Annotated in this window: 51 protein-coding genes (1 of these 51 cut by a window edge); 22 read left to right on the forward strand and 29 right to left on the reverse strand. The window is 62.6% G+C overall.

Annotated features, from left to right (window positions below):
* Positions 1-722: 722 nt before the first annotated feature.
* The 9 genes from HBO12_RS00005 to HBO12_RS00045 all read right to left on the reverse strand — a co-directional run bounded on the left by HBO12_RS00005 (position 723) and on the right by HBO12_RS00045 (position 11,310).
* Positions 723-992 carry a DUF3325 domain-containing protein gene (locus HBO12_RS00005; RefSeq protein ID WP_170041006.1) on the reverse strand — a complete coding sequence of 90 codons (270 nt, stop codon included), beginning with the start codon at positions 990-992 and terminating at the stop codon, positions 723-725.
* A 1-nt stretch (position 993) separates the two neighbouring features.
* The gene (locus tag HBO12_RS00010; RefSeq protein ID WP_170041007.1) at positions 994-2,532 is read right to left on the reverse strand and encodes a PepSY-associated TM helix domain-containing protein; all 1,539 of its coding nucleotides are present in this window, start codon (positions 2,530-2,532) and stop codon (positions 994-996) included.
* Positions 2,529-2,816 (reverse strand): DUF3649 domain-containing protein, encoded by a 288-nt coding sequence (locus tag HBO12_RS00015; RefSeq protein ID WP_169957354.1) that lies wholly within the window; start codon positions 2,814-2,816, stop codon positions 2,529-2,531. Before HBO12_RS00015 ends, HBO12_RS00010 begins: the two co-directional genes overlap by 4 nt.
* Before the next feature lie 185 nt (positions 2,817-3,001).
* Positions 3,002-4,342 (reverse strand): sensor histidine kinase, encoded by a 1,341-nt coding sequence (locus HBO12_RS00020; RefSeq protein ID WP_170041008.1) that lies wholly within the window; start codon positions 4,340-4,342, stop codon positions 3,002-3,004.
* Positions 4,339-5,058: a response regulator transcription factor gene (locus HBO12_RS00025; RefSeq protein ID WP_170041009.1), complete on the reverse strand. Its 720-nt coding sequence runs from the start codon at positions 5,056-5,058 to the stop codon at positions 4,339-4,341. The genes HBO12_RS00020 and HBO12_RS00025 overlap by 4 nt, the downstream gene beginning before the upstream one ends.
* Positions 5,059-5,185: 127 nt before the next feature.
* The gene (locus HBO12_RS00030) at positions 5,186-6,007 is read right to left on the reverse strand and encodes a hypothetical protein (RefSeq protein WP_169957359.1); all 822 of its coding nucleotides are present in this window, start codon (positions 6,005-6,007) and stop codon (positions 5,186-5,188) included.
* Positions 6,004-7,602 (reverse strand): hypothetical protein, encoded by a 1,599-nt coding sequence (locus HBO12_RS00035; protein ID WP_170041010.1) that lies wholly within the window; start codon positions 7,600-7,602, stop codon positions 6,004-6,006. The genes HBO12_RS00030 and HBO12_RS00035 overlap by 4 nt, the downstream gene beginning before the upstream one ends.
* A 157-nt stretch (positions 7,603-7,759) precedes the next feature.
* Positions 7,760-9,493 carry a hypothetical protein gene (locus tag HBO12_RS00040; protein ID WP_169957241.1) on the reverse strand — a complete coding sequence of 578 codons (1,734 nt, stop codon included), beginning with the start codon at positions 9,491-9,493 and terminating at the stop codon, positions 7,760-7,762.
* A complete protein-coding gene (locus HBO12_RS00045) occupies positions 9,490-11,310 on the reverse strand; it encodes a tyrosinase family protein (protein WP_170041011.1) in 1,821 nt (606 codons plus the stop codon). Before HBO12_RS00045 ends, HBO12_RS00040 begins: the two co-directional genes overlap by 4 nt.
* A gap of 161 nt (positions 11,311-11,471) precedes the next feature.
* On the opposite strand from HBO12_RS00045, the gene HBO12_RS00050 reads away from it, so the two are divergent.
* Positions 11,472-11,939: an Lrp/AsnC ligand binding domain-containing protein gene (locus HBO12_RS00050; protein ID WP_169957257.1), complete on the forward strand. Its 468-nt coding sequence runs from the start codon at positions 11,472-11,474 to the stop codon at positions 11,937-11,939.
* A gap of 87 nt (positions 11,940-12,026) precedes the next feature.
* On the opposite strand, the gene HBO12_RS00055 is transcribed toward HBO12_RS00050, so the two are convergent.
* Together HBO12_RS00055 and HBO12_RS00060 are read right to left on the reverse strand one after the other, a co-directional pair.
* Complete coding sequence (locus HBO12_RS00055; protein ID WP_170041012.1) at positions 12,027-12,455, reverse strand: hypothetical protein; 429 nt, start codon at positions 12,453-12,455, stop codon at positions 12,027-12,029.
* Positions 12,456-12,578: 123 nt separating this feature from the next.
* Positions 12,579-13,484 (reverse strand): LysR substrate-binding domain-containing protein, encoded by a 906-nt coding sequence (locus tag HBO12_RS00060; protein ID WP_169957245.1) that lies wholly within the window; start codon positions 13,482-13,484, stop codon positions 12,579-12,581.
* A 207-nt stretch (positions 13,485-13,691) separates the two neighbouring features.
* Between HBO12_RS00060 and HBO12_RS00065 the strand changes: the two genes are divergently transcribed.
* The 7 genes from HBO12_RS00065 to HBO12_RS00095 all read left to right on the forward strand — a co-directional run bounded on the left by HBO12_RS00065 (position 13,692) and on the right by HBO12_RS00095 (position 20,297).
* The gene (locus HBO12_RS00065; RefSeq protein WP_170041592.1) at positions 13,692-14,639 is read left to right on the forward strand and encodes a branched-chain amino acid ABC transporter permease; all 948 of its coding nucleotides are present in this window, start codon (positions 13,692-13,694) and stop codon (positions 14,637-14,639) included.
* Complete coding sequence (locus HBO12_RS00070; RefSeq protein ID WP_169957247.1) at positions 14,636-15,736, forward strand: ABC transporter permease subunit; 1,101 nt, start codon at positions 14,636-14,638, stop codon at positions 15,734-15,736. The genes HBO12_RS00065 and HBO12_RS00070 overlap by 4 nt, the downstream gene beginning before the upstream one ends.
* Positions 15,733-16,506, forward strand: coding sequence for an ABC transporter ATP-binding protein (locus HBO12_RS00075; RefSeq protein ID WP_099168260.1), 774 nt, complete (start codon positions 15,733-15,735; stop codon positions 16,504-16,506). Before HBO12_RS00070 ends, HBO12_RS00075 begins: the two co-directional genes overlap by 4 nt.
* Positions 16,499-17,215: an ABC transporter ATP-binding protein gene (locus tag HBO12_RS00080; RefSeq protein ID WP_057438694.1), complete on the forward strand. Its 717-nt coding sequence runs from the start codon at positions 16,499-16,501 to the stop codon at positions 17,213-17,215. The genes HBO12_RS00075 and HBO12_RS00080 overlap by 8 nt, the downstream gene beginning before the upstream one ends.
* An 83-nt stretch (positions 17,216-17,298) precedes the next feature.
* Positions 17,299-18,438, forward strand: coding sequence for a branched-chain amino acid ABC transporter substrate-binding protein (locus HBO12_RS00085; protein ID WP_169957250.1), 1,140 nt, complete (start codon positions 17,299-17,301; stop codon positions 18,436-18,438).
* 135 nt (positions 18,439-18,573) lie between these two features.
* On the forward strand, positions 18,574-19,065 hold the full coding sequence (locus HBO12_RS00090) for an L-2-amino-thiazoline-4-carboxylic acid hydrolase (RefSeq protein WP_057438692.1): 492 nt from the start codon (positions 18,574-18,576) through the stop codon (positions 19,063-19,065).
* Complete coding sequence (locus tag HBO12_RS00095; RefSeq protein ID WP_170041013.1) at positions 19,062-20,297, forward strand: allantoate amidohydrolase; 1,236 nt, start codon at positions 19,062-19,064, stop codon at positions 20,295-20,297. Before HBO12_RS00090 ends, HBO12_RS00095 begins: the two co-directional genes overlap by 4 nt.
* Positions 20,298-20,340: 43 nt before the next feature.
* Here the strand turns inward: HBO12_RS00095 and HBO12_RS00100 are convergent, their stop codons facing one another.
* The gene (locus HBO12_RS00100; protein ID WP_170041014.1) at positions 20,341-21,696 is read right to left on the reverse strand and encodes an amidase; all 1,356 of its coding nucleotides are present in this window, start codon (positions 21,694-21,696) and stop codon (positions 20,341-20,343) included.
* Positions 21,697-21,709: 13 nt separating this feature from the next.
* On the reverse strand, positions 21,710-23,041 hold the full coding sequence (locus HBO12_RS00105) for an MFS transporter (protein ID WP_169957254.1): 1,332 nt from the start codon (positions 23,039-23,041) through the stop codon (positions 21,710-21,712).
* A 248-nt stretch (positions 23,042-23,289) separates the two neighbouring features.
* On the opposite strand from HBO12_RS00105, the gene HBO12_RS00110 reads away from it, so the two are divergent.
* On the forward strand, positions 23,290-24,282 hold the full coding sequence (locus tag HBO12_RS00110; RefSeq protein WP_262376857.1) for a LacI family DNA-binding transcriptional regulator: 993 nt from the start codon (positions 23,290-23,292) through the stop codon (positions 24,280-24,282).
* A gap of 982 nt (positions 24,283-25,264) precedes the next feature.
* Here the strand turns inward: HBO12_RS00110 and HBO12_RS00115 are convergent.
* Positions 25,265-26,053: an AraC family transcriptional regulator gene (locus tag HBO12_RS00115; RefSeq protein WP_170041015.1), complete on the reverse strand. Its 789-nt coding sequence runs from the start codon at positions 26,051-26,053 to the stop codon at positions 25,265-25,267.
* 84 nt (positions 26,054-26,137) lie between these two features.
* On the opposite strand from HBO12_RS00115, the gene HBO12_RS00120 reads away from it, so the two are divergent.
* From HBO12_RS00120 to HBO12_RS00140, 5 genes are all read left to right on the forward strand, one after another.
* A complete protein-coding gene (locus HBO12_RS00120; RefSeq protein ID WP_169957362.1) occupies positions 26,138-27,136 on the forward strand; it encodes a bile acid:sodium symporter family protein in 999 nt (332 codons plus the stop codon).
* Positions 27,137-27,223: 87 nt separating this feature from the next.
* Positions 27,224-28,396, forward strand: a complete 1,173-nt coding sequence (locus HBO12_RS00125) for a sugar transporter (protein ID WP_170041016.1) — start codon at positions 27,224-27,226, stop codon at positions 28,394-28,396.
* A gap of 164 nt (positions 28,397-28,560) precedes the next feature.
* Positions 28,561-29,799, forward strand: coding sequence for a hypothetical protein (locus tag HBO12_RS00130; RefSeq protein WP_170041017.1), 1,239 nt, complete (start codon positions 28,561-28,563; stop codon positions 29,797-29,799).
* A gap of 50 nt (positions 29,800-29,849) precedes the next feature.
* Positions 29,850-30,164, forward strand: coding sequence for a hypothetical protein (locus HBO12_RS00135; RefSeq protein ID WP_170041018.1), 315 nt, complete (start codon positions 29,850-29,852; stop codon positions 30,162-30,164).
* A 75-nt stretch (positions 30,165-30,239) separates the two neighbouring features.
* Entirely contained in the window at positions 30,240-30,557 is a 318-nt protein-coding gene (locus HBO12_RS00140) for a hypothetical protein (RefSeq protein ID WP_170041019.1), read from the forward strand.
* Between the two features lie 53 nt (positions 30,558-30,610).
* Here the strand turns inward: HBO12_RS00140 and HBO12_RS00145 are convergent, their stop codons facing one another.
* The 7 genes from HBO12_RS00145 to HBO12_RS00175 all read right to left on the reverse strand — a co-directional run bounded on the left by HBO12_RS00145 (position 30,611) and on the right by HBO12_RS00175 (position 40,780).
* Positions 30,611-33,055, reverse strand: coding sequence for a TonB-dependent siderophore receptor (locus HBO12_RS00145; protein WP_170041020.1), 2,445 nt, complete (start codon positions 33,053-33,055; stop codon positions 30,611-30,613).
* Between the two features lie 101 nt (positions 33,056-33,156).
* A complete protein-coding gene (locus HBO12_RS00150) occupies positions 33,157-34,116 on the reverse strand; it encodes a FecR domain-containing protein (protein ID WP_170041021.1) in 960 nt (319 codons plus the stop codon).
* Positions 34,113-34,619, reverse strand: a complete 507-nt coding sequence (locus tag HBO12_RS00155; protein WP_104912118.1) for a sigma-70 family RNA polymerase sigma factor — start codon at positions 34,617-34,619, stop codon at positions 34,113-34,115. Before HBO12_RS00155 ends, HBO12_RS00150 begins: the two co-directional genes overlap by 4 nt.
* Before the next feature lie 1,248 nt (positions 34,620-35,867).
* Entirely contained in the window at positions 35,868-37,112 is a 1,245-nt protein-coding gene (locus tag HBO12_RS00160; RefSeq protein ID WP_169957090.1) for a saccharopine dehydrogenase family protein, read from the reverse strand.
* A gap of 29 nt (positions 37,113-37,141) precedes the next feature.
* Entirely contained in the window at positions 37,142-38,239 is a 1,098-nt protein-coding gene (locus HBO12_RS00165; RefSeq protein WP_170041022.1) for a carboxynorspermidine decarboxylase, read from the reverse strand.
* Between the two features lie 111 nt (positions 38,240-38,350).
* Positions 38,351-39,439 (reverse strand): polyamine ABC transporter substrate-binding protein, encoded by a 1,089-nt coding sequence (locus tag HBO12_RS00170; RefSeq protein ID WP_170041023.1) that lies wholly within the window; start codon positions 39,437-39,439, stop codon positions 38,351-38,353.
* Between the two features lie 39 nt (positions 39,440-39,478).
* Positions 39,479-40,780, reverse strand: coding sequence for an FAD-dependent oxidoreductase (locus tag HBO12_RS00175; RefSeq protein ID WP_170041024.1), 1,302 nt, complete (start codon positions 40,778-40,780; stop codon positions 39,479-39,481).
* Between the two features lie 126 nt (positions 40,781-40,906).
* On the opposite strand from HBO12_RS00175, the gene HBO12_RS00180 reads away from it, so the two are divergent.
* The 3 genes from HBO12_RS00180 to metE all read left to right on the forward strand — a co-directional run bounded on the left by HBO12_RS00180 (position 40,907) and on the right by metE (position 45,031).
* Positions 40,907-41,785, forward strand: coding sequence for a LysR substrate-binding domain-containing protein (locus HBO12_RS00180; protein WP_169957096.1), 879 nt, complete (start codon positions 40,907-40,909; stop codon positions 41,783-41,785).
* 80 nt (positions 41,786-41,865) lie between these two features.
* Complete coding sequence (locus HBO12_RS00185; RefSeq protein ID WP_169957097.1) at positions 41,866-42,621, forward strand: M12 family metallopeptidase; 756 nt, start codon at positions 41,866-41,868, stop codon at positions 42,619-42,621.
* A 121-nt stretch (positions 42,622-42,742) separates the two neighbouring features.
* A complete protein-coding gene (gene metE, locus HBO12_RS00190; RefSeq protein WP_170041025.1) occupies positions 42,743-45,031 on the forward strand; it encodes a 5-methyltetrahydropteroyltriglutamate--homocysteine S-methyltransferase in 2,289 nt (762 codons plus the stop codon).
* Positions 45,032-46,020: 989 nt separating this feature from the next.
* Here metE and HBO12_RS00195 read toward each other — a convergent pair.
* Positions 46,021-47,178 carry an acetyltransferase domain-containing protein gene (locus tag HBO12_RS00195; protein WP_170041026.1) on the reverse strand — a complete coding sequence of 386 codons (1,158 nt, stop codon included), beginning with the start codon at positions 47,176-47,178 and terminating at the stop codon, positions 46,021-46,023.
* Positions 47,179-47,311: 133 nt separating this feature from the next.
* On the opposite strand from HBO12_RS00195, the gene HBO12_RS00200 reads away from it, so the two are divergent.
* A complete protein-coding gene (locus HBO12_RS00200; RefSeq protein ID WP_170041027.1) occupies positions 47,312-47,857 on the forward strand; it encodes a DUF924 family protein in 546 nt (181 codons plus the stop codon).
* Between the two features lie 124 nt (positions 47,858-47,981).
* A complete protein-coding gene (yfcF, locus tag HBO12_RS00205) occupies positions 47,982-48,599 on the forward strand; it encodes a glutathione transferase (RefSeq protein WP_178121517.1) in 618 nt (205 codons plus the stop codon).
* Here the strand turns inward: yfcF and HBO12_RS00210 are convergent.
* From HBO12_RS00210 to HBO12_RS00220, 3 genes are read right to left on the reverse strand one after another with little or no spacing between them, the layout of a single operon-like run.
* The gene (locus HBO12_RS00210) at positions 48,574-48,849 is read right to left on the reverse strand and encodes a hypothetical protein (protein WP_169957105.1); all 276 of its coding nucleotides are present in this window, start codon (positions 48,847-48,849) and stop codon (positions 48,574-48,576) included. The genes yfcF and HBO12_RS00210 overlap by 26 nt on opposite strands.
* Before the next feature lie 46 nt (positions 48,850-48,895).
* Positions 48,896-49,645 carry a creatininase family protein gene (locus HBO12_RS00215; RefSeq protein WP_170041029.1) on the reverse strand — a complete coding sequence of 250 codons (750 nt, stop codon included), beginning with the start codon at positions 49,643-49,645 and terminating at the stop codon, positions 48,896-48,898.
* 44 nt (positions 49,646-49,689) lie between these two features.
* The gene (locus tag HBO12_RS00220; RefSeq protein ID WP_169957108.1) at positions 49,690-50,388 is read right to left on the reverse strand and encodes a murein L,D-transpeptidase catalytic domain family protein; all 699 of its coding nucleotides are present in this window, start codon (positions 50,386-50,388) and stop codon (positions 49,690-49,692) included.
* A gap of 37 nt (positions 50,389-50,425) precedes the next feature.
* Between HBO12_RS00220 and HBO12_RS00225 the strand changes: the two genes are divergently transcribed.
* Both HBO12_RS00225 and HBO12_RS00230 read left to right on the forward strand, forming a co-directional pair.
* On the forward strand, positions 50,426-51,991 hold the full coding sequence (locus tag HBO12_RS00225) for a L,D-transpeptidase family protein (RefSeq protein ID WP_170041030.1): 1,566 nt from the start codon (positions 50,426-50,428) through the stop codon (positions 51,989-51,991).
* A gap of 141 nt (positions 51,992-52,132) precedes the next feature.
* Complete coding sequence (locus HBO12_RS00230) at positions 52,133-52,516, forward strand: type 1 fimbrial protein (protein ID WP_169957110.1); 384 nt, start codon at positions 52,133-52,135, stop codon at positions 52,514-52,516.
* Positions 52,517-52,524: 8 nt separating this feature from the next.
* Here the strand turns inward: HBO12_RS00230 and HBO12_RS00235 are convergent, their stop codons facing one another.
* Positions 52,525-53,694, reverse strand: a complete 1,170-nt coding sequence (locus HBO12_RS00235; protein WP_170041031.1) for a PAS domain-containing sensor histidine kinase — start codon at positions 53,692-53,694, stop codon at positions 52,525-52,527.
* Entirely contained in the window at positions 53,684-54,499 is an 816-nt protein-coding gene (locus HBO12_RS00240; protein ID WP_170041032.1) for an alpha/beta fold hydrolase, read from the reverse strand. Before HBO12_RS00240 ends, HBO12_RS00235 begins: the two co-directional genes overlap by 11 nt.
* Positions 54,500-54,631: 132 nt before the next feature.
* Here HBO12_RS00240 and HBO12_RS00245 point away from each other — a divergent pair, with 132 nt between their 5' ends.
* Complete coding sequence (locus HBO12_RS00245; protein WP_170041033.1) at positions 54,632-55,837, forward strand: TPM domain-containing protein; 1,206 nt, start codon at positions 54,632-54,634, stop codon at positions 55,835-55,837.
* Between the two features lie 14 nt (positions 55,838-55,851).
* On the opposite strand, the gene HBO12_RS00250 is transcribed toward HBO12_RS00245, so the two are convergent.
* Together HBO12_RS00250 and HBO12_RS00255 are read right to left on the reverse strand one after the other, a co-directional pair.
* Complete coding sequence (locus HBO12_RS00250) at positions 55,852-56,343, reverse strand: GNAT family N-acetyltransferase (protein WP_169957116.1); 492 nt, start codon at positions 56,341-56,343, stop codon at positions 55,852-55,854.
* A gap of 73 nt (positions 56,344-56,416) precedes the next feature.
* Positions 56,417-56,791 carry the 3' portion of a GNAT family N-acetyltransferase gene (locus HBO12_RS00255; RefSeq protein ID WP_170041593.1) on the reverse strand. Its footprint extends 63 nt past the window's final position, so only the last 375 of its 438 coding nucleotides appear in the window; the start codon falls outside the window, past its right edge; the stop codon is at positions 56,417-56,419.

A 56,791-nucleotide genomic window follows, 5' to 3' on the forward strand; every position in this document is an offset into this window, starting at 1 on the left:
GTACATATCCGTTGCTGCGGTCATGGCCACTTAGGGTTCCGCCCTTACGGCGGCTCACTTTGGAAAAGCCCAAAAGTAACCAAAAGGGCTCTTGCCCCACCACTCGGCACCTCGCCTAGGCTCGGTGTGCCCGTCATCCGACATTGATTTGGGGGGCCGCCGCGCTGGGCCATCCCTGGCCCAGCGCGGCTAACCCGGCGTCCTGCCGGGTTACCCCCCCAAATCAATATCGGATGACGGCCAGCGTGGTTTAACGGGGCGCCTTCACAAGCTAAGCGAGGCGGCCTGACAGCCGACCTGATCATCGAAGCGTACGCGTACCCCTGTAGGAGCGGGCTTGCCCGCGATGGTCGTTAACGATGACGAATGAATACCAGATACTCTGATGTGTTCTTTCGGGCGTCATCGCAGGCAAGCCAGCTCCTACAGGGGAATGCAGCTTCGCGCTCTGGTTCTACTGTTGCTGTTGCTCTGCTTTTGATCTGGCTTTTGATCTTGGGTGCCCCGTCAAACCACGATGGCCGATCGCGGGGGGCCCACGGAGCAATGCCTGACTGCGGGCATGCCGAGCCTAGGCGAGGCACCGAGTGGTGGGGCAAAAGCGCTTTGGTTACTTTCGCGCTCTTCGAAAGTGACCCGCCGTAAGGGCGGAACCCTAAGTGGCCATGACCGCAGCAACGGATATGTACCCAAACCCAGCCCCCACAAGTTTTTTTGGGTAATCAACGGGTGCTATACGGCAACAGAAACACCACGCCGAGCCCCGCCAGCGAAATCAAGCCGAACCACGCCACCGGTCCCATGGCCCAGCCCCAACCCAGTACGCTGACGGCAAGACTCGCCGCCAGCATCCCCCAGCCCAGCACTCGCAGGCCACGTCGCAGCATCGGCGAGGGCAGGCGCCGCATGAGTTGCTGGTAATGGCGCTCCAACCCAAGGCACAACCCCACCATCCCCGCGCAGGCCAGTAATAACGCGACTATCAACACCATCTCAATTGACCTGCGCCACGGCGTGCTTGGCCACGCGCCGTGCGCTGCGTTCCTTGGGCGCCTGGTACAGCTTCCAGCACGGCCAGGCCAGCAGCAGGCCGAGGCCCACGGTGGTCAATTCCAGGTAGACGTAATCACCCAGGCTTTGCCCCAGCAGATTCAGGGCCGGCAGAGTGATACACAGGGCCGCGGCCAGGCCCAGTTGCTCGCGCCAGGCACTGCGCCAGGGGCGGACAATCGCGTGGCCCAGACTCAGCAACCACACCAGGAAAAACACCCGCACCTCCCAGCCACCGCGTTGGGCCAGTTCCACCGGCAGCAAGCGGTTGGCCCATAGCAAGGCCACGCACGCCACCATCAGCCCGGCCACCACCGCCACATTCAGCCGCTCGGCGATGTGGTAGAGCAGGGCGCCGACCGCGCCTTCGCCATCGTGGCGCCGGCGGCGCTTGACGGTAAACAGCACCACGCCGGTCGCCAGCATCGCGCAACTGGCCAGGCCGCAGACAAAGTACAACCAGCGCATGGAGTAGCCGCCAAACTGCGCAAAGTGCAGGCCGGCCATGACCTTTTGGGTCAGCAGGCTGGGCCGACTGACCGCCGGCTGGCGCAGGACTTCACCGCTGACCCCGTCAAACAGCATGCTCTGGCCCTTGGTCAGCTCGATGCGGTTGCCCAGCACCGGGCGCGCCTCGATCCGTGCGTCGCTGCGTCCGGGATTGTGGATCGACAAGCTGGACACCGGCCCCATGGCGCGCTCGGCCTCGGCCAGCACCGGGCCAAGCGCTGTCAGTTCGGCGGCCTCGCTGTGCTTGGGGCGTTCGCCGCGTACCTGTTGCTCGGCGGGCGCGCCACGCAAGGCGCGGAAGAGGTTGTCGCGGTCGCCGTCAAACAGCGCGTCCACCGCCGCCGGCATGTAGATCAGGTAGAAAATCACCAGCCCGGTGTAGGTAATCATCAAGTGAAAGGGCAACACCAGCACTGCAGTGGCGTTGTGCGCATCCAGCCATGAACGCTGGCCCTTGGCCGGGCGGAAGGTGAAGAATTCCTTGAAGAATTTCTTGTGGATCACGATTCCGCTGAGCAATGCCACCAGCATCGCGATTGCAGCCAGGCCGACCGTCCAGATCCCCAGTTCGCGCGGCAGGTTGAGGGTGAAGTGGAAGCGGAAGAAGAACCCGCCCCCAGCGGTTTCGCGCACGGCCAGCGGCTCGCCGGTGTGCGGGTCGAGCGCGGTGCCGCCGCCACGCCGTTGTTCGCCGGCCGATACGGTCAGGGTGTCGGAGCGTTCGCCGGGCAGGCCGATGTTCCAGGTGCGCGCCTCGGGATGCTGGCGCGCCAGATAGCCGAGGGCCTGTTGCGCAGCAGCGCTTTGCGACAGGGTGGAGGTGGGGATTTCCGGGCGCATCCAGCCGTCGATTTCCTTGTCGAACACCGCCAGGGTGCCGGTGAGGAAGATCGCAAACAGCAGCCAGCCGAACACCAGCCCGCTCCAGGTATGCAGCCAGGCCATGGCCTGGGTCAGGGTCTTGTGTTTCATCCCAGTACCTCACGCCATTGGGGCCAGAAGCCGATGGCGGCCAAGGGCAGTGCCAGGGCCATGCCGGCCCACGCGCGCCAGGCGTTGCGGCAGGCGAAGGCCCAGAGGATCGCCAGGGTGTAGATCAGGAACGAGGGCAGGCTGGCGACCACCAGGGCATCCACCTTGTCCATGGGCAACAGGCGCGCCAGGGCGGCGGTAAACGCATAGGTAAACAGGTAGCCGCCGATCAGCGCGGCGACCATCCGCGAGAGTGTCGGCCAGGCAGGGGATTTGCTTTTCATGGGGACTCATCAGAATCAGGTCAGCAACGAATATCCCCTGTAGGAGCCGGCTTGCCGGCGATCAGGCCTTTGAGCCTTGTGCTGACTTATCAGCCGCCATCGGCGGCAAGCCGGCTCCTACAGAGGGCGACCATGCATAGGGTTGACTCGAATGCTAGTGATTCTCATATGAGAGTAAACGCAATTTACAACTTATACACTTTGAGTCGCAGATGCAGGCACAGGCCGGGCGTGGTGTTCTGTGCCCACAGCTGGCCACCTTGCAACTGCACGATGCTGCGGGCAATCGACAAGCCCAGGCCATAACCGTCACCACCCGGGCGGGCGGCATTGAGGCGGGTGAAGGGCAGGAAGATCTGTTCCAGCTTGTCGGGCTCGATCCCCGGGCCCTGGTCCTGGAGGCACAGGTGCCAGAAATCGCCCTCAAGCACACCGGTCAAGCGCACCACACCGTGGTCGGGGGAATGGCGGATGGCATTGCGCAGGATATTTTCCAGGGCCTGGGCCAGGCCATTGAGGTTGCCCAGCACCCAGACGCCTGCGGGCAGTTCGCAGGGCAGGCGTTCGCTGGGCCAGCCGCTTTCAAAGCAGGCGTCTTCGCGCAGCAGGTCCCACAAAGGCTCCATCTCGACCGCTTCCACGGGCATGGATGGGCGTTCGGTATCCAGCCAGACCAGCTCCAGGGTGCTGCCGATCAAGCGTTCCATACCTTGCACTTCGCGCTCCAGGCGCTGGCGCAGGGCGCCTGGATCAGGCTCGCGCTCACCGGCCACCCGCAGCCGGCTCAAGGGCGTGCGCAGTTCGTGGGACAAGTCCCGCAGCAAGCGCCGTTGCAGCACCACCGTGCTTTCCAGGCGCTCGGCCATATGGTCGAAGGCCCGGGCCAACTCACCCAATTCATCGCGGCGGCGCGTCACCTGCGGCCCGACCCGCGAGGCCAGGTCACCGGCGCTCAGGGCATTGGCCTGGCGCCGCAGGATCACCAGCGGTGAAATCAGCACCCGGTACAACAGCACGCCAAACAACAACGCCAGGCCTGTCGGCAGCACCTGGCGCAGCAAAATGTCCCACAGGCCACGGCCCTGGCGCGGGTCCAGGTGCAGCGGCAACTCCATGACCAGGCGGGCTGCGCCGTCGCTGAACGGCATGTAAAACGTTGGCCGGCCACCAGGGCGGCCCACGGGCCAGTCGATCTGGCGCACAAAGTCCAGCTTGCGCCGTTCGACCGTGGTCAAGGCCTGGGAGGACAGCGAATGGTGGTCGTCCACCACCACCGCCCACACCTGCTCCTGGGCACGCAGGCTTTTGAGGAACTCATCGACCCCTGCCGCACCGCGCTCGCGCCAGGCCATTTCGGCCTGGCGCGCGTATTCGCCGAGGATGTAGCGGGTGGGGGTGGGCAGGCGCGCGGTGGCTTCATAGATACGCTGGCTCACATCCACTTGCAGGCTGACCACCAACAGGCACAGTACCGCCAGCAAGCCGATCAGTTTCCACAACAGCGAATGGCGGTTGGGCAGCCTCATGCTTGCAGCCGGGTCAGCATGTAGCCGGTGCTCCTGACCGTCTCCACGCGCCCGGCGGAGTAGCCGATGGCCTGCAACTTGCGCCGGATGCGGCTGACATGCATGTCCAGGCTGCGATCATGCCTGGAATAGGCACGGTGCATGACCTGCTGGTACAGAAACGCCTTGGTCAGCACCTCATCGACATGGGCCACCAGGGTTTCCAGCACCCGATACTCGGTGGTGGTCAGGTCGGCCCACTGCTCATTGAGACTGACATCGGTGCGTTGTTCGTCGAATGTCAGTTGCGGGTCCTCATTGCGCGCCGTGCCGGGCACCTCATGTTCATAGGCCACCCGGCGCAGGATCGCGTCGATGCGCACATCCATCTCCAGCATGCTGAACGGCTTGGGCAGGTAATCGTCGGCGCCCTGGCTGAACCCGGTGATGCGGTCCTGCTCGGCACCGAGGGCCGACATCAGGATCACCGGCACCCGTTGATGCCGGCGCAGTTGCGCGAGCACCTCCAGGCCGCTGCTGCCCGGCAGCATGATATCCATCAGGATCAGGTCGAAAGGTTGGGCGCGCACCAACTCGACGATCTCGCCACCGTCCTGGCGCAACGTGACATCGAAGCCACGTTGGCCCAGGTGGCTGTCCAGGTGGGCGGCGAGCACCGGGTCATCCTCGACGGCGAGGATGCGACGCGCAGCGGGGAGCGAAGGGTGGGCGTGCATGGGAATTTCCTGCGAATGCGAATGTTTCTAAGTCGCGCATTCTGGCAAATCTCCCGCCACATTCCTATCGATTGCGGATTATTGCTGCATTTGGAGAAAACGGCCGTATGCAGGGCAATGGCACCGCCTAACGCTGACAAGGATCTGTCTTGTTCAACAGATTGCCCGTCGAATACCACACGCGCTGCGCCGCCGGTCCCAGATCCAGGGCCACCGGCGCATCCGCACGCCCCTCCAGCAATGTTGGATAAACCCCCGGCTTGAGCGGCGACTGGCATACGATCGGCAACGATTGCACGGTGGTGAAATTCAAATCCACCGTAGACACCAACTGCGCCGCCGAAAACGGTGCTGGTGGCCCAGGTAGGGTAATGATTTCCTGGAAGTCCGGATCCTGGGCGATGTAGTGCGTCAAGTGCGCCTCATTGCCCCGGCCAAACAAGGTGTAGACCAGCTGTTTGGGGCGGTCGATGCCCAGGTTGAACGGCCGGTAGATCACCACCGCTTCGACCGTCACCGGCACGTTGTCAAACAACACCGGCCCCGGTGTGCCGCCGCCATCATTGGAGTAGCCGTCAAAGATCGTTGCCTTGAACGTGGTCACCTCACCGGCCTTGAGCTGGGGCAGGGTGAAGGTGTCGTTATCGACATTGATCAGGTTATACGGCTTGCTCGGGTTGGCCGCGCGCAGCGCCTGGTATTTGGCCATCACGTCGGCGGGCAGGCTGGCCTGCAGGACGATCTGGTACATGTGCTTTTCCGTGGTGAACATCGGCATGTGCACCAAAAACAGGGTCTGCGAGCCGACCATGAACATGCCGTGGTTGCCCGGTGCATCGGCATCGGCGCCGTTGCTGACTGCATGCAGTTCATGGGGCGAATGGGCCAGGGCTAGGGGGGCCAGGGCCATCGATAATGCGAGCAGGAGAGTGGCGAGGGAGCGTTTCATGGTTGACCGTCCTTGAGGGTTTCGAAGGCATGCACGCGCTTGATCAGGCTTTTTTGCTTGGCCGAATCGGCGTTGTTGAACAGGAACGAAAAGTCCGAGGCCAGGCTCGGGTCGCCGGCAATCGTTGCCTTTTGATGGCAGTCATTGCAGTTCAGGCCCTGGACGTAGGTCTCCATGGTGGTATTGGCCACCGGTACGTTGCTATCGCTGATAAAGGGTCCATAGGACAGGGGCACCTTTGCGCCGGCGCCCGGCTCGGGGTCCGGCGGTGTCGGGGCGGTGATCCACAGCACATTGACCAGCTTGTAGTACTGGAACACCGACTGGCCGCTGGTCTGCTGGGCGAAGCTGGCCTGCACCGCGCCGTTGAGCGCTTGCATGTCCGAAGGCAAGGGGTGTTCGCGGGTGGTCTGCACCGGTTGGTTGCGGGGATAGGGCTCGGTGCATTCGCGATCAGGGTGGTGCTGCTTGCACTGGATACGGGCTACGTTCGGCGTGCACACGTCAGGGCCACCGCTGCAATCGGGGTTGTAGAAGGTATAGCCGTCGGGCGGTGTCTGTTGCGCCGGGTTTTGCCCCGGTTCCTGTACGTTGTCCACTTGCTCGAAGGTGGTCCAGATGAAGTTCGGTGAACTCTGGGTCTTGTTGATGATATGCAGGCCCACCAGGCCTACCACCTGTTGGGTGCATTGCAGGGTGGCGGGGTTCTTGAGCCAGGCCACGGTGGTCAGGTAGCGCCCGTAGAGCTGGGGCTTGCCGGTGAGGATGCGCCAGGCGGCCTTGAGTTCCAGGGCGCCCAATTGTTCCTGGGGAAGCGGCTTGGCCGGCATCGAACGCATCAACTCGCCGGCCGGCAGCGACAGGCCTGCAGGGTGCTTGCCATCGCTGTTCTGTGCCACGGCCAGTTGATTGGCCGCATCGTACAACCCGTTGTCGACGATGTAGTCAAACTCGGCCTTGCCCACCTTGCGTTCGAAATACACCAGGTTGCCGGTCTGGTCCGTCAGCCAGCCACCGGCGGCCTCCATGATCGGGTCGGGAATCGACGCCAGGGTGCCGCTGGACAAGTGGAAGCGATGCTTGGCGTTGGTCGCGCTTTCCGAGGTGGCGTTCATGAATTTGCGCGCGCCTACCGACAGCGCTTTGAGGCTGCCCTCGCTGCTGCAATTGGACGGCACCAATGTCTGCACGCCCCAGCCTGTGGGCGGTCGGGCGCCGGGCAGGAATATATCGTTAGCGTCTTTAAAGCTTGCCCACACCGGCGCGGTGGTCATGGGTTGCCCGGCGACCTGGGGCACGCCAAATTGCGCCATGCTGATCTTGCGGTTCGGCTCGCCCGCGAGGGCTGCATTGGCTGGCCATCCGGGATCCACGGGCCAGTTCAGGGCAATAAACAGCTGCCAGCCAAAACAGTTCATGAAGCTCTGGCCAGTGGTGTTGAAATTGTTGACGGGTAGAAAACCGCCGCTGTTGGGGTCGAACACCAACTGCTGCTGGACGCAGGTATCGGCATCCGATGCCTGGGCCGTGGGCAGGAGAAACAGCGACAGCAGCGTGCTGACCAGCAGCAGACCACGTAAGCGAAATCTGTACATCATCGCGCTCCTTGCATGAAGGTGAAGCTTCTAGCCGTTCTGTAGGAGCCGGCTTGCCGGCGAAAAACCTGAGAGCACCACTGGGCATCAGATACCCCGCGTTATCGTTGAGGATTCTCGCTGGCAAGCCAGCTCCCACAGGGGGGGGTGTTTGCCCTTAAAGGGATGGCACCAGCGCCAGCCCGGATTCCCATGGGTGGTCCGCCGCGCTGACGTTATCCGCTTCGCCCGGGTTGAGCGCGCGGACCGTCACCAGCCCCGGCGCCGCGTTTTTCGCGACGCTGATGGTCATGATGTAACCCTGGGTACCGCCCGCATTGGTCTGGCCGGGAATGGCCGAGGCATCGGGCAAAAACTTCGTGACCTGCGCGGTCACCCCGGGGTTGCTGAACTGGATCCGTGCAGTGGCGGCGGTGGTCTTGAGGTCGGCGCCTTGCACCACCAGCGCGAACTGCCCGCTGCTGCCTGGGGCCAGCCAGGCCGGCAGGTCGGTGGGCGACTGGCCGTAGAACAGGTCCAGCGGCAACAGCTGCACCGGCCAGGGTTGCAGGCCATTGACCCGGTCCTGCACGCAAGGGGACGGCGGCGCCGTGGTGCTTGGGGTGGCGGTCACACTCAGGCCCACCAGCAGTTGCTGGGCAATCACCCACACATAGTCCACGGCCTGGCCGTTGATGGTGATGTCATTGATCGAGAACCCCGCGCTTTGCGGGACCTCGAACACCGCCTGGAGGATCTGGTCGGAGCCGTTGATCGCCGATTTGGCGGTACCACGGGTGATGCGCCAGTACTGGCTCACATCCTGCCCCTGCGGGCCTTTCCAGGCACTGAAGTTGGTGGGTTGTTGCAGGTACAGGGCGATGGGGTTGGTCAGGGAAATACGGCTGCTGATGGCCGCCTCATTGGCCGCAAAGCCGATATGCGGGTCGGAGTTGCGATAGTTCTGCCCATACTGCGCGCAGCAGATCAGTGACTGGGGGTTCTGGCTGCTTTTCAGGGGCCGCATGATCGTGGCCGCTGCCGCCAGGTACACCTCGGCGCTGAGGGTGTTGGGGCCGGAGGTCAGGTGCATTGCGCCGCCGAACTGGCCGGGGGTACAGGCGGTGCCGGCGTTCCATTTGTTGACGGTGTCGTAGGCCGGCAGGCCCGTGGTCGGGTCGATCACCGGGTCACCGGCATTGCCGGTCGGGCAGTTGGCGGTGTAGCGCAGGTACAGGTCTTGCAGTTGCACGTTCGGGTCGATGTAGTCGCGATACAGCCCCAGCACTGCATTCGGATCGATGCGCCACATGGCCAGGAAGTACGCCGGGTTTTCGCTGGTGAAGGTGATCTTGCGCATCTTGCCGTTGGTATCGCGCACAATCGACCACTCGCAGTATTCGTCCAGCCAGCCCCGTGGGCCGGAGGGCGAGAAATCCTTGTACTTGCCGTTCCAGTCGATACTCGGGCAACGGGTCACCGGCAGTTGTAGCAGGGTGCCTTTCTTGTCCGGGTCGTACAGGGTGTAGAGGGTGTTGTTGAGGGTGATCTGGCCGTTGTCGGTCAGTTCCATGACCTGTTGCAGGGTCATGGCCTTGCCGCCCAGTTGCGGAATCACGGCCGTGCCGTTGTTGTAGAAAAACGTCCACAGCCGGTTAGGGAAGGGTTGCCAGGTGATTGCCGGCGGGGTGACGTCGCCATAGCCCTCGACCAGCGGGTTGTAATAGCCCGAGCGCGGCGCGTCGTTGAGGCCCGACCACGGGTTGCCGATGATCGCCGCTTCGGTCCAGCCGGTGACGTCGTTGTTCCAGTCGGTTTCAAATTGCGGCAACTGGTTTTCCAGGCCCAGCTTGTTGTAGTCCTTTGGTGCTTGCCCAGCGGGGGAGGTGAATTGCTTGAACGGCGTGCTCATGACAGATCTCCATGGGGTGTGGGGGTAGAAGCTGCGCAGCAACCGGCACTCGGGGGAGGGTCGGCAACGGTCTGGCGCGGGTCGTCCCACACCAGTTGGGCGATAAAGCCAGGCAGCGGCGCGTACTCTTGCGGCGCCAATACCCGGCCACTATCGAGATGGGTGACCAGCAGGCTCAACTGCACGGCGTCCGTGGGGCCCAGGTGCAACGCCGTGGCACTGCGCGCCGCATTCAGTGCGCGGCAGACGCCGTGGGTGATGCAGCGCCCCTTGTCATCCACCAGCCCCATGCCGATGCGGCTGAAGCGCCCGACGTAGTGCGGGTTATCCGCGTTGACCTGCTGGGGCGTGGCGTCGGGCTGGTTGAGGAACACGTCGATCAAATAGGTGTCATGGGTGCAGCGCACATGGTCGAACACCACCCATGGGCCGCTGGCCTGGGCCTGCTCCTGGACCGGCGCGGCACTGTGGGGGCAGCACGCACTGGCGCTGGCGCGGCGGGCGCCGAACGGCGGCGCCACCGGGGTGGCGTAGTCGTAGCCGATGTGCCGGCTGTCCTGGGCCATATCGCCCAGGGTGGTGTAGCGCCAGGCATCGGCACTGGTGAACGTGACCGCGTCGGCCTGGCTGCCGGCAAACGGCTGGAGCAGGCATTGGGTGGTGTATTGCGCCGCCGGGTTGGCGCGGATCCAGATCTCCAGCACGCGGTCGATATTGGCGTGATAGGAGCAGAACAGCGGGTCAAACGCGGTGTAGGCGTTGTCGGCCATATCGCCGCCGATCCAGCCGTGATAGTTGTCGTGGGGCTGTTCGTACAGGCCATCGAAATTCAGCGTGCGGTTGGGGTACAGCGCGTCCTTTTGCGGTGGATCAAACACGGTGATATTGGCCCAGGGATACCCCGGCACGCCCTGGGGCTGGCTGAAGGTCTTGAATTTCAAGGCGTCCACCACCTGCTGCTGGAAAATCCGGCTCATGCCGTACAGCTGGGTACGTTTGAACCGCTGTTGGTCGCCCTGGGTGTAGAACAGCGGGTTGCGTTGCACGAAGCCGCAGTCCACCCCCTCGACATTGCCCGAGGCGCAGACTTTCGAGCGGCCATCCTTGGCCGCCGCATACCGCAACGGGTTGCGCCGCACCTCGCCGCTGTGCGGGTGCACATAGGTCTCATCGAGAAAGGCCTGGGGCAGGCCGGCCTGGGGGCTGCCGTCGACACTGGCGTCCTCGGCCATCCAGTCCCAGTAGGGGATCGGATAGTCAATCAAGGCTTCCAGGTACAGCAGGTAAGCGCGATGCCACAGGGCAAAGGCTTCCTGGTAATGCAGGCACCAGTTGGTGTGGATATAGGCATAGCGCTGCCAGGGTGAGCCACTGTCCGGATTGCCGATCTGCATCACGTCGTCGAGCCGTGCGCGGTACAGGTCCAGCTGTTCCTGGCTCAATGCGCGGATGTCCTGGCGCACGCGCTTGACCGGGTGCGGCAGGTCTGGAGGCGGGATGCGCTCGGCGATATCGAACGGCGAAAAGCTGTTCAGGCGCCAGCCCTGGTTGACCCACAACCGGAAGGTTTCCAGGGCGTCGATAGGCCAGAACTGCCGGTCATCCAGGGTCAGCGGCATATTGCGCGACGCCAGGTGCTGGTAGATAGTTTCGGACCAGGTCTTGACCGAATCGGGGTCTTGCAGGAACACATCGTAGGCATTCATGCAGCGCACCCACGAGCCTGCGACGTTGGCGCGATCTGCCGCCGGGATCCAGTAAGGCGCGGTGAAAAGCCCTTGGATATCAGCGGTCCATGTCGGTTTCGCGACTATCATAAGATCCCTCTCATGCAGCCCCCATGCTGGATCTGCCGGGGCTGCTAAGCTGGATTTGATAGTAACGGGCCACTGTGCAGAGAATTGTGCAAATTGGCCCGCTTTTACGGCGGATTCATTGCAGTTTTCTCAAGGAAGAAGTGGAAATAATGACAGACGCCATGGATTTGAAAATTCTCGGCAAGTTGCAGAAAGACTGCACCCAAAGCCTGGACCTGCTCAGCGACAGCGTGGGGCTGTCCTCGACCAGTTGTTACCGGCGCATCCGGCGCCTGGAGAGCGTGGGCATCATCAAGGCGAAAGTCGCGGTGCTGGATGAAAAAAAGCTGGGGATCCAGGTCACCGCGTTCTTTTTGATCAAGCTCGACAAAGACAGCAACGACATTGATCGCAAGATGCAGCACATCCTGGCCAATCACCCGGAGATCCAGGACTGCTACCTGATGACCGGAGAGTTTGATTTTGTGATGGTGGCCAAGTTTCGCGATGCCACGGAGTACACCGAATACATCTATCGGTTTCTCGACACTTACCGGGATATTCCGATTCGTACGTATTCTTCGACGTTGGTGGTGCGCACCGTGAAGAAGTCTTATGAGTTGCCGTTGCAGGGCGTGCAACATCTGTAGACGCCCATGAGACGCAGCTCATTGAAAATGTGGGAGCGGGCTTGCTCCCACAGGGTGATGCGTTCGCTGTAATGATCCGGTTGTCTATCAGGCCGCCACAGCCTGAAGCTGCAACCCACCCTCGACATCCTTGACCAACCCACTGGCCAGCAACAGCGGCAGCAAGCGCTTGTGCAACTGCGGCTCGACGAACTCCTTGACCGTTTCCAGTGCCAAGTCGCCACTGCCAGGCAGCTCGGCCTTGGTGTACGACAGCCAGGCCTTTTTCAGCATCTGTAGCACATCGCTGCCAGCGGTCAACGCAAAGCGCCGGTGGGCCACCTGGCCCAGGAAGTTGAAGCTGTGCTGACACTCGTAACCTTTCTCGTCACCCGCACTGGCAACACAGCGCACACAGGTGCAAGGGCCATCGCCGAAGGCCGCCTGCAGGTAGCTATTGAAATCCACCACAGGCTTGAGCGACAGGCGCTTGTCTACTTCGAACAGGTCGCCGGTCATTTTTGCATCGTTACTCAAGGTGCGTTTCCTCGCAGGTCTACAGCTGGTTCTTCAAAGCGCGGCATCATACCCCATCTGTAGGAGCCGGCTTGCCGGCGAAGACCCTGAGAGGGCACGCCGCGGCATCGTTAACCACTGTTCCTACACGGGGCTGTGGCCCAGGCGGCCCTTGATCCAGTCGTACAGGTTGTTGCCTTCGCTCGACAGCTCGCTGTTGGCCCGGCGGCACAGGTAGTACTGGCGCCCGTCATCTGCCTGCACGTCAAACAGTTGCACCAGTTCCCCCCTGGCCACCAGCGGCGCCACCAACGGCGCACGCAACAGCGAGCAGCCCAGGCCGGTGAGGGTGGCGACCAGGGTCAACTGGCCGTCCTCCAGCAGCAGGCCATTGTGCGAGTGGGTGTGCGGCACCTGGGCCGCGTCGAACCATTGGCCCCAGGTACCACGCTCTTCGTCGTGCAGCAGTGGCAGTTCGCTGAGGGCTTGCGGCGTGGCGATGGGGCCGTGGCGCTGGAGGAACTCGCGGCTGCAGAACGGCGTGACCGCGCCGCTGATCAGTGGCTCGCTGTGATACCCCGGCCAGTGCCCGGTGCCGAAGCGGATCGACAGGTCGGCGGCATCGCTGGGGTAGCTGCGGTGGTTGGCGTAGGTGATGTTGATATCCAGCGCCGGGTTGGCGCTCAAAAACTGCGGCAGGCGCGGGATGAACAGGTGGGTCGCGAACATCGGGATCAGGCTGATGGTGACCTGGCGCGTCGCGCTTTTTTCCCGCACGTGCTCGGTGGCACTGCGCAGCACCGCGAATGCCGAGCGAATCGCCCGGTAGTACTCGCGGCCTTCGTCGGTCAACCCCAGGTTGCGGCCCTGGCGCAGGGTCAGGGGCTGTTGCAGGAAGCTTTCGAGCAAGTGCAACTGATGGCTGACAGCCGAGGGCGACACCCCCAGTTCGCGGGCGGCGGCATTCACCCCACCATGGCGGGCAAAGGCTTCGAACGTGCGCACGGCACGCAAGGGTGGATCGTTGGCTAACTGTTCTAAATTATTCATGTGTTGAATTAAATACCAAGTAAAAAGATAAATAAAGCGGCATCAGTGGGGAAAATGTGCCGCATATAGGGCGTTTGGTATTGGGTATAAACATATTCCTTTCAGATATTTGATAAAAACAGAATAAATAACTAGTGTTCCGCGCTCGGACTTTTAGTCGGTGCGCCCTGGCACCGATGTTTTCTGTGTATGGAGTTGATGGTTCTCATGGATGCGTTTATCCAGCAACTGCTCAACGGCTTGCTGTCGGGCAGTCTCTACGCCTTAGTGGCCTTGGGTTACACCATGGTCTACGGCATTTTGCGGATCATCAACTTCGCCCACGGCGATGTGTTGATGATCGGCGCGCTGGTGGGCCTGTCGGTGATCCGGGTGTTGCAGGCGGCCTGGCCGGATATGCCGCCGGTGCTGTTGCTGCTGGTGGCGGCAATGATCGCCATGGCTTTCTGTGCGGTGCTGGCGGTGGTGATCGAGCGCGTGGCCTACCGGCGCTTGCGTAACGCCCCGCGCCTGGCGCCATTGATCAGTGGTATCGGCGTGTCGCTGTTGTTGCAAACCGTGGCGATGCTGGTCTGGACCCGTAACCCGCAGATGTTCCCGCAATTGCTGCCCCTGGAGCCCATCGAAGTGCTGGCCGGCGATGCCACCCACGCCGCCGTGACCAATGCCACCGCCCTGACCACCATTGGCGTGGCCTTGAGCCTGATGGTCGGGCTGTTGCTGCTGGTCGAGCGCACGCGTTTTGGCCGGGCCATGCGCGCCGTGGCCGAGAACCCGCAAGTGGCGAGCCTGATGGGCATCAACCCCAACCGCATCATCGTCATGACCTTCGCCATCGGCGGCGCCCTGGCCGCGCTGGCGGGCATCATGATGGCCAGCAACTATGGCAGCGCGCATTTTTATATGGGCTTTTTGCCCGGCATCAAGGCGTTTACCGCGGCGGTGCTGGGCGGCATCGGCAACCTCAAGGGCGCGATGCTCGGCGGCCTGCTGCTGGGGCTGATCGAAGCCCTCGGCACCGGGTACCTGGGGGCCGCCACCAACGGCGTGTTCGGCAGCAACTACCAGGACGTGTTCGCCTTCATCGTGTTGATCGCGGTGCTGGTGTTCCGGCCCCAGGGGTTGTTGGGCGAACGACTGGCGACCCGCGCATGAGCCTGGCAACCGCTGTGAGCCCTTCGAGCAAACGCGCCAGCCTTGGGCTGTTGCTGTTCGCCCTGGCCCTGGTATTGGCCCCGTGGATTGTCGGGCATGCCGGCGGCAATACCTGGGTGCGCACCCTGGACTTTGCCCTGCTGTACATCATGTTGGCCCTGGGCCTGAACATCGTGGTGGGCTATGCCGGCCTGCTGGACATGGGCTTTATCGCGTTCTACGCGGTGGGCGCCTACCTGGCGGCCTTGCTGTCATCGCCCCATTTGTTGCAACAGTTCCCGGCCTTGCTGGCGCTGATGCCGCAGGGCATGCACACCTCGATCTGGCTGATTTTGCCGCTGGCGGCGCTGCTGGCGGCGGGGTTCGGGGTGATTCTGGGGGCGCCGACCCTGCGCCTGCGCGGCGATTACCTGGCCATCGTCACCCTGGGCTTTGGCGAAATCATCCGCATCCTGCTGCGCAACCTCGACCGCCCGGTGAACCTCACCAACGGCCCCAAGGGCATCGCCCAGGTCGATCCGGTGACGCTGCTGGGGGTCAACCTGGGGCGTACCCAGGAACTGTTCGGCCTGCGCTTGCCCTCGGTCTACCTCTATTACTACCTGTTCGCCGCACTGGTGGTGCTGATCCTGTTTGCCTGCATCCGCCTTCAGCGCTCGCGTATCGGCCGCGCCTGGATGGCGATCCGCGAGGACGAAGAGGCGGCCCAGGCCATGGGCCTGAACACCCTGCGCCTGAAGCTGCTGGCATTTGCCATCGGCGCGGCGTTCGGCGGGATCAGCGGGGCGCTGTTTGCCTCATTCCAGGGCTTTGTTTCACCCGAATCCTTCACCCTCAATGAGTCCATCGCCGTGCTGGCCATGGTGGTGCTCGGCGGCATGGGGCATATCCCCGGGGTGATTCTGGGCTGCGTGTTGCTCGCCGCCCTGCCCGAAGCGTTGCGCGCCAGTATGGGCCCCTTGCAGCAGGCGCTGTTTGGCCAAGTGCTGGTGGACCCGGAGATTATCCGCCAGCTGTTCTACGGCCTGGCGCTGATTCTGGCGATGCTGTATCGACCCGCCGGCCTCTGGCCGAGCCGCACAGGAGGTGCACCTTGAACCATCCGTTATTGCAGATCGAGAAGGTCAATAAACAGTTTGGCGGCGTGGCTGCGCTCGATGACGTGAGCTTGAGTATCGAGGCCGGGGAAATCTACGGCCTGATCGGGCCCAATGGCGCCGGCAAGACCACCTTCTTCAATGTGATGACGGGGCTGTACACCCCGGATTCCGGGCGCTTCCAGCTCGACGGCGAGGAGTACCAGCCCACGGCGGTGCACCAGGTGGCCCGTGCCGGCATTGCGCGCACGTTCCAGAACATCCGCCTGTTCAACGCCATGAGCGCCCTGGAAAACGTCATGGTCGGGCGCCACGTGCGCACCCATAACGGCGTGTGGGCGGCCTTGAGCGGGCACTCGCGCGGGCGCGAGGAAGAAGCGCAGACCCGCGCCCACGCCCACCGCCTGCTGGCCTATGTCGGCCTCGCCGGGTTTGCCCACTACCGTGCCGACAGCCTCTCCTACGGCCACCAGCGGCGCCTGGAAATTGCCCGCGCCCTGGCCACCGAACCGCGCCTGCTGGCCCTCGACGAGCCGGCCGCCGGGATGAATGCCAGCGAGAAAGTGCAACTGCGCAGCCTGCTGGAAAAGATCCGCGATGACGGCCACACCCTGCTGCTGATTGAGCATGACGTGAAGCTGGTAATGGGCGTGTGCGACCGCATCAGCGTGCTGGACTACGGCCGCGTGATCGCCGTGGGCGCGCCGGCCGAAGTGCGCCGCCACCCGCAAGTGATCCAGGCCTACCTGGGAGCCGGCGCCCATGTCTGAAGCGTTGTTGCAGATTGACGGCCTGAAGGTGCGCTACGGCGCCATCGAGGCGGTCAAGTCCCTGGACCTGCATATTAATGAAGGCGAACGGGTGACGTTGATCGGCGCCAATGGCGCCGGCAAGAGCTCCAGCCTCAAGGCCCTGACCGGGTTGCTGCCGGCCGCTGCGGGGCAGATCCGCTTTGCCGGCCGCTCGATCCTCAGCCTGGCGCCCCATGAGCGCCTGACCCTGGGCATCGCCATGGTGCCCGAAGGGCGCGGCATTTTTGCGCGCATGAGCGTGCTGGAAAACCTCCAAGCCGGGGCGTTCCTGCGCCGCGACCCGCACCAGGTGAACCTGGAAATCCGCCAGTTGTTCGAGCATTTCCCACGCCTGGAAGAGCGCTTGCAGCAATCGGCCGGCCTGCTCTCCGGCGGCGAGCAGCAGATGCTCGCCCTGGCCCGTGCGCTGCTGTCCAAGCCGCGGTTGCTGGTGCTTGATGAGCCCTCCATGGGCCTGGCGCCGATCATGGTCGAAAAGCTGTTCCAGGTGATTGATGATGTGTGCCGCCAGGGCATGACCCTGCTGCTGGTGGAGCAGAATGCGCGCCTTGCGCTGCAAGTGACTGACCGCGCCTACGTGATGGACACCGGGCGCATCAGCCTCAGCGGCGCCAGCGCGCAATTGCTCGACCACCCCGAGGTGCGCAGTGCCTACCTCGGTGAATAACCCATGACAAACGCCACCGGACGCCCGGCGTGTTTCGCCCACCCCACAGGCCATGAGGGCCTGATGAGAAACAGGAAAAACTGATGAACAAGACTGCCCCCTTCAAACGCGTACTGCTGTTGAGCCTGGCCCTGAGCGGTGTGGCCCAGGCCGACCAGACGGTCCTGATCGGCCTGGCCGGGCCGCTGACCGGCCCGTCGGCGCGGATCGGCAAAGACCTGGAAAACGGTGCGCAACTGGCCATTGACCAGGCCAACGCCAAGCACTTGAAAATCAACGGCCAGGCCGTGACGTTCAAGCTGGTTTCCGAGGATGATCAGTCCGACCCACGCACCGCCGTCACCGTGGCCCAGCGCCTGGTGGACGAAGGCGTGGTCGGCGTGGTCGGCCACTGGAACACCGGCACCAGCATCCCCGCCGCGCGGGTCTACCATGACGCCGGGATTGCCCAGGTCGCACCGGTCGCCACCGGTCACGCCTACACCCAGCAAGGTTTCGACACCAGCTTCCGGATCATGGGCCATGACGATGACGGCGGCCAGGTCGCCGGCGACTACGCGCTCAAGACCCTCAAGGCGCAGCGCATCGCCGTGATCGACGACCGCACCGCGTTCGGCCAGGGCCTGGCGGACCAGTTCGTCAAATCCATCGAGGCCGGTGGCGCCAAGGTGGTTGCCCGCGAATACGTGGACGACAAGACCATCGATTTCAGTGCGGTGCTGACCAATATTCGCGGGCAGAACCCGGACCTGATCTTCTTCGGTGGCGTCGACTCCCAGGCTGCACCGCTGGCCCGACGCATCAAGCAGTTGGGGATCAAGGCGCCGTTGATGGGCGCGGGCGGCTTTGTCAGCCAGACCTTCCTGCAACTGGCACAGAACGAAGGCGAGGGCGTGATCGCCCTGGAGCCGGGCCTGGCCGTGGCGCAGATGCCGGGTGGCAAGGCCTTCGAAGAGGCCTACAAGGCGCGCTTCAAGAGCAACATCGAGCTGCACGCACCCTTCGCCTATGACGGCGTGGGCGTGCTGATCGCCGCTATCGAGCAGGCCAACTCCACCGATCCGCAGAAGTACCTGCCCGTGCTGCGCGCCATCAGCTATCCAGGCGTGACCGGGACCATAGCGTTCGATGCCCAGGGCAATCTACAGAACCCGTCGTTCACCGTTTACCAGGTCAAGGCCAATCAATGGCAACCGGTGAGCGTGGCTGGCGGTAAAAAGTAACGCGTCAGCTCCCCATGTAGGAGCTGGCTTGCCAGCGATGGTATCGCCTCGGTAGACCTGAAACACCGAGTGCACCGCATCGCTGGCAAGCCAGCTCCTACAGGGGGCTTCGCAGCCATTTGAATGAGGCACGCAATGAGCAAACTCGAAGGTGAACTGGGCATCCTGGCCCGCCGGCGTATCGAAGCCGAGATCATCAAGCCGATCTACGAAATCCTCGTGCGCGAGCAGGGCAAGGCCTTTGCCGCCGCGGTGATTGGCGAGGCGGTGGGCAATGCCGCGATCCAGGCCGGCAAGCATTTTGCTGCCCAGGAAGAGCAGGGCGCCGACCTCAAGAGCTTCGTTGAGCTGCAAGTGCTGTGGGAAAAAGACGACGCGCTGAAAGTCGAGATCATCGCCAGCGACGCCGAGCATTACGACTACGACGTCAAGCGTTGCCGCTACGCCGAGATGTACCACGAGATGGGCCTGGGCGAGATCGGCCACCTGTTGTCGTGCAACCGCGACGAACTGTTTATCGTCGGCTACAACCCCAATATTGAATTGACGCGCACCCAGACCATCATGGGCGGCGCGCCAAGCTGTGACTTCCGCTACCACGCCAAGCCTCGGGAGCCGCGCTCGTGAGCGCCCTGGCGCGGGTCAACGGCGAGCGCCTGTGGGACTCGCTGATGGAAATGGCGCAGATCGGCGGCACGCCCAAGGGCGGCGTGTCGCGCCTGGCCCTGACCGACGAAGACCGGCGCGGGCGCGACCTGTTCGTGGCCTGGTGCACGGCGGCCGGGTGCAGCATCCGCGTGGACGCCATGGGCAACATCTTCGCCCGCCGCGCCGGCCGCCATGACCACCTGGCCCCGGTGCTGACCGGCTCCCACGGTGACTCGCAGCCAGCAGGCGGCAAGTTCGATGGCATCTACGGCGTACTCGCCGGCCTGGAAGTGCTGCGCACCTTGAACGACCTGGGCATCGAGACCGACCGGCCGATCGAGGTGGTCAACTGGACCAACGAAGAAGGCTCGCGTTTTGCCCCGGCGATGATTTCCTCGGGGGTGTATGCCGGGGTGTTCGACCTGGAATACGGCTTGTCCCGCGAAGACAAGGCCGGCGTGACCATTGGCCAGGCGCTGCAACAGATCGGCTACGCCGGCCCGCATCCGGTGGGTGGCCAGGCGGTGCATGCGGCGTATGAGCTGCATATCGAGCAGGGCCCGATCCTTGAGGCCCAGGACCTGACCATCGGCGTGGTCACCGGCGCCCAGGGCCAGCGCTGGTATGAAGTCGAGCTTTGCGGGCGCAGCGCCCATGCCGGCACCACGCCCATGGATCACCGCCTGGATGCACTGCTGGGCTTTGCCCGGGTGGTGGAGGCGGTCAACCAGATCGGCCTGGCCCAAGGCGCCGAAGGGCGGGCGACGGTGGGCATGGCCAATATCTTCCCCAACTCGCGCAATGTGGTGCCGGGACGGGTGTTTTTCAGCGTCGAGTTCCGCCATCCCGATGAAGCGGTGCTGGCCGTGCAGGACCAGCAACTGCACGAAGCGGTGGCACGGATCGCCGAGGGTATTGGCTTGCAGGCCAGCGTCAAGCAGATCTTCCAGTACGCACCGATTGCCTTCGACAAAGACTGCGTGGACGTGGTGCAGGCTGCGGCGCAGGCCCTGGGTTATAGCCATCGGCGCATGATTTCCGGGGCAGGGCATGATGCCTGCTACCTGAACCAGGTCGCGCCGACGGCGATGATCTTTGTGCCGTGCGTGGATGGCTTGAGCCATAACGAGGCGGAAGAAATCCACCCGCACTGGTCCACAGCGGGGGCGGATGTGTTGTTGCAGGCGATTCTGGCTTCGTCAGGCGAATAGGCTGAAGTCATCCCTGGTGGGAGCTGTCTGTGCGGTGTTGCCCTTACCCCCGCACAAACAGCCTGCTCATCACTTGCAACAGCCGATCATCCGTGCCGGCTGCGCCTATCACCTGCAACCCCACCGGCATGCCCCTCACGTGCCCCACCGGCAGGCTGATCGCGGGGAGACCGGTGAGGTTCCAGGCACTGGTATGGCTGAGCACGGCGGCGCGTACGTCAATCTCCTGTTCGCCCACCCGCACTTCGCGCGCATTCACCTCGGTGGCGGTAATCGGCACGCTGGGCGACACCAGCAAGTCATAGTGTTCGAACAAACGCGCCATCGCCGCTTGGTACTGCGCCTGGCTTGCCTGTGCGCGAATGTATTGCCAGCCTTTGACGTCCCTCGACACCTCGAGGCGCTCGCGTACCTCCTGGTCAAACTTGTGCGGCGCATCCTGCATGCGCTCGGCATGTACCTCGAAGGCCTCGGCACGTTGCAGGGTCAGCAGGGTGTCCTTCATGCCCGGCGCCATTTTTTGCAGCGCGTCGGTGTGCTCAAGCGTGTCGCCAAACAGCTGCTGCGCCGCCTGGTACACCTGCTGATTCACGTCGGCATCCACCGGGCCGAAGCTGCCACAGGTGAGCCAGCCAACCCGCAGCGGCTGCGCAGTGGCCGCAGGCGCACACGGGCGGGCGGCGAGCACCTCGAACAGCAGGCGCGCATCTTCGACGTGATTGGCGATGGGGCCGACATGGTCGAGGCTCGAGGCCAGCGGGAACACGCCGTCCACCGGCACGCAGGCAAACGAAGGCTTGAAGCCGACCGCGCCGCACAAGGCCGAAGGGATGCGGATCGAGCCGCCGGTGTCGGTACCCAGGGCCAGCGGTACCATGCCGCTGGCTACCGCCGCCGCACTGCCGGCGCTGGAGCCGCCCGTGATGCAACGGGCATCCCACGGGTTGCGTGCGGCGCCCTGCAACGAGCGGTCGCCGGTCGGGCCGTAGGCGAATTCGTGGGTCAAGGTCTTGCCGACAATCACCGCCCCGGCCTCGCGCACACGTTGCACGCACAGCGCATCGCGCTGCGGCAGGCAACCGTCGAAATGCGCGGAGCCGTAGGTGGTGATGTAGTCAAACGTGTCGATGTTGTCTTTGACCGCGACCGGTATGCCGTGCAGCGGGCCCAGGTCCAGGCCCTGGGCCAACAGCGCGTCGGCCTTGCGCGCCTGGGCCAGGGCGACGCAGGCATCGACTTGCACGAACGCATTCAATAGCGGATTCAAACGCTCGATGCTGTCCAGGGCCGCTTGCGTCAACTCGACACTGGTCACGCTGCCGGCACGCAGGCGCGCGGCCAGCGTGACGATCGACAGGCCAAAGAAATATCCAGCGTGGGCAGGCTTCACCAGGCTCATGTAAACAACTCCATCAAACAGCGGCGGGTATAGAGGGTGCGGCGACCTGGCGGCCACCTGGGCGCACCATCAGCATGGCGCTCATGCCCAGCGCCGTGGCCACTGCGGCAGCCACGAACATCGACGAGTAGCCGTAACGAACGGTCAGGTAGCCGGTGAGCATCGGGGCGATGAACGACGCGGTGTTGGCAATAAAGTGCGTCATGCCGCTGTAGGCACCCACCCGATTGGACGGCGCAGTGTCGATCACCACGGCCCAGTACACGGAGTTGGGCAGGGCGTTGAGCGCGTTGGCCAGCGTCATCAGGGCTATCACGCCCCACACGGTCTGGGCCTGGGACACCATGATGAAGCACAAGGTGGTCAGCAGCAGGCAGGTTGCTGCCAGCCAACTGCGGGCGACTTTCAGGTTGCCGGTGCGGCGCAGCAGCAGGTCCGATATTTTGCCGCCCAGCAGTACGGTGAAGCAGGCGCCGGTCCACGGGATCATGCCCATGTACCACAGCGACGACAGGTTGTAGTGGAACTCATCCTGCAGGTACTTGGGGGTCCAGGTCAGCAGCAGGAAGGTCACGTACACAAACGAGAAGTAACCGACGGCGTTGAGCAACAGGTCCTTGTTCTTGAAGAAGTGCCAGACCGGCGCAACGCTGGTGGTGGGGGTCGATGCGTTAGCGGCTTCGGCGCGCTCTTTACGCAAAAAGTCGAGTTCGGCCTTGGACACGCGCGGGTTTTCATCCGGGGTGTTGGTGAAGCGGGTCATGAAATAGATCAGCAGCGCCAGGCTGGCCACGCCCAGCACCACGAACATGCTGCGCCAGCTGCCGGTCAGGGTTTGCAGGCCCACGGCCACTGGTGCGGTCAGCAGTGCACCCAGTGGGGTGCTCAGCAGGCCCACCGACACCACAAAACCGCGCTCCTTGGGCGTGGCCCAGTTGGCCACGCTCTTGTTGATCACGGAGTACGCCGGACCTTCGGCAAACCCGAACATCACACGGATGGTGGCGAAGCCGGCCATGGCCGAGCCACCGAGGAACGCCAGTCCGAAATCGCCGGCAAATGCCGTGGCAATCTCGAAGATCGACCACGTGGCACCGGCGATCAGCCAGATGCGCCTGGCACCAAAACGGTCGGCCAGAATGCCGCCGACCAGTGCCCCCAGGATGTAGCCGTAACCGAAGTAACCCAGCACGTTGCCCCAGTCGGCCTTGTCGAAACCGTACTCGGGAAGAATGCTCGCCGAGGCATAGGCAATCGCGCCTCGGTCGATGTAGTTGAGCAATGCCATCAGCATGATCAGGAAGAAAATCTGGTAGCGGAAAGACGGGATAGCGGGGCTATTCATAGGGATCTGACTCTTCAAAATGATGGCAGAAGTCAAAAAGTCGGCCGCGTCCGGCGTATTTTTATTGTTTACCCAAACGTTTGGGTTGGCGAAATGTAAGGCGCTGAAAATTTTTAGTCAAACGTTTGGGTAAAGATTTATCTGCGGCTGCGACACGCCCGTTCGGGTAGACTCTGCGCGCTAAATATCAGACAGTCGGAAGCCCCACCACTATGCCGAGCCCCTCTCGCCCAGCCACCTTGAAGTCCATGGCGACTGCACTTGGCGTGCATGTTTCCACGGTGTCCCGGGTACTCAATGGCGACCCGGCGGGGGTCGAGCGAGCGGCCTCGGCCGAAGTGGTGGCGCGCATTCGTGCATTGGCCAAAGAGCTCGATTACCGGCCGAACACCCAGGCATCGAGCCTGAAGTTGCGCAAAAGCCAGGAAATCTGTGTGCTCATGCCAAGGCTCACTGACCTGGTGATGGCAACCATTTATGACAGCATCGACAGTGCGGCCGAGCAGGCCGGCTACCTGACGTTCGTTTCCAATACCGACGACCAGCAACCTCGCCAGATGGCGCGGGCCGAGCACGCCCTGCGCCGTTCGGTGGCGGGGTTGATCGTCGGCGACTCCCATGTGGGCGAAAGCCAGCCGCTACTCGACCTGTTGACGCGCAAGCACATCCCCTACGTGCTGGTCAGCCGGCAGATTGCCGGGCATCTGGCGGCGTGCAGCGACGATGAACTGGGCGGCTGGCTGGCGGCCGAGCACTTGTACCAGTTGGGCTGTCGCGATGTGGCGATCCTGGCGGGTGAACGGCATGCCTCCACCGGCGCGGATCGCACCCGTGGGTTTACCCGCTATTACCGTGAGCAGGGCATCACCCTGCGCCCGGAGTGGACGCTCAATGGTCCTTTTGACAGCCTCACCGGGCACCGCCAGGGCGAATACCTGTTGGGGCTCAACCCACGGCCCCAGGCGTTTTTCGCGGTCAATGACTTCCTGGCCATCGGCCTGATGGGCGCCGCACGGGACAAGGGCCTGATGCCGGGCAAGGACATTGCGGTGGTGGGCTTCAACGACATACCGCTGGCCAATGAGTTGATGGTCCCCCTGACCAGCGTGCGCCTGCCGCTGGCAGAGATGGGCCGCCATGCGGTTGAGCTGTTGCTCAAACGCATCGAGGGCGAGGCTGTCGAGTCGATCATGGTGGCGCCGCAGTTGCAGGTGCGGGCGAGTTCGTCTTTGTTGCGCTGACTGAGGGCGGGTCAGTGGCGGTCGAACATGTGGGAGCTGGCTTGCCCGCGATCGCGGCATAGGTATCTACACAGCTCTCGTCTGGGGTTGTGTACATATCCGTTGCTGCGGTAATGGCCACTTAGGGTTCCGCCCTTACGGCGGGTCACTTTCGAAAAGCGCGAAAGTAACCAAAGCGCTTTTGCCCCACCACTCGGTGCCTCGCCTAGGCTCGGCATGCCCGCAGTCAGGCATTGCTCCGTGGGCCCGCCGCGATCGGCCATCCATGGCCGTGTCGCGGCTACCCCGGCATCCATGCCGGGGTGCCCACTGCGCAATACCTGCCTGCGGCCATCGTGGTTTAACGGGGCGCCTAAGATCAAAAGCCAGATCAAAAGCAGAGCAACAGCAGAACCAGAGCGCGAAGCTGCATTCCCCTGTAGGAGCTGGCTTGCCTGCGATGACGCCCGAAAGAACACATCAGAGTATCTGGTATTCATTCGTCATCGTTAACGACCATCGCGGGCAAGCCCGCTCCTACAAGGGTACGCGTACGCCTTGACGATCAGGTCGGCTGTCAGGCCGCCTCGCTTTGCTTGTGATTTTGATCTTAGGCGCCCCGTTAAACCACGCTGGCCGTCATCCGATATTGATTTGGGGGGTAAACCGGCAGGACGCCGGTTTAGCCGCGCTGGGCCATGGATGGCCCATCGCGGCGGCCCCCCAAATCAATGTCGGATGACGGGCACACCGAGCCTGGGCGAGGTGCCGAGTGGTGGGGCAGGAGCCCTTTTGGTTACTTTTGGGGCTCTTTTCCAAAAGTGACCCGCCGTAAGGGCGGAACCAATAGCCGCCGTGACCGCAGCAGCGGATATGTACACAACCCCAGACGAGAGTTGTGTAGATACCTATGCCGCAATTGCGGGGTGTCAGTCACGGGATTTATCGCCTGACACACCGCTATCGCGGGCAAGCCCGCTCCCACAGGGCCGGGTCAATCCAGTCAGCGAAAAAACTCCCCCGGCGTCGCAGCAAACTGCTGGCGAAACGCTGCGATAAACGCCGAAACCGACTCATAGCCACAGCCCAGCGCCACATCCGTCACCCGCTCCCCGCGTTCCAGGTCGGGCAGGGCGCCGAGCAGTCGCAGCCGCTGGCGCCAGGCGCGGTAGGTCAGGCCGGTATCGCTCAAGAACAACCGGCTCAAGGTTTTTTCACTGACCCCCAGTTTCTGGCTCCACTGCCCCAGCGTGGTCGCCTGTTCCGGGTGCAGGCGCAAGCTGCGGTAGATCTGCCGCAGACGGCTGTCCACCGGCAGCGGCAGCATCAGGTCGACCTGGGGCGCGGCGGCCAATTGGTCGAGCAGCACCTGGGCCAGGCGCCCATCCGGGCCATCTTCGGCATATTCCACCGGCAGTTCGCTGAAACGGCGGATCAACTCGCGCAACAGGTCGCTCACCGCCAGTACCTGGCAGTGTCCCGGCGCCCAGGTCGTTACGCTGCAGTCCAGGTACAGGCTACGCATTTCGGTGTGTGGCGAACTGAACACCCGATGGGGCATTCCCGCCGGGATCCATACCGCCCGTTGCGGCGGCGCGACGAAGCGTCCGGCGCTGGTCTGGATTTCCAGCACCCCGCAAATCGCATACGACAACTGCACCCACGGATGGCTATGGCGGCGGGTCAGGGCGCGGTTGGGCAGGGATTCGGTGCGGCCATACACCGGGCGCGGCAGGCTGGCGAGCCCGGGGATGCTGCGGCGAACAGCCTTTTCATGTCCTTTAGGCGGCATTTACTGGCTCATTGGCGTTAGTCGGTAACCGGTTGTTACGTTAGAGTCGCCACGACGCCCTGGCAACCCCTGGAAGAGCAGCTGATGAAACGCCCACGGTTTTTACCCGACAACTTCACCCTGATCCTGATTGCCACGGTGGCCCTTGCCTCCTTGCTCCCCGTCAGCGGCCAGGCCGCCGTGGCCTTTGGCTGGGTGACCAACCTGGCCATCGCGCTATTGTTTTTCCTGCATGGCGCCAAGCTGTCGCGCCAGGCCATCGTCGCCGGTGCCGGGCACTGGCGCTTGCACCTGCTGGTGTTCAGCCTGACCTTCGTGCTGTTCCCGCTGCTGGGCCTGGCGCTCAAGCCGCTGCTGTCGCCGATGATCGGCAAAGACCTGTACATGGGCATGCTCTACCTGTGCGCGTTGCCGGCCACGGTGCAGTCGGCGATTGCCTTTACCTCCCTGGCGCGGGGCAATATCCCGGCGGCGATTTGCAGTGCGGCGGCGTCCAGCCTGTTCGGCATCTTCCTCACGCCGTTGCTGGTGACCCTGTTGCTCAATGTGCATGGTGACGGCGGCTCGACTGTGGATGCGATTCTCAAGATCAGCGTGCAGTTGCTGCTGCCGTTCATTGCCGGGCAGATCGCCCGGCGCTGGATTGGCGCGTGGGTGGGGCGCAATAAAAACTGGCTGAAATTCGTCGATCAGGGGTCGATCCTGCTGGTGGTCTATGGCGCCTTCAGTGAGGCCGTCAACGAAGGCATCTGGCATCAGATCCCCTTGTGGGAACTGGGCGGCCTGGTGGTGGCCTGCTGTATCTTGCTGGCGCTGGTGCTGGTGGCTTCCGCGCTCTTGGGCAAGGCGTTCGGCTTCAACCAGGAAGATCGCATTACCATCCTGTTCTGCGGCTCGAAGAAAAGCCTGGCCACCGGCGTACCCATGGCCCAGGTGTTGTTCGCCGGCAGCACCATGGGCGTGTTGATCCTGCCGTTGATGCTGTTCCACCAGATCCAGTTGATGGTCTGCGCGGTACTGGCCCAGCGCTATGCCAATCGCCCGGAGTCGATTCCCGAGATCATGGCGCAGGTCGATCCCTGAACCATCGTGTTACTATTTTTGCGCGCCGCTCCAGGGCAGGCATCGGGCCGTCAGGATCGGCGCGCAACCGAGTAAAACGACCTGTCGATGAGTACTTCCACCGCAACCCCCGCCGCCAATTGGCAACCGGTCATCGCCCTGGCGCTGGCCGCCTTTGTGTTCAACACCACCGAATTTGTCCCGGTCGGCCTGCTCAGTGCCATCGGCGCCAGCTTCGACATGCCAATCGCCCAGGTCGGCCTGATGCTCACTATCTACGCCTGGGTGGTGTCACTGACCTCGCTGCCGGTGATGTTGCTGACCCGTAACGTCGAGCGGCGCAAGTTGCTGATTGTGTTGTTCGGCATGTTTATCGCCAGCCATATCCTCTCCAGCGTGGCCAACAGTTTTGGCCTGTTGATGGTCAGTCGTATCGGCATTGCCTTGTCCCACGCGCTGTTCTGGTCGATCACTGCCTCCCTGGCGGTACGGCTGGCGCCGCCGGGCAAGCAGGTGCAGGCGCTGGGCTTGCTGGCCACTGGCACTTCGCTGGCGATGGTCTTGGGCATTCCCCTCGGGCGCCTGCTGGGTGAAGCCATGGGCTGGCGCACCACGTTTATCGTGATCGCCGGGTTTGCCGCCGCACTGGTGTTCTGGCTGGCGCGCACCTTGCCGTTGTTGCCGAGCCAGAACTCCGGCTCGCTGCGCAGCCTGCCGATGCTGTTCAAGCGTCCGGCGCTGGTGGCGCTGTATGTGTTGACGGCCATGGTGGTCACCGCCCAGTTCACGGCCTACAGCTATATCGAACCTTTTGTCGAACGCGTCGCGGGCCTGGGTGGCAATGCGGTAACCCTGGTGCTGCTGGTGTTTGGCGGGGCGGGGATCATCGGTTCGTTGCTGTTCAGCCTGTTGCACCGCTTCAGCCCCTATCGCTTTTTGCTGGTGGCCGTGTCGGTGCTGGCGCTGTGCCTGGGGCTGCTGTTGCCCCTGAGTGGTGACGTGTCGTACCTGGTGGTGCTGAGCGTGTTCTGGGGCATGGCGATCATGGCCTTTGGCTTGGCATTGCAATCCAAGGTCCTGGTCCTGGCACCGGACGCAACGGATGTGGCGATGGCGATGTTTTCCGGGATCTACAACATCGGCATCGGCGGCGGCGCGCTGCTGGGCAGTTGGGTCGGCGGGCACTTTGGCTTCGCCTGGATCGGCGCGGCGGGGGGCTTGCTGGCGGTAGCGGCGCTGGGGTTGTATTGCCTGTCGATTTATCGGTTTGGCCAGGGTTAAGTCGCAAACCTCCCGTTATAAACCGCTTTGTGCGTGTGCGTAAGCTGTCAGATCTGACAGTTGTCTAATCGGTCCTCCAGGCTTTTACTCCTTCTCAGACGCAGCGCCCAGCCGGTGGTTAGGCGCTGAACTTGAAGGCGCAAACTTCCAGGGACGGACTGATCATGCAGACCCTATCCAAATACGTGATTCTCGGCGGCGCATTGCTTTTGGGCTATGGCGCCACAGCGACGGCGGCGACCTTTGTCGATCTGGGCAATGCGGCGGGCAAGCAATGTGTCGCAGTCTCGGTCAATGACAGCGGCCAGATCGTGGGCAGTTGCAGCACCGCGACCCCCAGCGCCAATGACAACCCCTGGTATGCGGCCTCTAGCGCGGGGCCCCAGCAAGTGTTGCCGCCGCTGGTGGCCAACCAACCCTGCTCAGTGGGGAGCATTGGCAATAGCGGGGTGATGGTGGGGCGTTGTACGGATGCGAGCAATTTCAATTTTGCTGTGACCTGGAGCGCCGCTGCACCGGCGGCGGCCCCGATCAAGCTCACCCCCCTTCCGGCGACTTTGTTGTTTCCCTTGTTGCGTCCCGCCGATGTCCATACATATGCGACCGCCCAGAACCAGCAAGGAGCGGTGCTCGGCTTGAGTATCAGTGGCAGTGGCAAATCTACCGTTGTGTTGTATCGGCCAGGCATGACAGCGCCCGAGCGCATCTCTGACTGGGACAGCATGTGTCTCGGTACGGTGGTGAACAATACCCTGATCAGCGGATACCCCAGCATCCTGATGAACTGCCCGGTCAACGGCAAGATTGTGGCAAGGGTTGTCCGGCGCGGAGGGGGTGGCTACACCACCACTGACTTGCCTGTGCCAGCCGGGGCAAGTTACTGCATAGCGGTGGATATGAACGATCAGAACCAGGCGGTGGGCAGTTGCCTATACCCCCACTCTGCCACCAACAGCAGCAAAACCGCATTCTGGCCCACCCCCACCAGCGCACCGTTGCTGCTCACATTGCCGTTGAATGCCATGAACTCGGGGGTTGCGGTGAACAATGCCGGGCATGTGCTGGCGCGAGGCACTGCGCCTTCGGGCTTTACCACGGATTTCTACTGGGCGGACACCAGCTCCAGCTTCGGCGTGCAGCCCATCCCGTTTTTGCCGGGCAGCGTCAGTACCAAGGCGTTTGGCCTGACTGAAAATGGCACGGTCGCGATGGACTGCACCGACAGCGCCGAGTACGCCACCGCCTGCACCTGGGATCCGGACAATGGAACCCAGGCCATTGCCCCCATTGGCGGTGGGCACCAGAGCATGCTGAACAGCATTTCGTTTAGTGGCACCTTCATTGCGGGCGCGTCCACTGACACGTCGCAAGACGTCAGTGCCGTGGTGGCGCCCTTGCCCTGAGAGGTTGGACGTCCCCCTGTAGCGTTGGATCCAGGATTGAGGAGGTGGGTATGAAAAGGACAGCAGCATTGCTGGCAGCGGGGATGATCCTTCAGTTACTGGCGGGTGCACCGAGTTACGCAGGGGGGCTTAAATCCGGGGTGCACTTCCCACCAGAGCAACTGCATCAAATGAGCTTTTTGCCGATCTTGCCATTTGATCTCACAGCCGATGCGTTTACGCCCCCCAGTCCGGTCATCAAGGCCCCGGATGTAAGCCCGATAGGCGGCAACCAATCCAATGCGCCCAGTTGGTTTGTGTGCACAAGCAAAGGCATCAAGCTGGTGCGGGACGGCTCGATAGTGAAAACCCATTATTGTGATTGAGTAGACGGTACCCAGACTTTTAATCCCTGGAGCGGTCGATGGGGGGGTGTTGGATCTACGGTTGAGGAGGTGTGTATGAAAAGGACGACGGCATTGCTGGCAATAGGGACAACCCTTGTGTTTTTAGTGTCTGCACCGACTTATGCGGGGGGGCATAAAGATGAGGTGTACTACCCTGGTGGAGGTCCCATCATTGATGCGACACACCAGATCGTCACGCGAGTCTTTGGTATTATCCAGTCATTTATTCCATCCGCCCCAGTCATCAAGGCCCCGACTGTAAGCCCGATCGGCGTCAACCAATCCAATGCGCCCAATTCGTTTGTGTGCACAAGCAAAGGCATCAAGCTGGTGCGGGATGGCTCGATAGTGAAAACCCATTACTGTGATTGAAGCGCCGGCATGCCGCTGCAGGCACCGGCATGCCGGCCCCACAGCGGCCTAGCTCAGAACTGCGGCGTGTACTTCACACTGAACATTACATTGCGCGGGTCACCGTAGAAGTTGTTGCCATTCAACTGGTTGTACCCGGAGGCGTAATAGGTCTTGTCAAACAGGTTGTTGGCATTGACCGCCAACCCCACTTCCGGCGTCAGTTGATACGCCACCCGCGCATTCCACACGGTGTAGCCCGCCACGTCGTAGTTGTACTCATACCCCAGGGTATGGCTCTGGGTGGTAAAGCCCAACCCGGTGCTGACCTTGCTCCAGTCGCCACTGAACTGGTAGTCGCCCCACACCCGCAACATATGCTTGGGCGTCCACTGGCTGAACACCCGGCCCTTGTTATCCCGGTCCTCAAGGTATTTGGTGGTGTTGTAGGTATAGCCGGCAAACAGTTGCAGGCCGCTCAACACTTCACCGCTGATCTCGGCTTCCAGGCCCTGGCTGCGCACTTTGCCCGAGCCTGTGGCGCAGTAGGTGCCGCCGCAGATTTCACCCAGGGAGTAGTCGGTGATCGCACGGTTTTCCTGGTCGTAGCGGAACAGCGCCAGGGAGGTATTGACCCGCCCGTCGAGCAATTCGCCCTTGAGGCCGACTTCGTAGTTGCTGCCTATCACCGGCTTGACCACCGCCCCGCTGAGGTCGCGCTGGGTCTGGGGCTCGAACACGTCGGTGTAGCTGGCATACACCGCCCACTCGCGGCTCAGGTCGTAGACGATCCCGGCGTAGGGCGTGACTTCGCCGGTTTCGTTGGTGGTGCTGGGCTTGTTGACGGTGGTGGCGTGGGTCACCGCCGTGATGCCCGAGGAGGTATAGCTGTAGTCATACCAACTGACACGGGCGCCGAGTACCAGGGTCAACGGGTCGATGGGCTTGACGCGCCAGCTGCCATATAGGCCTTTTTGGCGGATGTCGTATTTGCTCGGTGTTGCACGGCCGCCGGGGGTGTTCATCAGACCCTCGTAGCTGATTTCGGGGCGGTGGTTATCGATGTCGAAGATGTTGTCGGTGCTTTGGTTAAAGGTCCGGGCAATGACGTCGTTGGTGGTGTATTTGGAATAGTTGCCGCCCAGGGTGATTTCCTGGGCCATCGACAGCGCCTCGAAACGCCCGGTGAGGTGGGTGTCCAGGCCGATCTTGGTGCCGTCGAAATCGGTGTACCAATCGGCATAGGTCAACCCGCTGCCGTCGGCGTTAATGCCTTCGCCGGTACTCTGCACGCGTTGGTGGGTGGAGGTGTTTTCTTCGCGCATGCGCACCGCGCCGAGCTTGAACTTCCAGTCATCGTTGAAGCGGTGTTCCAGGTCGGCATACAGGGTGGTGACGTCGATCTGCGAGTGGTTCCAGCGCGAGCCGCTGAAGGTCGAGCGGGGCAGGTCAATCGGCTTGCCCGTGCTGTAGCGCGGCAGGCCCCGCAGCATCGGCCGGGACTCGGCATTGGTGCGGCTGACGGCCAGGCCCAGGGTGGTGTCTTCCTGCAGGTCGAAGTCCAGGGCGCCGTACAGCGAGTGGGTCTTGCTCCATTCGTAGTCGATGAACGAATCGCTCTGGTCTTCATCCGCCACCATCCGCCCACGGATCGTGCCGCTCTGGTTCAGCGGGCCGCCGGCGTCCAGTTGCAGGCCGTAGTGGTCCCAACTGCCGGCCTTGGCAGTAAGGGCCACGGTGGGTGCCGTCTGCCCGCGCTTGCGCACCAGGTTGATTGCGCCACCGGGGCTGCCTGTGCCCTGCAGCAGGCCGGAGGCGCCGCGCAGTACCTCCAGGCGGTCGAAGAAAATCATGTCCTGGGTGGCCCAGTTGCCCAGGGCATAGGTATTGCGCGGGATCGGCACGCCGTCGTACTGCCAGTCATCGATCTGGAAGCCGCGGGAGGTGATGATCATGCCTTTGCCCACGCCTTGCACGCCCACCAGGCCGGTGGTGTGGTTGACGGCGTCCTTGAGGTCGACCAGATCCTGGTCGTCCATTTGCTTGCGGGTCATCACCGTGATCGACTGGGGGATTTCCTTGAGGGTGTGGGTGCCCTTGCCGATCGTCACCGCCCGTGCGGCGTAGGAACCGCTGCCTTCGGTGGTGGTGGGGTCGATGCTGCGCTCGACAATCGAGGTCACGCCCAATTGCAGCGCGCTGCCGTTGTCGGCGGCAGGCTCGACGCTGAAATTACCTTGCTCGGTGATACGCAACTGCAAGCCGCTGCCCGACAACGCACGGTCCATAGCCTGTTCGGCCGGCATCTGGCCGATCACCGCCTGGGCCTGTTTACCCTGCACCAACACCGGGTCCAGGGACACAATCCGCCCGCTCTGGCTGGCAATGGCGTTCAGCGTTTGTGCCAGCGGGCCGGCCGGCAGGTTGAAAGACAGGCTTTGCGCCTGTACCAAGGCAGGGCTCGCCAGGGTTGCCAGGGCAACGGCGACAGAAAGGGCGTGGGGCCAAGGGTTGAGCACAGCATTCTCCTGAAGGTGTGGACGTGTCAGGAGATAGGTGGGCCGAGAATTGAAAACCGGACACAAATAAGAGTGATTTGCATAAAAAAGTCTGGCCCGGGTTATTTGGTGCCAATCACGGTCAGCCACGGGCTGTAGTGATTCACCCGGATCGGCAGGGTTTCGGCCAGGGCCGCGAAGGCGCGGCGGGGGTCGTTGAGGGGGAATACGCCTTGCACGCGCAAGTTGCGCACCTGCGGGTCGACGCGTACAAATCCCCGGCTGTACGGGCGCAGGGCGTTGACCACTTGCTCCAGGGAATCGTCCAGCACGCTGAGGTGGCCGGCGAGCCAGTCGGCCCGGTAGCCCTGGTTGCCGGCCAACGCTTCGATGCGCTCGGCATGCAGCATCACCGATTGGCCTTGCAGCACCGTGTGCTGGATGCCGTTGTGCAGCGTCGCCTGGACCGAATGCTCCAGCACCACCACCCGCGTGGCGTCTGGCTCCTGGGACACGAGGAAGCGCGTGCCCAACGCTTGCACACTGCCCTGGGCGCTGCGCACACGCAGTGGCCGCTGGGGGTCGGCCGCCACCTGAATCACCAGTTCACCGTGGCGCAGGATGATCAAGCGCTGGTGCTGATCGAACTGCACATCCACTGCGCTCTGTGCATTGAGGCTCAGGCGGCTGCCATCGGCCAGGGTGAAGGTCTGGCGTTGGCCGCGCCCGGTGTGCAGGTCGGCCAGCAGGTCGTCGCCGAGCGGGCTGCGCGCTGCCAACCACAGGCCGCCACCCAGCAGGCCCAGGCCGCCGATGGCGCGCAGTATGTCCCGGCGCGAACCTTGGGGCTGCAACAGCACTTGCCGCGCTTCGCCGGGCAGGCGTTTGTCGAGGGTGCGCAGGGTGTTCCACGAGCCGCCCAGGCGTTCCTGCAAACGGGACCAGGCTTGGACGTGGGCCGGGTCGAGGGCCAGCCAGGCATTGAAGCGCTCCTGCAACCGCGCATCCGGTGTGCCGGCGCGCAGGCGCACCATCCAGTCGATGGCCTGCTCGCTGACCGGGTCCAGCCGGGCCTTGCTCACGGGGCCAGCTCGGCCAGGTAGCACTGGCGCAGGGCCTGTTTCATATAGCGGCTGACGGTGCGCTCGGACAACTGCAACTTGCGCGCAATCGCCACGTAGCTCATGCCGTCCAACTGGCTATAAAGGAACGTGGCCTTGACGATCAGCGGCAAGCCATCGAGGGCGCGGTCAATGGCGACCAGGGCCTGGATCAGTTGCAGTTGGTCTTCAGGGGAGGGCGCCAAGGCTTCGGGGGTGGCGGCCAGGCGTTCCAGGTAGGCGGTTTCCAGGCGACTGCGCCGGTAGCGATCAAAGATCAGCCGGCGGGCAATGGTCGAGAGATAAGCCCGGGGTTGCTCGATGCTGTCGGGGTCGACCCGGGCGGCGAGCATCTGGCAGAAGGTATCGGCGGCGGTGTCTTCGGCATCGGCATGGTTACGCACGCGATGCTGGATATGTTGCAGCAGCCAACGGTGATGGTCATTGAAAAAGAAGCCCAGCTTGCGGATTGGAGGTGACTGCACGGGTCGACTTTCTCAAGGGTGGTATTGTGAATCGTTCTCAATACTACCTTTTGTGCGAGGGGGGGTGCAATAACCGGTAGTTGCAGGAGCAAGCTCGCGCCTACATAAAACGGCATTCCAGCGCTATAGGGCCGGTTGTACGCAGCCATCCTGCGCCTGGTCTTGCGAGGCATTGACCAGAATAGTGTGCCCGCTCCAGAGCCCCAGCGTTCAAAAACGCAGATCCCGCAAACACCAATAAACCCTGGTAGGAGTTGTCGAGCTTTAGCGAGGCTACGATAGCGGTGGTTCAGCCAACATCAATGCCAGCAATCCCGCCGCCATCGCAGCCTCGCTGGGGCTCGACAGCTCCTACATTGTTTGTGCTCGCTCCAGAGCCCCAGCGTTCACAAACGCAGATCCCGCAAACACCGACAAACCCTGTAGGAGTTGTCGAGCTTTAGCGAGGCTGCGATAGCGGCGGTTCAGCCAGCATCAATACCAGCAATCCCGCCGCCATCGCAGCCTCGCTGGGGCTCGACAGCTCCTACATTGTTTGTGCCCGCTCCAGAGCCCCGGCGTTCAGAGACGCAGATCCCGCAAACACCAATAAACCCTGTAGGAGTTGTCGAGCTTTAGCGAGGCTGCGATAGCGGCGGTTCAGCCAACATCAATACCAGCAATCCCGCCGCCATCGCAGCCTCGCTGGGGCTCGACAGCTCCTACATTGTTTGTGCTCGCTCCAGAGCCCCGGCGTTCAGAGACGCAGATCCCGCAAACACCAATAAACCCTGGTAGGAGTTGTCGAGCTTTAGCGAGGCTACGATAGCGGCGGTTCAGCCAACATCAATGCCAGCAATCCCGCCGCCATCGCAGCCTCGCTGGGGCTCGACAGCTCCTACATTGTTTGTGCTCGCTCCAGAGCCCCGGCGTTCAGAGACGCAGATCCCGCAAACACCAATAAACCCTGGTAGGAGTTGTCGAGCTTTAGCGAGGCTACGATGGCGGTGGTTCAGCCAACATCAATGCCAGCAATCCCGCCGCCATCGCAGCCTCGCTGGGGCTCGACAGCTCCCACCTCGATTTTCATTGTTTGGGGGATTGCATTTGAGATGCAGTAGACGCGTGCAACAGGGAATTCAGACCCCTGAAGCTCCAAGGTGGGAGCTGTAGGCACTGGCAACATTGATATCCGCCCTCGCAACGATCCGGGCAATGTTTTTGATCGCTCCCACAGGACGTGGGAGCGATCCGTCAATCAAGACGCTATCAGGCGATAGCATCCCAGGCGCGGTCGCCTTTTTCGTCCTTGATGCGGGTCGGCAGGCCCATTACGTCCAGCGCCTTGAGGAACGGCTCGGCTGGCAGTTCTTCAACGTTGGCCATGCGTTGCACGTCCCACTCGCCACGGGCTACCAGCAGCGCAGCGGCTACCGGTGGAACGCCTGCGGTGTAGGAGATGCCCTGGCTGTCGGTCTCGGCATAGGCTTCTTCGTGGCAGGCCACGTTGTAGATGAACAGCTCGCGTGGCTGGCCATCCTTGGTGCCCTTGACCAGGTCGCCGATGCAGGTCTTGCCGGTGTAGCCCGGTGCCAGGGAAGACGGGTCAGGCAGCACGGCCTTGACCAGTTTCAATGGCACCACTTGCAGGCCTTCGGCGGTGGTGACCGGTTTCTCGGAGAGCAGGCCGAGGTTGTTCAGCACGGTGAACACATTGATGTAGTGTTCGCCGAAGCTCATCCAGAACCGCACGTTGGGCACGTCGAGGTTTTTCGACAACGAGTGCACTTCATCGTGGCCGGTCAGGTACAGGTTCTGTGAACCCACTACCGGCAGGTCGTCAGTACGTTTTACTTCGAACATGGTGTTGCTGGTCCACTGGCTGTCCTGCCAGCTCCACACCTGTCCGGTGAATTCGCGGAAGTTGATTTCCGGGTCGAAATTGGTGGCGAAATATTTGCCGTGGCTGCCGGCATTGACGTCGAGAATGTCGATCGAATCAATGCGGTCAAAATGCTGTTGTTGCGCCAGCGCCGCATAGGCGTTGACCACACCTGGGTCAAAACCCACACCGAGGATCGCAGTGATGTTCTTCTGCTTGCATTCCTCCAGGTGGTTCCACTCGTAGTTGCCGTACCACGGCGGGGTCTCGCAGACCTTGCCCGGCTCTTCGTGGATGGCGGTGTCGAGGTAAGCCACGCCCGTGTCGATGCAGGCACGCAGTACCGACATGTTGAGGAAGGCGGAGCCGACGTTGATGACGATCTGCGATTGGGTTTCGCGGATCAGGGCCTTGGTCGCTTCCACGTCCAGGGCGTCCAGTGCAAAGGCCTGGATCTGGGCGGGTACCTTGAGGCTACCCTTGGCCTTGACGCTGTCGATGATGGCCTGGCATTTGGAGATGTTGCGCGACGCGATAGCAATACGACCGAGTTCGTCGTTGTGCTGCGCGCACTTGTGGGCCACCACCTTGGCGACACCTCCTGCACCAATGATAAGAACGTTCTTTTTCAATTGCTTTATCTCTCCTTTATCTGTCCGCTTTACGAAAGGCTGGACAGGTAGTCGTCGTAACCAAATTCACGAACCACTTCGACTGTACCGTCGAGTTGTTTCACTACGATGGACGGCATTTTCAGGCCGTTGAACCAGTTTTTCTTGACCATGGTGTAGCCTGCCGTGTCGATGAACGACAGTCGATCGCCGATGGCCAGCGGCTGATCAAATTGGTATTCGCCGAAGATGTCCCCGGCCAGGCACGACTTGCCGCACACCATGTAGGTGTGTTCGCCGGTGCTCGGCGCCAGCTTGGCGTTGAGGCGATAGATCAGCAGGTCCAGCAAATGGGCTTCGATGGAGCTGTCGACCACGGCGAGGTTTTTGCCGTTGTACAGGGTGTCGAGCACGGTCACTTCCAGGGAGGCGCTGTTGGTGATCGCCGCTTCGCCGGGTTCCAGGTACACCTGCACGTCGTACTTTTGCGAGAACGCCTTGAGGCGCTGGCAGAACGCGTCGATGGCGTAGCCTTCACCGGTAAAGTGGATGCCGCCGCCGAGGCTGACCCAGTTGACCTTGTGCAGCAGCGTGCCGAAGCGTTCTTCGATGGTGCCGAGCATCTTGTCGAACAGCTCGAAATCACCGTTCTCACAGTTGTTGTGGAACATGAAGCCGGAGATTTGCTCGATCACGCCTTCGATCTTCACCGGGTCCCACTCGCCCAGGCGGCTGAACGGGCGCGCCGGGTCGGCCAACAGGTAGTCGGAGCTGCTCACTTGCGGGTTGACGCGCAGGCCGCGAGTCTTGCCTTCGCTGCGCTCGGCAAAGCGCTGCAGTTGGCTGATGGAGTTGAAGATGATCTTGTCGCAGTTGTCGAGCATCTCCTCGATTTCATCGTCGGCCCAGGCCACGCTGTAGGCGTGGGCCTCGCCTTCGAACTTCTGGCGACCGAGCTTGAGCTCATACAGCGACGAGGACGTGGTGCCGTCCATGTATTCCTGCATCAGGTCGAACACCGACCAGGTGGCAAAGCACTTGAGCGCCAGCAGCGCCTTGGCGCCGGACTGCTCGCGCACGTAGGCGATCTTCTGCATATTGACCAGAAGCTTCTGTTTGTCGATGAGGTAATACGGGGTTTTGATCATTTTTCAGAGCCTGCGGCGGAGCCTGCCAAAAAAGGACAGGCATTGTGCCCGCACTTGCTCAGGATCGAAAGGTTAGTCAGCGGAATTTGCAGGCTTTGGTCTGCGCGATACTCAGGTATTGGTCTTTAACTTGGTCCACAACCGTGTGGCCAGGCGGGCGATGGCCGGTGGCAGGTCTTCGACGGTGAACAGGCTGTCCAGCACAGCCCCGGAGGGGTAGATCGCCGGATCTTGCTTGACCTCGGGATCTACGAACGGATCCGCCGCACGGTTGGGGTTGGCGTAGTGAATGTGGTTGCTGATGTTGGCAATCACCTTGGGCTCCAACAGGTAGTTCATGTAGGCATAGGCATTCGCCTCATGGGGCGCGGCCTTGGGCATCACCACCATGTCGAGCCACAGGGTGGAGCCTTCCTTGGGGATCGAGTAGCCAATTTCGATGCCGTTCTTCGCCTCCCTGGCACTCGCCGCCGCCTGCACCACGTCGCCGTTGAAGCCGATGACCGCGCAGATATTACCGTTGGCCAAGTCGCTGATGTACTTGGAGGCGTGGAAGTACTGTACGTATGGCCGAATCTTCAGCAGCGCCTGCTCGGCCTTTTTGTAGTCCTCGGGGGCGTGGCTGTGGTGCGGTAGGCCCAGGTAGTTGAGGGTGATCGGCAGCACCTGCGTCGGGTTGTCGATAATCGCCACGCCACACGCGCTGAGCTTCTTGATGTTGTCTTCAGCAAAGAACAGGCTCCAGGAGCGGGTGACGTCGGTGGTGCCGAAGATCGCCTTGATCTTTGCGACGTTGTAGCCGATCCCCGCCGAACCCCACATATAGGGAAAGCCGTACTGATTGCCGGGGTCGTTGACTTCGAGCTTTTTCAGCAGCGCCGGATCGAGGTTGTGCCAGTTGGGCAGGCGGCTCTGGTCCAGCTTCTGGATGGCCCCGGCCTTGATCAGGCGCGAGAGGAAGTGGTTGGACGGGCTGACCACGTCATACCCGGTGTTGCCGGTCATCAGCTTGGACTCCAGGACCTCGTTGCTGTCATGGATGTCGTAGGTGGCCTGGATGCCGGTGGCCTGGGTGAAGGCGGGCAGGGTGTCGTCGGCGATGTAGCCGTTCCAGTTGGAGATGTTGACGGTTTCACCCGCCAGCGCGGCGGATGAACACAGCGCGAGCAAGGTGGTCATGGAGCGTTTGTGAATAAGCATGATCAAGCACCTGTGTGAAGGTTTGTTGTTCTTGTGTGATCAGATTTCGCTGCGCGCCCGTACGGCTTCCACGCGCATGCGCAGCAGGGCCCCGAGGTCGAACAGCGGGCGCGGCGGAAGCCAGCCGGGCTGGGCGCGCTGGATGACCGATTGCAGCAGCGGCGAGGTGTGCCCCGAGGCCCATTCCGCCAGCAGGCGCCCCCACAGGCTGCCCCGGGCCACGCCGGCACCGTTGCAGCCCGCGACCGCATACAGGCCATCGCGCACCTTGGCGAAGTACGGCTGCCCGGAGCGCGTGGCGCTCAAGTGGCCAGTCCAGGAGTAGTGGATGTCTTGCTCGTCCAGCCACGGAAAGCGCCGTTGCAAACCCTGTACATGGTGCCGGCGGCGCTGCAGCAGTTCGCGGTTGGACAGGTCGCGGGTGCGGTATTCGGCGGTGTTGCGGATCATCACCCGGCGATCCGGAGTCAGGCGCACCGTGGCCCCCAGCGGGCGGGTGGAGAGCACGCCCCAGGGTTCGACCGTGCCCATCTGGCGGTACTCTTCGTCGGTGAGCGGGCGGGTCAGGCTGGCACTGAGCTCCATGGGGAAGCTGGCGCTGTGGTCCAGGCCAACCCGGGGAATAAAGGCGTTCAGGCACACCAGCACCTGGCGGGCCTCGACGCTGCCATTGACGGCGTTGGCGCGGATGGCGCCATGGGCCATGGGCTCCAGGCCTGTGACGGGGCTGTTCTCAAAGAGCGTTACGTTGGCGGGCAAGGCCTGCAGCAGGCCGGTGACGTACTTGGCCGGTTGCAGCAAGGCGTTGCCGTTGCCGCACCAGATCGCGGCCTGGTAGTGGGCGGTGCCGAGCGTGTGGCGCAGGGCTTCGCCTTGCACGAAATGGGCAGCGGCACCCGCCGCGTGCAAGGTCGCCAGCCTGGCTTCGACCTGCTCCAGTTTGTCGCGGTCGTGGACGGCAAAGTAATAGCCGCTGTCGCGAAAGTCGCAGTCGATGTGATGGGTGGCGACGCGCTTGCGCACTTCCTGGGTGGCGGCCTGGGAGATAGCGCAGTCCACCTCATACCCGGCGAACCCGCCACGCCCCATCAACTCGTCGGCGCCGGGATACTCATGGGCCACCACAAATCCTGAATTGCGTGCCGAGGCGCCCTGGGCCGCCCGTTGTCGATCCAGCAGCACAATGCGTGCCTGCGGATGCAGTTGCGCCAGGCTATGGGCGGCACACAAGCCGGTGATGCCGGCGCCGATCACCAGCCAGTCGGCTTGGTGCGTGCCACTTAAGGGCGCACGGGCGGGCAGGCTTTGGGTTTGGGCAATCCAGCCACAGCTATTTTCCACAGGGCACCTCGGTTGAATGCATCACCGGCATGGGTGAGTCGCGCAGGATTTATTGTCAGCTGGAATCTATAGGGGCTTGGGTGATACAACCAACGTTATAAAATCATCCATCTATTCGGAAAGCGCATGGATAACCGCCATCACCTGCCTTCGCTGCAAGCCCTGCAAGCCTTGGTCGAGGTTGCCGAGCGTGGCAGCTTCACTGCCGCGGCGGGGCGCTTGTGCCTGACCCAAAGTGCGGTCAGCCGCCAGATCCAGCAATTGGAAGGCCACTACGGTGTGCCGCTGCTGGTGCGCAACAGCCGCAACCTGCGGCTGACCCTTGAGGGCGAATGGGTGCTCGACAGCGCGCGTAGCGTGCTGGCGCAGTTGCAGCGCCTGGAGGATCGGCTGTCGCCGCACCAGCGCCCGTTCCGGATCCGCATGCATGTGTCATTGGCGGTGCGCTGGCTGCTGCCCAAGTTGAGTGATTTCTACCGCAGCCACCCGGATATCTCACTGGCCATCGAGACCGTGGCCACCGAGGTGGTCGAACCGGCCAGCGACAGTGACGCCTACATCCTCTACCTGCCCAAGCCCACCCACGATGGGGATTGCCTGGTGCTGTTCGAGGAAGCGCTGGTGCCGGTCTGCGCCCCTGGGCTTGGGCCGTTGGCGTCGGCGCAGGACCTGGCGCGCTTTGCCTTGCTGCACCGCTCGGCCGACCGCCAGGACTGGGCCACCTGGCTGGCGGCGCATGGCGGGCGGTCGCTGGCGGACTATCGCCATATTCCCTTCAACCTCGATGAACTGGCGCTGGATGCCGCTGCGCGCGGGCTTGGGGTGGCGATGACTGACCGCACACTGGCGGCCGAATCGGTGGAGCGCGGTGTGCTGGTAGTGCCCTTTGGCCAGGCCCTGGCCACGGGCGGGTGCTATGCGTTGTGCCTGCAACCGTCGGCCGCTGCCCATCCGGCGTTGGGGGTGGTGAGGCAGTGGTTTGGTAGCCAGGCGCACAATTCGTAAACTCTTGTCATGGCCCCAGTGGAACCTACAGCGGCGCAATGCGACGCAATAGGAAATTACATCGCTGCGGGGATACAACGTTGACTGTCAATCTGAACGCTCACTTAACTGCCCATACACCGAACCCGTCGCTGCTTGATAGCGCCGAGGTCGCGGCCCCATCCAGACCAAAGCGCGGGGTGGCGACAACTTCGGCGTTATGGCCACAACAGTCGGTCATAAAAATTTCCCTGCTGGGCATGACCCCCGAGCAAGAGGAGTTTACAAAAACCAACATCAATAAATGGGCACCCCACGTCAACCTGACTTTTGAGTTTACGGATGACTCCGACGGGGATATCCGGATTGCCGCAGACAATGATCTGTCGGGTGGCCATTCGTACCTGGGGATCCGATCGCTCAATGTACCGGCCTACAAGCCTACGACGGTCATTGGCTTCCAGGGAGGGCTCAATGCGTATAACGCCGGTACGATCCAGCATGAGTTCGGTCATGTTTTGGGGCTGCAACATGAACACCAGCACGAACACAATAATCTAGATATTAATTGGTCCGAAGTTAATAAAGCCTACATAGGTAAAGGTGGGGCGAAAGAGGTAAAGCACAACTTCAAGCCATTGGTTTCCAATGTGGTTTCGTCTGAGTACGATCGCAAATCCATCATGCATTATGGTTTTGCTTCATCCTGGCTCAATGATGGAAAAGCCATCAAGGACAACAACGAGCTATCTGAAGGCGACATCAACTTTGTCCGCTCGCTCTACCCACCTGTGGTCAAGAAAAAAACCGCCACGTCCAGTTGGTGGGACTATCGGCACCTGCACAGGGGTGCTTGAGAAGACCCGGGGTGTTTTGATCATGAGTAGATTTCGTGATTGCCTAGAATAAAATGAGTTTGTCTCACTATCGCGCGCTGCCGACAATGGCTCCCATACCAACACATTGGAGTTTATTGTCATGGCAGTCGCTCATTCCCTTGGATTTCCGCGCATTGGACGCGATCGTGAACTGAAAAAAGCGCAGGAAGCGTTTTGGAAGGGCGAACTGGACGAAGCCGGCCTGCGTGCGGTCGGCCGTGAGTTGCGCAAGACCCACTGGGATTTGCAGAAACAGGCTGGCATCGAGCTGTTGCCGGCGGGGGATTTTGCCTGGTACGACCAGGTGCTGACCCACTCGCTGATGTTCGGCGTGATCCCCGAGCGGTTCCGCCCGGCCGACGGCAAAGCCACGTTGCAGACCCTGTTCGGCATGGCCCGTGGCGTCAGCGACAGCTGCTGCGGCGGCGCCCACGCCCAGGAAATGACCAAGTGGTTCGACACCAACTACCACTACCTGGTGCCAGAATTGAGCGCTGACCAGCAGTTCCACCTGGGCTGGGATCAGTTGTTCGAAGAAGTCCAGGAAGCCCGCGACCTGGGGCACACCGTCAAGCCGGTGGTGATCGGGCCGTTGACTTACCTGTGGCTGGGCAAGGCCAAGGGCAGCGATTTCGACAAGCTTGACCTGCTCGACCGTCTGCTGCCGCTGTACGGCCAGATCTTCCAGCGCCTGGCGGACCTGGGCGTTGAATGGGTGCAGATCGACGAGCCGATCCTGGTACTGGATTTGCCCCAGGACTGGAAAAACGCGTTTGAGCGCGCCTACAACCTGATCCAGCGTGACCCCCTGAAAAAACTGGTGGCCACCTATTTTGGCGGCCTGGAAGAAAACCTCGGCCTGGCGGCCAACTTGCCGGTTGATGGCCTGCACATTGACCTGGTGCGTGCGCCGGAACAATACCCGACCATTCTCGACCGCCTGCCGGCCTATAAAGTGTTGTCGTTGGGGGTGGTCAATGGGCGCAACGTCTGGCGCTGCGACCTGGAAAATGCCCTGGCCACCTTGCAGCACGCCCATGAACGCCTGGGTGAGCGCTTGTGGGTTGCGCCGTCTTGCTCGCTGCTGCATAGCCCGGTGGATCTGGGGCGTGAAGACAAGCTCGACGCCGAATTGAAAAACTGGCTGGCTTTCGCCGTGCAAAAATGTGCAGAAGTGGCCGTGCTGACCCAGGCCATCAACCAGCCAGAAGCGGCGAAGGTGGTTGCGGCCCTGGCCGAAAGCCGTGCCGTGCAGGCCGCCCGGGCGGCCTCGCCGAGGATCCACAAGCCGGCGGTCCAGGCCCGTGTTGCGGCCATCACTGCCAAGGACAGCCAGCGCCAGTCGCTGTTTACCCAGCGCATCGCCAAGCAGCGCGCCGGCCTCGACCTGCCGCTATTGCCGACCACCACCATTGGCTCGTTCCCGCAGACCGCGTCGATCCGCCTGGCGCGCCAGTCGTTCAAGGCCGGCAAGTTGAGCGAAGCCGAATACGTCGAGGCCATGCACAGCGAGATCAAGCACGCCGTAGAAGTGCAGGAGAACCTTGGCCTGGACGTGCTGGTGCACGGTGAGGCCGAGCGTAACGACATGGTCGAGTACTTTGCCGAACAGTTGGATGGCTATGTGTTCACCCGCTTTGGCTGGGTGCAGAGCTATGGTTCGCGCTGCGTGAAACCTGCGGTGATCTTCGGCGACCTGAGCCGCCCGAAAGCCATGACGGTGGAGTGGATCCGCTACGCCCAAGGCCTGACCGACAAGGTCATGAAGGGCATGCTGACCGGCCCGGTGACCATGTTGATGTGGTCCTTCCCCCGCGAAGACGTGAGCCGCGAAGTGCAGGCCCGGCAACTGGCCCTGGCGATCCGCGATGAAGTGCTGGACCTGGAAGCGGCGGGCATCAAGATCGTGCAGATCGATGAAGCGGCCTTTCGCGAAGGCTTGCCCCTGCGCCGGGCCCAGTGGCAACACTACCTGGACTGGGCCACCGAAGCCTTCCGCCTGTGTGCCTGCGGCGTGCGTGACGAAACCCAGATCCATACCCATATGTGCTACAGCGAATTCAACGATGTGATCGAGTCCATCGCGGCGATGGATGCCGACGTGATCACCATCGAGACCTCGCGTTCGGATATGGAACTGCTGGACGCGTTCGAAGCCTTCGCCTACCCCAATGACATTGGCCCGGGCGTCTATGACATCCACTCGCCACGGGTGCCCGACGCCTCGGAAATGGCCAACCTGCTGCGCAAGGCCGCCCGGCGCATCCCGGCCGAACGGCTGTGGGTCAACCCCGACTGTGGCCTGAAGACCCGCGGCTGGCCGGAAACGGAAGCGGCGTTGATCCACATGGTGGCGGCCGCCCGGCAATTGCGGGCTGAACTGGCGTAACTGCTGCTGACACAAATCCCATTGTGCAAGCGGGCTTATGTGGCGCGGCGCCGATCTTGTGCCCAGCCAACATCCCCTGTAGGAGCGGGCTTGCCCGCGATAGCGCCAGCCCAGCCAACATTTCTGACGGCTGATACACCGCCATCGCCGGCAAGCCAGCTCCCACCTTTGTTTTGTGCCCAGCCTACATCCCCTGTAGGAGCGGGCTTGCCCGCGATAGCGCCAGCCCAGCCAACATTTCTGACGGCTGATACACCGCCATCGCCGGCAAGCCAGCTCCCACCTTTGTTTTGTGCCCAGCCAACATCCCCTGTAGGAGCGGGCTTGCCCGCGATAGCGCCAGCCCAGCCAGCACTGCTGACAGCTGATACACCGCCATCGCCGGCAAGCCAGCTCCCACCTTTGTTTTGTGCCCAGCCAATATCCCCTGTAGGAGCGGGCTTGCCCGCGATAGCGCCAGCCCAGCCAACATTGCTGACGGCTGACACACCGCCATCGCCAGCAAGCCAGCTCCCACCTTTGTTTTGTGCCCAGCCAACATCCCCTGTAGGAGCAGGCTTGCCCGCGATAGCGCCAGCCCAGCCAGCACTGCTGGCGGCTGATACACCGCCATCGCCGGCAAGCCAGCTCCCACCTTTGTTTTGTGCCCAGCCAATATCCCCTGTAGGAGCGGGCTTGCCCGCGATAGCGCCAGCCCAGCCAGCATTGCTGACGGCTGACACACCGCCATCGCCAGCAAGCCAGCTCCCACCCTTGTTTTGTGCCCAGCCAACATCCCCTGTAGGAGCAGGCTTGCCCGCGATAGCGCCAGCCCAGCCAGCACTGCTGGCGGCTGGTACACCGCCATCGCCGGCAAGCCAGCTCCCACCTTTGTTTTGTGCCTAGCCAACATCCCCTGTAGGAGCGGGCTTGCCCGCGATAGCGCCAGCCCAGCCAACATTGCTGACAGCTGATACACCGCCATCGCCAGCAACCCCGAGCCCACCTGATCAGAGGTATTTAAGCCAGGCAATATCCCGCCGCCGCGCCTTCAGCCGGGCAAACCAGCGCACTGGCAGGTACAACGCCAGCGGCAGCAGCAACGCCACCAGCCACACCGCCCCCACGCTGTCGAAGCCCAAATGCGTGCCCTGGTTCAAGCCAAACAGCGCCACGCCCAGCACGTACATCACCTTCAACACATACAAATGCAGCAAATAAAAGAACATCGGCGCCGCGCCGAACACCGACAGGGTGGCGATCCAGCGCCGTTGCCCGGCGCGTTCGAACGCCAGCAGCAACAGCAGCCCCACACCCAATGTGAGCGCGAGGAACAGCAGGGAAGGCGGATATTTGGTGATGTTGAAGAAACTCATCAGCGTCTGCACGTGGCTGTCGTACACCTGCCAAGCCGCCTCACCGTAGCCATTGAGCGTGCGCAACGCCACAAAGCCCACCAGCGCGGCCACGCCTGTCAGTAACAGGTACCGCTGACGCCGCGCCGCTGTCATCGAGCCGGCAAACCACGGGCCGATGCCGTAACCCAGGGCAATCACCCCGATCCACGGCAACACCGGGTACGTCGTGCGCAGGCGCAGGGAGTCGCCGACCTCGATCCAGCTGCGCTCATGCAGGATCGTCCAGGGAACGTGCCACAACGACCCCGCTGCGACGTGCAGGCCATCGAGCAGGTTATGCCCGCCGATGATCAGCAGCGCCAGGCCGATCAGCAGCGGGCGCGGCAGCCACACCAGTGCGGCGAGGGCGATCATGCTCACGCCGATGGCCCAGATCACCTGCATGTAGATCACGCTGGGCGGCAGTTGGAAGGTCCAGGCGAAGTTCACCAGGGTAAATTCCAGCACCACCAGGAACAGCCCGCGCTTGAACAGAAACGCCGAGACATCGCCACGGCCCTGGTATTTCTCGCCGTACAGGAACGCCGACAAGCCCGTCAGTAACACAAACACCGGCGCGCACAAGTGGGCCAGGGTGCGGCTGATAAACAGCGCAGGTTCCGTGCTGTCGATGTTCATCGGGTCGCTGACCTGGCGGTGCAGCAGGAACGTCTCGCGCACGTGGTCGAGCAACATGAACAGGATCACCAGGCCGCGCAGGGCGTCGATGGACAGCAGGCGTTGGCGTGAGCGAGGAACAGCGTCAGTCATGGGGCGAGGTCGTCAGCAGGAGAGGAAGGGTGGTTATCTTATAACATTGGGCGGCAAGCGTGGATTTCCGAGTCGGAATCGGCTCATTCAGATGCTAGGGTAGGCCGCAGACCTAACGACCCTGGAGTCACCTATGAGCGCCCCGATTGATTTCAAAACCGTCGTGCAATTCTGGACGGCGGCGGGCCCATCACGCTGGTTCAAGAAAGATCCACAGTTCGATGCCGAATTCGGTGCACGCTTCCATGAGGCCCACTTCCAGGCGGCCAGGGGTGAGCTGGAACACTGGCTGAGCGAAGCCGAAGGCGCGCTGGCGCTGCTGATCCTGCTCGATCAATACCCGCGCAATACCTTTCGCGGCACTGCCCATATGTTCGCGACCGATCCACTGGCCAGGGCCTACGCCGGGCGTATGGTCGACGCGGGACTGGACCGCCAGATCGACCCGGCATTGCGCGCGTTCTGCTACTTGCCCTTTGAGCATTCCGAGCTACCCGAGGACCAGCAGCGCTCCCTGGCGCTGAACCAACAGCTGGATGCCGACACCTATCACTGGGCCAAGGAGCATGCCGAGATCATCCAGCGATTCGGCCGCTTTCCCCATCGCAATGGGGCGTTGGGCCGGGTGACGACCGAGGAGGAGCAGGCGTTCCTTACGGGCGGTGGGTTTTCCGGCTAGGTGGTGGGAGCCCGCCGTATTCCGTCGAGGAATGCCCCTATAAAAAGGCTGCATTGTATTTATCGCCACACATCTCGTAGCGTGGCTGCTCACCCAAGGAGATGCCGCCGTGACGAACCTGCCGATGCGCTTGTATGTCGATGCCCAGTTCACCAGCCCGTATGCGATGTCGGTGTTTGTAACCCTGCGGGAAAAAGGCCTGCCGTTTGAGGTGCGCACCCTCGACCTGGACGCGTTGGAGCAGCAGGCGCCGGTGTTTGCCGGGCTGTCCGTGACGCAGCGTGTGCCGACCCTGGAGCAGGGCGGGTTTGCGTTGTCCGAGTCGTCGGCGATTACCGAATACCTGGAGGATGTATTTGCTCAGGTGCCGGTGTATCCGAGGGATCCGCGCCAACGCGCGCGGGCGCGGCAGATCCAGGCGTGGTTGCGCAGTGACTTGCTGCCGATCCGCCAGGAGCGCTCCACGCTGGTGGTGTTTTGCGCGGTCAAATATGGCCCGCTATCAACCCAGGCCCAGGTGGCGGCCGACAAACTGATTGCGGCGGCGCAGCAGTGGTTGGCCGAGGGCGATGACTATCTGTTTGGCCAATGGTCGATTGCCGATGTGGACCTGGCCGTGATGCTCAACCGGCTGATCCTCAACGGCGACCCGGTGCCCGCGCGGCTGGTGGCGTATGCCCAGCGGCAGTGGCAGCGGCCATCGGTGCAGGCCTGGGTCAACCAGGCACGTCCGTCGTTGTAGCGCCCAGCGGCCACTCCTGCGTGACCCGGCGGTCGAGGTCTTCCCAGTCCTCCATGCCGAGCACCCGGGTGGTGTTCAGGCCGCGCAGGTAACCGCGTAGTTGCTGGGCGGCGGCGCAGGCTTGGTCGGTAGCGGCAGCGGGGTCCTGCAGGACGTTTTCGTACTCGACCAAATAGTCGGCGACGCGCTCGCGAAACTCCGGCAGCACGGCGTTGCGGATGCGATCAAAAGTCTTCTGGTGGGGTTTCATGAATAGGTCCTTCTTATAGATTTTATTGGTGTCTGTGTCGCAACCGTCAGTTTGGCATGGCTTCGCGGCTGAAATTCTCCACCGCAGACACCAACCCCTTGGCAGCCAGCGCCACCAGTTCAGCGCCTTTCTCCGGGGTTGCCAGGGCCGGGTCGGAACCCATCCGGCCATCCGGGTGGCGGGCGCGGAAGTCCTGGGCCTCGCGGATCGGGCCGGAGGGTGCAATCCTTGGCGAGTAGTCCGCCGTTTTGATCGAGTCGGGGTATGCCCACTGGGTAATCGCGATCTCGGAAGGGGTGGCATGGGTGCCATGCCCCGTCGGGAATTGCGCGCGCGCCAGTTCGCCAACGCCTTCCAGGTCCCACCAGTTGCACAGCTTCAAGGCGAAGCCGGCGGGGCGACGGGCGAAGCTGGCCTCGGCGTACAACTCGGAAAAGGCCGCTTCAATGGTGGCGATATTGCCGCCATGGCCATTGAGAAACAGGATCTTCTCAAAGCCATGGGCCGCCAGGGAACGGGTCCAGTCGCCAATCGCGGCGATAAACGTCGATGGGCGCAGGGAGATGGTGCCGGGGAACCCGAGGTGATGCTGGGCCATGCCGATATTGAAGGTCGGGCCGACCAGGATATCAGCGTCTTTTTGCGCCTGATGGGCAATGATTTCCGGGCACATCCAATCGGTGCCCAACAGGCCGGTGGGGCCATGTTGTTCGTTGGAACCGATGGGAATCACCACGGTACGGCTGCGGTCGAGAAATTGGCCAATCTCGATCCACGTTGACTGGTGCAAAAGCATTTGAGGTTCTCTCTCTGGTCAGGCTCGGCCCTCCAGATACTACCTCAACCGGCGCTGGCGATCTGGCGCGGCTTGCAATTGAGGTAGGCCGAGGATTTCAACCAGCGCTGGTCGGGATACCAGGAGAACATGAACTGCCCATCCTTGAGCTTGTCCACCACCTGGCGTGCCACTTGCGGGCGCACGGCGGGGCAGCCCTGGCTGCGGCCGATGCGGCCTTCACGCTTGCTCCACAGGGGGCTGACGTAGTCGGCGGCATGGATCACGATCGCGCGGTCGCGGGCCTGGTCATTGAAGCCGGGCTCCAGGCCGTCCATGCGCAACGAATAGCCGTGGGTGCCCTGGTAGCTTTCCTGGGTGCGGAACAGGCCCAGGCTGGATTGATGGCTGCCTTCGCTGTTGGAGAACTGGGTGGCGAAGTTTTCCCCGGACTTTTGCCCATGGGCCACCAGGTCGCGCAGCACCAGCTTTTTTTGCCGCAGATCGAAAATCCACAGGCGACGGGCGGTCGAAGGCTGCGAATAGTCAATCACGGCCAGGCGTTCGGAGCGTTCCTGGCCATTGTTGACAGCACACTGCATGGCGCTGAGGGCGCTTTTGAGGACTGCGGGATTGAGTTCTGGAGCCGAGCGCGCCAGGCTGCTATACAAGGTATGAGGTTTGGCATTCTCTGCGAAGGCACCCGTACAGAACGCGGCCAGGGCGACGGCGATCAGGCCGAGTCGGCAGTCAATATTGAGCATGTATATCGCATCCCCGCCGTAGATTGGAGCTAAGCCATTGTTCAAAAAACACGCATGTTACTTGAGCCTTTGCTTGCTCGTAGCACCATTGGTCGCCACGGCTGATGAAGTGCTGGTCGAGCCGTCAAACCCAGTACAGCTGGCACTTGGGCAGTTGTCGAGCGTTTGCCCCGGTTTGGCTGCGCAACTGGATGCACCCGCCGAGGCGCGGTTGCAGGCTTTTTACCAGCAACAAGGCAATGTCGCCCTCTGGCCGGAGGACGGACGCCGAAAGGCGTTGCAGGATCAATTGCTGTCGCTGGCCGACGACGGCCTCGACCCGGCGCACTACCGGCTGGCCGACGTGGCGGCCACCAGCAACGTATTGTGCAGCGACTTCGAAACCAGCCAGCACTACCTACAAGCCTTGCATGACTTGCACTATGGCCGTTTGCAGCAGGCCCATTACGAACCGTTGTGGCATTCCCAGCCGCCGAGCGAAGACCCTGCCGTCGCCGTGCTGGCCCTGGCCACTGCCGGGCTCACCGACATGCCAGCCGCCTTCGACCAGGCCAGGCCCAGCGCAAAGCTGTATCGCAGCCTGCGCACAGCCTACGCCACACAGCGCCTGCAACCCTTGGCGCAATGGGGTGTGATTGCCGACGGCCCATTGCTGCGTCCCGGCGGCGAAGACCCACGGGTGCGGGCCCTCGCCCGACGCCTGGCCAGTGGTGGCTACCTGGCGAGCGTGCCCAAGGGCAATCAATACGGCAATGAACTGGTGGAGGCGGTGAAGCGCTTCCAGGCCAGCCACTCGCTGCAAGCCGACGGGGTAATCGGCCCGGGCACGGTGGCCGAGCTCAACGTCAGCCCAGCGCTGCGCCGCGAGCAGTTGCGGGTCAACCTCGAGCGCTTTCGCTGGCTGGCCCAGGACCTGGAGCCGGACGGCATCCTGGTCAACGTCGCAGCCGCGCAGTTGAGCGTCTACCAGGGCGGCGTGCCCGTGTGGCAGACCCGCTTGCAGGTAGGCCGCGCCGAGCGGCAAACGCCGTTGCTCAAGTCACGCATCACGCGCCTGACCCTCAACCCCACCTGGACGATCCCGCCGACCATCATGCGCGAGGACAAGTTGCCGGCAATTCGCCTGAACCCGGAGTACTTGCGCCAACAGAACCTCAAGGTGCTCGACAGTGAAGGCCGTGCGTTGTCGCCGGAGCAGGTGGACTGGTCGCACCCTGGCAACATCCTCCTGCGCCAGGACGCCGGCCCGCGCAACCCGCTGGGCAAGATCGTCATGCGCTTCCCCAACCCGTTCTCGGTGTACCTGCACGACACGCCCAGCCAGCCGCTGTTCAGCAAGGGACCACGGGCGTTCAGCTCGGGGTGTGTGCGGGTAGAGCAGCCGATGTTGCTGCGTGATTTGTTGGTGAACCCGGCGGAAAAGGCGCGGACCGAAGAGTTGCTGGCAACCGGGCTGACCCATGAGTTCCGCCTGGCGACGCCGGTGCCGGTGTTGCTGGGTTATTGGACAGTGCAGGTGGATAGCCAGGGCGCGTTGCTGTACGCGCCGGATATTTATGGCCGTGATGGCGTGCTGTTGAAGGCGTTGGGTGCTGTCCTGTAGGCGCTCCCACCTGAACGGGGATCTGTTCAATATGAGACCCCGTTGGCATCCTTGAAAAAATAACCATCAGGTAGTTCTTAAACCCTCAAGAAACTGACCAGACTTGCCGACGTGATGGGTATATACCCAGGAGCGTTCAATATGAGCAGTCAACGTTTGGCAGTCGGTATCAGCCTGTTTTTCGCGCTCGTCAGCGCCAGTGGCCAAGCAGCAACCACCGTGGCCCATGGCGTTATCCAGTTTCGCGGCAGTATCGTGGAGGCCACCTGCACCGCAGGGAGCGGGGCAGGGTCGACGTTGGCGCTGCGCGGTTGCCCGATGTTTGCACCCGGGGGCGACATCAGCGCCTCTGGCGTCGAGCCGGTGCGCACGGTCAGTGCGCTGGACCACTCAACCGTCAAGGTCAAGCTGGTGACCGAAACCAGCGGCGATGGTCGTTACTTCGATCGGCAATACAGCCTGAACGATGGGGCGGGCAAGCCGTTGCGCTCAGGGGCTTACCTGGTGACGCTGAATTACCCCTGACAGCACCTTCACAGGTGGGTCAGCGGCAAGCAAACGGTGAACGTCGTACCGCTGCCCACCTGTGAGCTGACGCCCACATCCCCACCATGGGCCTTGGCGATTTCCCGCACGATAAACAACCCCAGCCCCACGCTGCGTATGTCGCAGTCCTGGTCGGTGCCTCGGGTCATGGGCTCAAACAGCACCTGCATCAGCGCGTCGGCAATCACCGGCCCATGGTTGTGCACCGAGAGGCTGGCCCCGTCGTGGCCCAGTCGCGAGGTAATAGTGATCGGTTGTTGCAGGTCGCCATAGGCCACGCTGTTGGCCACCAGGTTGCCGATGATTTGCTGCACACGGTCGCCATCCAGGCAGGTATCGGCAGCGCCCACGGTGTGATGCACCAGGCACGCGCGGGGGAAGGCCACCCGCAGCTCATCCACTGCGCGCCGGGTCACGTCGTGCAGGTCCAGCGGGTTGGGGCTTACGCCGATGCCAACGCCGACCCGGGCCTGAGTGAAGTCCAACAGGTCGGCGATCATCCGCTGGGCGCGTTCCGATGACTGGCCGATATGGCCAATCAACTGGGTTTCCTTGGCGGTGCGCTCGCCCCGGGCGAGGAAGTCGGATGCCATCTTGATCGCGGTCAGCGGGTTTTTCAGGTCATGGCTGACGATGGCGACCATTTGCTCGGCAAACAGCGCCCGCCGCTGCGCCTTGATATAGGCCTGGTTGAGCTCGGCCTGGGCGTGCTGGAGGGCGGTTTCGGCAGCAGTCTTCTCCAGCAGCAGGGCTTCGGCCAACTTGCGGGCGTTGAGCAGCTCGCGTTCGTACTTGTCGCGGTCGGTGGTACCGAACAGCGCCAGCTCATGTTGCACACCGTTGGCGTATTCGCGCTTGATGGCGTTGAGCAAAATGGTCACGGTGTGGCCATCGCGATGGCGCAGGTCCAGTTTTACCTCGGTGATGCGGCCTTCCACCTGCATCAGCGGGGCAAGGTGGGTCTGGTGAAAAATCCGCCCGCCAATGGTCAGCAGGTCCTGGAAACGCCGGCCCTGCAGCTCGGTCGCCGGCATGCCCAGCCAGTCGCTGAAACACTGGTTTACCCGCAGCAGCGTGCCGTCTTCTGCGGTGACCGCCAGTGCACAGGCCGCACCGTCGAACAGCGCCTGGGGATCGGGCAACCGTTCACTCGCCATGGGCAACGGTCCATGGCAGCAGGAAGTGCTCCATCGCCGCCGCGCAGACCGGTGCCGCGCTCATATGCGGGCAATGGCCCACATTGTCGATCAGGCGATAGGTGCTGTGGGGCAATACGCGGTGCAGGTACTCGCCCACGCAGACCGGGGCGATCAGGTCATCGCTCGATTGCAGGATCAATGTGGGGGTGGTGAGGCCGCCGATATCGGCGCGGTTGTCCGACAGGAACGTCACCCGCGCAAACTGCTTGGCAATCTCGGGCTCGGTGCGGCAAAAGCTGTTGGTCAGCTCTTCACTGAGTGCCGGTTGCCCCGGCGCGCCCATGATCACCGGGGCCATGGCGCTGGACCAACCCAGGTAGTTGCTGTCGAGGGTGTCGAGCAGCGACTGGATGTCTTCGGGCTTGAACCCGCCCACGTAGTCGTCGGTGTCGATATAGCAGGGCGAGGGGCCGATCATCACATGGGCGGCAATGCGCCCGGGCGCTGCGCGGTCGGCCAGGGTGCCGATCATTGCGCTGACCGAATGGCCAACCAGAATCACCGGGCCACTGGCGAACGCATCGATAATCTCGTTCAGATCTGCGGCGTAACCGTCCAGGGCCGCATATTTTTCCTTGTGGTAGGCCGCCGGGTCAGACAGGCCGGCCCCTACCAGGTCATACACCACCACGCGAAAACGCTCGACGAAATGGGGCAGCAGGTAATTCCACATGGCTTGGTTGCAGCCAAAACCATGGGAACACACCAGCGTCGAGGAACCATTGCCCATTATGTTGACGTTGTTGCGATGGCGAAGGTCCATGGGCGTGCTCGTAGTGGCGTGTTGCTATGAGGTTTTCGCGTCAGTTTAGAGAGTCCACCGCATGGGGTCACTAGATATAGCGCTGATAGGGTAAAGTCGGCGCTTTCAGGACGAAACGTCAGGTAACAAAGTATGGGGCGGTTTTTACGGCAATCGGCCTGGGGCCTGGTGCTCCTGCTGTTCAGCGCACTGGCCTTGGCGCAAACGGTGCCGCCGGCCTTGGTGAATGTGGCGCTGAACCAGCGCGTGATCGATCTGACCCACACCCTCGATACCGCGACCCAGCAGCGCCTGACCGAGCAGCTTGCGGACCTCGAACAGCGCAAGGGTGCGCAGATCGCCGTGATGCTGCTGCCCAGTACGGGCGACGTCGATATCCAGACGTTCAGCACCCAACTGTTGCGCGCCTGGAAATTGGGACGCAAGGGTATCGACGACGGCATCTTGCTGCTGGTGGCCAAGGACGATCGCAAGGCGCGGATCGAGGTCGGTTACGGCCTGGAAGGGCTGGTCACAGACCTGTTGAGCCACCGGATTATCGAGGAGCAACTGACCCCGGCGTTTCGCCAGGGCGATTACGCTGGCGGTGTGCAGCGCGCCGTGGACGCCCTGAGCGTGCTGGTCGAGGGCGGCGACTTGCCGGCAGTGGACCAGCCCCTTGAAACAGTGGATGAAACTGCGGTGTTGCTGGCGCTGATTCTGGGGGCCATCGGCGGGGTGCTGCTGGCCTCGGGCAAGCTGCATTGGCGCCGTGGCCTGATTGCTGGCCTGGTGCTGACCGTGCTGCTGACGGCACTGGCCGCAATTAATGGCAAGGCCTGGCCGATCTATGTGCTGGCGCTGCCGTTTTGCCTGTCGATCAGCGCAGCGATATTCGGCGCGTTGTGGCAGGCCAAGGCGGTGTTTTATTGCGTGTTGGCGCTGATGGCCTACAGCGTCGGCCTGGGGTTGGTGGATCACTACCTGACTGAAGTGTCCTTTATGAACTGGCTGGCATGGCCGCTGGCCGCGCTGGTGGTGCTGGGCCTGTACCTGGTCCTGCTAGCAGTGATGAGAGCCGCCTGGAACCACAGCCGCCTGGGGTTTTGCGTGCAGACGCTGATGGTGCTGGGGGTGTATGGCGCGGCGGGGTACTTGCTGGAGATGGGCCTTGATGGCTGGTTGTTCGCCTTGCCCATCAGCTCGTTCGCGGCGCTGTTCATTTACGGTCAGGGCACGGGCGGGTCGAGCGCCGGTTCCAGCGACCGTTCAAGCTCCAGTTCCAGCTCAAGCTCCGGTGGCGGGTTTTCCGGTGGCGGCGGCTCCAGCGGCGGCGGCGGGGCCTCGGGGAGTTGGTGAAGCCCGCTGCCGGATCAGAGCGTCATCACCATCTCATGCCAGGCCATCCCGCCGTGGTCTGACGCCGAGGGCTGCACATACTGGTAACCCATGCGCGTGTACAACGGCACATGCTGCTCCTTGCACATCAGGTGGATGGTCTGCTTGCCCATCCCGCGCATGCGCTGCACAAAGGCCTGCATCAACTGCGTGGAATACCCCTTGCCCTGGTGCGCCGGGTCGATCACCACCGACATGATCACGACATTCGGCGCATCCGCCGAGTGCCCCACCAACTCCTTGAAGGCCTCATCCGACATCACCACATCATAGGCGCACCCGCCGTTGATAAAGCCCACTACTTGACCGTCCACTTCCAGCGTGAGGAAGCCTTGCGGGTACAGGGCGATACGCGTGGCGATCTTCTCCAGGGTCGCGGCTTCATCACCTTCGTAGGCGCCGATTTCGATCTCGTAGCAGCGGGCGGCGTCTGCCGGGGTGGCGTTGCGTAGGGTGAGGGCGGGCATGGCGGTTCCTGGGTTGGGCGAAGGGCTGCATGATAGCGGGGTCGGTGCGCTGGCGAAAATCCCACTGGCAGGGTTATTCCCGGAGCTTCTCCATCCGAATATCCCCGTCCGGCAATTGCTCCACCACGACCCACCCCAGGCGCTGGTAAAACCCGTTGGCGCGGCTCGCTTCGGCGGTTTCCAGCCAGATCTGTTGATGGTGCTGGAACAACAAGGCTTCGGCCTGCTCCATCAGCCTGCGGCCCAGTCCGTGGCCTTCGAATTCGGGGCGGATGAAGGCGGCAAATACGCAGCCTTCTTCTATGTCGGCCATGGAAAAACCGGCCGCCACACCCTCCACCTCGGCGATCCATACGCAGGGCGCTAGTTGCATGGCTTGCTGGATGGCGTGCGGGGTGATGCCCATTTGCGCCAATTGGTCATGGGACAGGTGGTTTTCCCTGACGCT

The sequence above is a fragment of the Pseudomonas sp. WS 5059 genome (assembly GCF_012985525.1).
GTDB lineage: Bacteria > Pseudomonadota > Gammaproteobacteria > Pseudomonadales > Pseudomonadaceae > Aquipseudomonas.

What these genes read in the sequence shown, in the direction of transcription:
- HBO12_RS00005 (WP_170041006.1), bottom strand. Translation starts at nt 992, where the DNA reads ATGGTGTTGATAGTCGCGTTATTACTGGCCTGCGCGGGGATGGTGGGG.
- HBO12_RS00010 (WP_170041007.1), bottom strand. Translation starts at nt 2,532, where the DNA reads ATGAAACACAAGACCCTGACCCAGGCCATGGCCTGGCTGCATACCTGG.
- HBO12_RS00015 (WP_169957354.1), bottom strand. Translation starts at nt 2,816, where the DNA reads ATGAAAAGCAAATCCCCTGCCTGGCCGACACTCTCGCGGATGGTCGCC.
- HBO12_RS00020 (WP_170041008.1), bottom strand. Translation starts at nt 4,342, where the DNA reads ATGAGGCTGCCCAACCGCCATTCGCTGTTGTGGAAACTGATCGGCTTG.
- HBO12_RS00025 (WP_170041009.1), bottom strand. Translation starts at nt 5,058, where the DNA reads ATGCACGCCCACCCTTCGCTCCCCGCTGCGCGTCGCATCCTCGCCGTC.
- HBO12_RS00030 (WP_169957359.1), bottom strand. Translation starts at nt 6,007, where the DNA reads ATGAAACGCTCCCTCGCCACTCTCCTGCTCGCATTATCGATGGCCCTG.
- HBO12_RS00035 (WP_170041010.1), bottom strand. Translation starts at nt 7,602, where the DNA reads ATGTACAGATTTCGCTTACGTGGTCTGCTGCTGGTCAGCACGCTGCTG.
- HBO12_RS00040 (WP_169957241.1), bottom strand. Translation starts at nt 9,493, where the DNA reads ATGAGCACGCCGTTCAAGCAATTCACCTCCCCCGCTGGGCAAGCACCA.
- HBO12_RS00045 (WP_170041011.1), bottom strand. Translation starts at nt 11,310, where the DNA reads ATGATAGTCGCGAAACCGACATGGACCGCTGATATCCAAGGGCTTTTC.
- HBO12_RS00050 (WP_169957257.1), top strand. Translation starts at nt 11,472, where the DNA reads ATGGATTTGAAAATTCTCGGCAAGTTGCAGAAAGACTGCACCCAAAGC.
- HBO12_RS00060 (WP_169957245.1), bottom strand. Translation starts at nt 13,484, where the DNA reads ATGAATAATTTAGAACAGTTAGCCAACGATCCACCCTTGCGTGCCGTG.
- HBO12_RS00065 (WP_170041592.1), top strand. Translation starts at nt 13,692, where the DNA reads ATGGATGCGTTTATCCAGCAACTGCTCAACGGCTTGCTGTCGGGCAGT.
- HBO12_RS00070 (WP_169957247.1), top strand. Translation starts at nt 14,636, where the DNA reads ATGAGCCTGGCAACCGCTGTGAGCCCTTCGAGCAAACGCGCCAGCCTT.
- HBO12_RS00080 (WP_057438694.1), top strand. Translation starts at nt 16,499, where the DNA reads ATGTCTGAAGCGTTGTTGCAGATTGACGGCCTGAAGGTGCGCTACGGC.
- HBO12_RS00085 (WP_169957250.1), top strand. Translation starts at nt 17,299, where the DNA reads ATGAACAAGACTGCCCCCTTCAAACGCGTACTGCTGTTGAGCCTGGCC.
- HBO12_RS00090 (WP_057438692.1), top strand. Translation starts at nt 18,574, where the DNA reads ATGAGCAAACTCGAAGGTGAACTGGGCATCCTGGCCCGCCGGCGTATC.
- HBO12_RS00100 (WP_170041014.1), bottom strand. Translation starts at nt 21,696, where the DNA reads ATGAGCCTGGTGAAGCCTGCCCACGCTGGATATTTCTTTGGCCTGTCG.
- HBO12_RS00105 (WP_169957254.1), bottom strand. Translation starts at nt 23,041, where the DNA reads ATGAATAGCCCCGCTATCCCGTCTTTCCGCTACCAGATTTTCTTCCTG.
- HBO12_RS00110 (WP_262376857.1), top strand. Translation starts at nt 23,290, where the DNA reads ATGGCGACTGCACTTGGCGTGCATGTTTCCACGGTGTCCCGGGTACTC.
- HBO12_RS00115 (WP_170041015.1), bottom strand. Translation starts at nt 26,053, where the DNA reads ATGCCGCCTAAAGGACATGAAAAGGCTGTTCGCCGCAGCATCCCCGGG.
- HBO12_RS00120 (WP_169957362.1), top strand. Translation starts at nt 26,138, where the DNA reads ATGAAACGCCCACGGTTTTTACCCGACAACTTCACCCTGATCCTGATT.
- HBO12_RS00125 (WP_170041016.1), top strand. Translation starts at nt 27,224, where the DNA reads ATGAGTACTTCCACCGCAACCCCCGCCGCCAATTGGCAACCGGTCATC.
- HBO12_RS00130 (WP_170041017.1), top strand. Translation starts at nt 28,561, where the DNA reads ATGCAGACCCTATCCAAATACGTGATTCTCGGCGGCGCATTGCTTTTG.
- HBO12_RS00135 (WP_170041018.1), top strand. Translation starts at nt 29,850, where the DNA reads ATGAAAAGGACAGCAGCATTGCTGGCAGCGGGGATGATCCTTCAGTTA.
- HBO12_RS00140 (WP_170041019.1), top strand. Translation starts at nt 30,240, where the DNA reads ATGAAAAGGACGACGGCATTGCTGGCAATAGGGACAACCCTTGTGTTT.
- HBO12_RS00165 (WP_170041022.1), bottom strand. Translation starts at nt 38,239, where the DNA reads ATGATCAAAACCCCGTATTACCTCATCGACAAACAGAAGCTTCTGGTC.
- HBO12_RS00170 (WP_170041023.1), bottom strand. Translation starts at nt 39,439, where the DNA reads ATGCTTATTCACAAACGCTCCATGACCACCTTGCTCGCGCTGTGTTCA.
- HBO12_RS00180 (WP_169957096.1), top strand. Translation starts at nt 40,907, where the DNA reads ATGGATAACCGCCATCACCTGCCTTCGCTGCAAGCCCTGCAAGCCTTG.
- metE (WP_170041025.1), top strand. Translation starts at nt 42,743, where the DNA reads ATGGCAGTCGCTCATTCCCTTGGATTTCCGCGCATTGGACGCGATCGT.
- HBO12_RS00195 (WP_170041026.1), bottom strand. Translation starts at nt 47,178, where the DNA reads ATGACTGACGCTGTTCCTCGCTCACGCCAACGCCTGCTGTCCATCGAC.
- HBO12_RS00200 (WP_170041027.1), top strand. Translation starts at nt 47,312, where the DNA reads ATGAGCGCCCCGATTGATTTCAAAACCGTCGTGCAATTCTGGACGGCG.
- yfcF (WP_178121517.1), top strand. Translation starts at nt 47,982, where the DNA reads ATGCGCTTGTATGTCGATGCCCAGTTCACCAGCCCGTATGCGATGTCG.
- HBO12_RS00210 (WP_169957105.1), bottom strand. Translation starts at nt 48,849, where the DNA reads ATGAAACCCCACCAGAAGACTTTTGATCGCATCCGCAACGCCGTGCTG.
- HBO12_RS00215 (WP_170041029.1), bottom strand. Translation starts at nt 49,645, where the DNA reads ATGCTTTTGCACCAGTCAACGTGGATCGAGATTGGCCAATTTCTCGAC.
- HBO12_RS00220 (WP_169957108.1), bottom strand. Translation starts at nt 50,388, where the DNA reads ATGCTCAATATTGACTGCCGACTCGGCCTGATCGCCGTCGCCCTGGCC.
- HBO12_RS00230 (WP_169957110.1), top strand. Translation starts at nt 52,133, where the DNA reads ATGAGCAGTCAACGTTTGGCAGTCGGTATCAGCCTGTTTTTCGCGCTC.
- HBO12_RS00235 (WP_170041031.1), bottom strand. Translation starts at nt 53,694, where the DNA reads ATGGCGAGTGAACGGTTGCCCGATCCCCAGGCGCTGTTCGACGGTGCG.
- HBO12_RS00240 (WP_170041032.1), bottom strand. Translation starts at nt 54,499, where the DNA reads ATGGACCTTCGCCATCGCAACAACGTCAACATAATGGGCAATGGTTCC.
- HBO12_RS00245 (WP_170041033.1), top strand. Translation starts at nt 54,632, where the DNA reads ATGGGGCGGTTTTTACGGCAATCGGCCTGGGGCCTGGTGCTCCTGCTG.
- HBO12_RS00250 (WP_169957116.1), bottom strand. Translation starts at nt 56,343, where the DNA reads ATGCCCGCCCTCACCCTACGCAACGCCACCCCGGCAGACGCCGCCCGC.